Here is a 53176-nt window from a genome sequence, read left to right as displayed (position 1 = left end):
GCAGGCAGAACAACACCAGACCGCGCCGCGCAAAATCGCCCGAGCCGAAATCCGTCACATCCCAGCCCATCTGATGAAGCTGCAACCAGTCGCCCAAGTCGGGATTGGCTGCGAATTCTGCAACATCCCAATCGGCCCAGGCAGGCAGGGACCAGCGATATTCCTGCAAAAGCTCTTTGGCGGCGCGAATGGCCTGATTGATCTCGGAGCGTTTCACGACGCCCTCCCGTAGTCGACAGAGACGACCCTGTGTTCGGTGCCTGCCCTAAGGGCTGCGGTCAGCACGGCATGGTGGTCCGCCGCTTCTGCGGGTGTTGCGCAATGAAATCCACGCGCATCGCCTCCGGCCAGCTCATCCAGAAAGGCGGCCCACATCTGTTGCAGGGCGTCCGGGAAACCAAATTCGAAAATGGCCCCCGTTATGGCCGGGAACAGGGTCTGAAATCCGATGTCCTGCACCTGCCAGACCTGATCCCCGCCGCTATAGTTCATCCACTGCCACTGGCGCGGGTTCTTGGTGGTGAAATAGGCGCTTCGTTTAGTCCCAAGAACGCGCAGGCTCCAGCTGTTGGAATCTCCGGGCGATATACGCCAGGTTTTCAGCACGAGAGGAAAGCCGCCCCCGGCATCCTCGACATGGCCAGTAATGGTGGCGTTGTCCCACGTCTCGCAGGGTACGGTCCCCCCCTTGCCATCCGGACGGGTCCGAAACCGGTTGACCAAAGACGCCGATACATGGGTCGGGCGCCACCCCAGTCGCAAGGGCACATGCAGCACATGCATGCCAAGATCGCCCATGCAGCCGTAGGCGCCATTTACCTCAACCATGCGTTTCCAGTTGATCGGCTTGTCCGGGTCAAGGTCCGAGGAATGCAGGAACGCGGCCTCAACTTCGATGATTTCTCCCAGATCACCGGATCGCACAAGATTGATGACCTTTTGCGCACCGGGATAGTACGGCATCTCGGATGAACACCGCACCATCACATCAGGGTGCGCATCAATCGCCGCCTGAATACGGGCGTTTGCGGCCCCATCCATACCAAACGGTTTTTCGCCGAACAGGTGTTTCCCGGCAGCCATGATCTGCGGATAAACCTGATCATGCAGCACATGCGGCAGCGCGCAATAGATCGCCTCGACCTCTGGATTGTCGAGCATCTCTCGGTAGTCGGTTGTCTTTTGCGTCACGCTGGACAGATTGTGCGAAAACCAATCCATCAGGTCCGTGTTCGTGTCGCACACCGCGACAATCTCTGGCCGCGCTTTTGTTTCGGTCAGATGCAGCCAGCGGGCGGCAGTCGAGGCAAACTCGCGCCCCATAAGCCCGCAGCCAATGACGCCGAATTTGACGACGCGGCTCACGCGATCATCCCCAGGGCATCAGCCACGGAGGCGCCGTTATGCACCACCGCCATCAGCGCTTTGGTCATGCCTGCCGGGTCGTCGTGATGGATCACATTGCGGCCATAAACGATACCGCGGGCGCCCTGTTTCATCAAAGCTTCGGTCCGTGTCAGAATCTCCTTGTCAGAGACCTTGCCGCCACCGCGCACCAACACGGGTACGTCCTGGGCAATCTCAATCACACGGTGATACTGGGAAACATCGTCGCAAGGATCGGCCTTGATGATGTCCGCGCCCAGTTCCACGGCCTGACGCACCAAAGGCAGGATCTTTGCCAGATCGTCATCCACCATATACCCGCCACCGGCCTTGGCGTTGTCCTGCATCACCAGCGGCTCCACCATCAGCGGCATCCCTGCCAGATCGCAGGCGCGCTTCAACCGGTTGATGTTCTGAATGCAGGCCTGATGCACTTCGGGCTGACCGGGCAGCATGAGCAGATTCACCACCACACAGGCCGCATCGAGGGCCACAGCTTGCTCAACCGGGTCGGCTATCACTTCTGAAAACAGCGACCTTGGCAACGGATTGCCATAAACATTGGCAATGTCGGTCCGCAACACCAGCGCCGGACGGTCCTTGCCGGGGATTGCCTGCAGGATCGGCGCCGTCCCCGGTGGCAGCTGAATGGCATCCGGTGCCGCGCTCGCCACAATCGTGATCGCGGCCTGCATGTTCTCAATCCCGCCAAGGAAGGCGCTTTCATTAAACATGCCGTGGTCGATTGCCACGTCAAAGCAATTTCCCGAAACACCGAACAGCCTGTTCATACGTGCGGATTTCACCTGCGTCCCTCCTGTGGAATTTCCCTAAAAGATTATGGAAACGTTTCCAAATAAAAGGTTCGTTCTTCATCAACATCTTGTCAACAAATTTCTTCGAGAATTTTTTATGTTCTAAAACATATGGTTATATGCGCACGGAGTGGAGACCTCCGAGATCCTCGTACTAGATCTTCGGTTCATGACTGCGAAATGCAGGGCAGTTCGCCCAGCGCGTTAGCACGCTCGAAAGGGTGTCGGCCCGTGATCGGCCTGTCTTCATCGCTTTTCGAAAGTGCCGCCGCCGCAAGCAAAAAATCGTCAGCCAAATGCTGGCAGGCGATCGACAGATCGCCCCGCACATCTCGTGCTTCGACAAATCTGAGCGCAGTGACTGGACCCGGACCCGGACCCGAGCCGACTTCGAGTGCGACGCCGAGAACAATCAACACATCTGCCCTGAAGGGCACGAGGTGAAGCAATTCCCCCGGAACTGTTCCGATCCGAACCGCAGGCCGACCGGCAGGGGCATCGCCATATAGCAGTGTTTGAAGCACACGTGTCAGGCCGCCCATCACAGGCGCGCTGCCGCCAGAATATGGATTTCCAGTCGATCAACCGGCGAGGAACCTGAACCGGCTCCTATTACATGCGTCATGCGGCGCAAATGACGAATTCCTCCTCGCCGCAACCGCCCACAATCTCCAGAAACTGGCCACAAACTATCCTGCGCCGCAGCAACCGCAATAAGCCAGACAAGAAAGGCACTCTCGACCCTTATCAGGGGGCGATATTCTGCACCAGAGAACCGGTCTATTTTCAGAATCGGTCCAAAGCGGCCACGCCATCAATGACTAAAATCCTGTACCGCGCCGCACTCCGCATAGGGAAACTCTGACATTCTCGAGCTCCGCCAATAGCGCCCGTTTTCAAGGACCGCTTTGTCTGCACCTGGCCCGACGGCCGCTATTGTTTTGAGACTAGACCCTATTCTTACTCAACCATGCTGCCCAAATGGCAAATGCCAACGCCAGTCCCGTTGAAGCTAGCATAAGCATAAGCAGCGTTTGTGCCCCGTTCGTCTGTGATACGAGGTTGCCCGTCACTGTGGTAACAACCGCACCGCCTGCTACTATGAGAGCGCCGCTCAGCCCGGCAGCGCTTCCGGCGAGATCTGGTCGAACCGACATCGCACCGGCATTGCATCCCGGCATGGTCATGCCGTTCCCTAAACCAACGAAGATCGTGCTCGCAAAGAAAATCTCCGCTGACATGATCTCCGATGCGAGCAACAGCAAACCGCCCACAATACCACTACACGCCATGACCCGGCCCGCAATCATCATGGTTGTTGGTTCGAAGTGTTTTCCAACCCGACCGGCCAAGAACCCGCCGATCATGAAGCCAACTGTGATGGTCCCGATATAGAATCCAAGTCCAGCGGTTGTGACATTGAAAGCGGACTGCGCAACAAGAGGTGCGCCTGTCAGAAAGATGTAGAATGCGCCGACAGAAAGCGCACCACAGAGTGCATAAGCCCAGAACAGGGGCTCACGGATAAGCATCATCGTGCCAGGTGCCGGAGTGCTGGCATCTTTTGCCCTTTGAGGCCTCGTTTCTCCGAGGTCGAACCAGCAACGCAGCAGTAATTCGAAGCCCGCTACAGCATAGAAACCAAAGACGGACCTCCACCCAAATAAGGTGTCCAACACCCCTCCCAGCATGGGGCCGACCATTGGAGCAATCGCCATCGCCATTCCGATATAGCCGATCAGGCTTACAGCCTCCCGTGCCGTTCTCGTATCCCTAACGATCGCGAGAGAAAGCGCGTAACCGCCGACGATGCCGCCTTGGAGCATCCGGCAGAACAGAAAAGCCACGATGTTTGGAGCAAAAGCGCACCCCACAGAGGCGAAAGCGAAAACAAACAAAACCACCAGAAGGACCGGTCGTCTGCCGATCCGGTCTGACAAGGGCCCGACGATCAACTGAATAACTGCCGTTATTGCCAGATATCCGGACACCGCCCAGCTCACGGTACCGTAGTCGGTATTGAGATCGACAGCGATGTTAGCCAGAGCGGGTAGAAACATGTTGAGCGACATGGGCGAAAACCCAGTCAACAGGATCAATGTGATCAAATTCGGAGGTGTTCTTGCGCGGTTCATCTGATGCTCTGAGCAATAAAAACAAAAAAGCCCCCGAGAATGTCGGGGGCGCATGGAAACGGATATGGAGAACCCTATCGGACCATGCGCCTCTTGCTTGCTACATCGCTGACGAATTTGAAGGTCATGATCTCACTCCTTTGGGATCAAGCGTAGTAAGGATCGTTGACCCTGGCAACACGCAAAGCTGCCACCCATACACAGCGCAGCATCGGTCAATCCGGACTCACTGCCCGCTTTCGCTGCGTCGCCCATGGACGGCCGCCCTAGGTCTCTAAGCAAAGATCAGGGAAAAGCTGCTCTGGCGTGGTATTGCAAAGCAACGGCCCGAGCTTGCTCGGTCTTTCCAGATCGGCGCAACGCCATACCTGCCAAGGTGACAGCAGAGCCTGCAAGGCCGAATTCGCGGGCGTCTTGTCCCAGGAACCTCCCCGAACGCGCAGATCGGCCCAGAGGCGTTGATGCCGATTGAGCTGCTGTTTTGTGGCCTGCCGCATGTTGGCACAATGCTGCAGCGCATATTTTGCACCAGCATGGAACGCAGGCAGTTATCGCACGTCAGGTCAATGATGTGACGGAAAAGTCAAACACATCTGGCGCTCGAAATCTGACGTATCAAAGGAGGGAAGTGGCGGACCGAGGAGGATTCGAACCCCCGACCCCTTGATTCGTAGTCAAGTACTCTATCCAGCTGAGCTATCGGTCCACTGCGGCGGGGTTTAAGCGTAGCGGCGCGGGGGTGCAAGTCCAAAATGTCAGATTGCCGCAGGTTTTCTTCTTTTTGCGATTGGGGCGTTCCGACGCGCGGATTGCGGGCACGGCGGCGTCAAAGAGTGCCGTCGCCCTTGGGCAGACAGATATCGAATACCGTGCCCTCAGGACCGGTGTCGCGCAGGACCACCATGCCGCCATGGCCGCGGGCCAGTTCGTCCGCGATGGCAAGGCCAAGGCCGGTGCCGCCCTTGCGGATGCCGCCCTGAAACGGGGTAAAGAGATTCTCCCGCGCTTTCACCGGCAGGCCGGGGCCGGTATCGGTGACGGAGATCCACCAGGCCTCGTGATCTTCACGCGCCGACAGGGTGATCTGCCCCGGCTGATCGCTGGCCTCGATCGCCTGACGGGCATTGCGCACCAGGTTCATCACGATGCGGAACAGCTGCTCGGGATCCGCCCGCAGGCTCAGATCGACGGGCACCTCATTGCGGAAGGTGACACGCCCCTCCGCTCCGCCGGCCAGGCTTTCGCTTTCCAGGATGTCCTCCACCTGACCGTGTAGTGCAACCCGGCCAAAGGTCGGCGCCGGCTCCTCTGCCCGGCCAAAGGCCAATGTCCCCTCACAGAGCGAGACCGCGCGGGTGATCGAATTCACCAGCTTCGGCGCGAGGCGCCGCACCAGGGGGTCTTCGCTCATCTCGATACGGTCGGTGAACAGCTGCGCCGAGGTCAGGATATTGCGCAGATCATGGCTGACCTTGGCAACAGCGCCGCCCAGCTGGGCCAGCCGTTCGCGCTGTTTCAGCGCATGGGTGAGCTCGGTCTGCAACTGCATCAGCGCCTCTTCGGCCTCGCGCAGCTCACGCACACCGGCGCTGGGGTGGATGATCCCACGGGCATCCTCCGGCGCCGCCGCATAGCGCTGCATATAGCCGATGACCCCCTTGATCGGCTTCACCATGAACCGGCGCACCGCAGCAAACAGCAGAACGGCAGTAAAGATCGAGATCACCGCAGAGAGCAGCAGAATACGCAGCCCGTAATCAATCATCGCATCGCGCAGACCCTTGGTTTCAATCGTGATTTCAATCAGAAGACCAGCGTCGCGCACCGGCGCCCCAATCACCCGGATGATCTGGTTTTCCGGCGTGACCAGCCGCTGCATGGCATGGCCGATCAGTGCAAACGGGCTGCTCATCCGCAGATCATAAGTGCCCGAAATCGGCGCCGGGATCGGTGAGGACAGCACCAGCTGGCGCACTTCGTCCCGCCGCAGAACCACGTTGAAGACACCGGCATTCTCCAAAAGCTCCGCCTCCAGCTCGGTGTCCAGCATGTCATCCGCCAATAGCGCCAGCGACGCGATCTGCGCCCGCTCCAGACGGTCGGCCAGATAATCGAGACGGAACCGGGATACGGAGGGCACAAAGATCAGGATCTCGGCCAACATCACGAAGACCGTGGTCAGGATCAGGAATCTGCCTGAAAGCGTATTGAGCATTCAGCCCCTTCCGGCGTTACGGGAGCCAGCGCTGCACAAATTGCACCACTCGTTTCACCATTGGACTATCAAAAAGCCGTGGCGAGAAATAGGCCCCTGCGACGCGTTTATTCACTTCTGAAATGGTGGGATAGGGCGCCACCATGGCCGCGACCTCACTCATCTTCAGGTTATTGGCGATGGCCATCGACCACAGCGCCACCAGCTCCCCCGCCTGATGCCCCACGACAGAGGCGCCGACCGGGCGCCCCTTGACCACCATGACCTTGATCAGGCCGGTGCTGTGACGTTCGGCCAGCGCGCGGTCGTTGTGGTGATAGTCGAACCGCGCCACCTCCATCCGGTCGCCATGTTTCTCGCGCGCCTGCGCTTCTGTGAGCCCGACCTGCGCCAGCTCGGGCGCGGTATAGGTGGCCCAGGGAATATGGCTGGTCTTGGCCTTCGACGGCAGGCCGAACAGGATCGACCGGATGATCACACTGGCATGATAGCCCGCCACATGGGTGAACTGCATCCCGCCCGCGACATCGCCAATGGCATAGACCCGGCGGTTGCTGCTGCGCAGGCTGTCGTCCACCACCACGCCCGCGCGGTTGGTCTCGACACCGGCGGCCTCCAGATTCAGCCGGTCGATATTGGCCTTGCGCCCCACCGCCATCAGGAGGTGGCTGCCGTCGAACACCCGGCCATCCTTCGCGGTGACGCGAATGCCGCCCTCCTCGGTGGAGGCGACAGTTTCCGCCTGCGCGCCTTCGGCAATCTCGACGCCCTCCTCGCGCAGCTGCTCCAGCACGATGGCCGCCAGCTCCGGGTCGTCCTTGCCCAGCGCCTTGTCGCCCTCGATCACCGTGACCTGACTGCCCAGCCGGATGTGCGCCTGCGCCATCTCCATGCCAATCGGACCACCGCCGATGATCAGCAGGTGATCGGGCCGCTCGCGCAGGTCAAACAGCGTCTCATTGGTATAATAGGGCACATCGGCCAGCCCGTCGATTGGGGGCACCAGGGGCGAGGATCCGGTGGCAATCACGATGCGCCGGGCGGTGATGCGGTGCTCCCCGGCCTCGACCACACGATCATCGACAAACCGTCCATAGGCGCGGATCACCCGCACACCAAACCCTTCGAACCGCTCCTGGCTGTCGACCGGGGCGATGGTCGCGATCACGTCCTGCACGTGGTCCTTGGCGGCGGCGTAATCCACCACCGGCAGCTGATCGGCGACACCATAGGCGCTGGCATGGGCCTGCCCATAGGCCACCTTGGCGCTGGCCAGCAGCGATTTCGACGGCACGCAGCCATAGTTCAGACAGTCGCCGCCCATCTTGTGCCCTTCCAGCAGCACGACGTCGGCGCCCATCTGACTTGCCCCTGCCGCAACAGAGAGACCGCCCGACCCGGCGCCGATCACAAGAAGATCGCAGGTTAGCTCTTGCATGGTCACTGGTCCTTTCCGGAGGCCGCGGGACGGCGTTTCTTCAGCAGCATGGGCAGCGCCGCCAACACGCACAGACCAAGGATCGGCCCGATCACAAACGGCTCCCACAACAGCGACAGATCAGGTGTCCCGCCCCGGTCAAACACCGCACCAAGGCCCACACCAATCCAAGTAAAGACGATGGCGCCGGGGATGATCCCCACCGCCGTGGTCCACAGGAAATTCACCAGCTTCACCCCGACCAGCGCGGGCAGCAGATTGGCGACAAAAAACGGCACCGCAGGCACCAGCCGCAGCAGCAGCAGCACCTCGATCTCATTTTCCCGCAGGGCCTGTTTGAGGATGCGCACGCGGCCCTCCGCCGCTTCCAGCCGGTGGGTCAGCATCGCTCCAAGCCCCCAGCGCGCCGCCAGAAAGATGCCAACCGCACCAATGGTGGCTGCCAGCACGTTGAACAGCGTGCCCGCCACCAGACCAAACAGGAACCCGCCGGTGACAGAGGCCACAGCGGCGCCCGGCAGCGAGAATACAACAATTGTCACATAGGCCAGCACAAACAGGCCAACGAGGCCCAGATAATTCTCATCGCGAAACGCCATCAGCGCCACCCGATTGTCGCGCAGGGTCTCAAACGTCAGGTAATCGCCCAGCGTCATCGCCCCGATCACCGCAACAACCAGCACCACGGCCAGCGGCAGGAACCGGGTCAGCGTCGGTTTCTTCTCTGCCCTGTCACGCGATTCGGATGCGGTGGGCTGGGCCGGAGAATGCTCCGCGATATCGGGCTGCTCGGGATGATCTGGCATCGGTGGTCAAATCCTGCTGTCTTGGGCCAGTGGCTGGCCGGTCATGGTCGGCACCGCAGACGCGGCGGGTCTGTGTCTCTGGCTACCTGCTAAATGGCCCCGGTACGAGACCACGGGCGATATCTTCACGCCCGCTTGATCATTGCCTGCAAAAAAGTGAGCCAAACAGCGCGCGCCCCTCTGTCTGTTACAAATATCTTCTGCTAAAGGGGCTTCAGCGCCCGGTTTTCATGGAAATGTTGCATTTCGTGCAGAAAACAACCGCCTTGGGGTTTGACTCGCCGGTCATTCCCTTCTAGAGACCGGGCTTCGAGATAGACCCCCGGGTGGCCGATTCCGCGCCGTCCCGATGTAAACAGTTGGAGACCGGAGCGATGAAACGCACCTATCAGCCTTCGAACCTGGTTCGCAAACGCCGCCACGGCTTCCGTGCGCGCATGGCCACCAAGGCAGGCCGCAAGATCCTGAACGCACGCCGCGCACGCGGTCGCAAGTCGCTGAGCGCGTAATCGCGCCCAGCACTGTTCAGACGGACATGACACCGCCGGAGACCCCCAAGGACGGCTCAGCTGCCCAAGGGACCAGGTCTCCGGCGGTGTCCGTTTGCGTATCTGATACCTTGGACCGCCCACTGCCCCGCCCGGAGGTGATCGCCAAACGCCGCGACTTTCTCGCAGCGGCACGCGCCCGCCGTCAGGGCACCAAGGGAATGATGGTGCAGGGTCGCAAACGCCGCCAGGACGGCGAAGCCGGCGGCGATACCATCCGCATGGGCTTTACCTGCTCAAAGAAGGTCGGCAATGCCGTGGCCCGCAACCGCGCCAAACGCCGGCTGCGCGAAGTCGCCCGGCTGATTCTGCCCCTGCATGGCCGGTCCGGCTGGGACTATGTCCTGATCGGGCGCGCGACAGAGACCGCCGAGCGCCCCTTTGAAGATCTGCAAAACGATCTCATCTACGCGCTGAAGAAAATCCACGGCAAGTAATCGTTTCCGAAGGCGATTTGCCCGGCAGGCAGCTGGCGCAGCACACGGCTCCTCTCCCCACGGGAAGGCGGCTCCGCTCTCCCCCCGCACTCAGGCGCGGTCCTGATTGCCATACCGCTCAACTCTGCCTATCTAACTCCCATGACCCCGCTGGCCCATCTCCTTGCCCTGCCCGTGCGCGCCTATCGGCTGCTGTTCAGCCCCTGGGTCGGCTTCAACTGCCGCTATCAGCCCACCTGCTCGGCCTATGCGCTTGAGGCACTGGAGAAACACGGCGCCCTCCGTGGGGCCTGGCTGACGCTGCGCCGGATCGGCCGCTGCCACCCGTTTGGCGGCGATGGCTACGACCCGGTGCCGGGCTGTGACCACAGCCATGACAAGACCGCAGATCGACGATAACCAGTCCGGGCCGATGCCCGCCAAAGCTGCGCGCCATTTCTGCCACAGTATGGAATACCGGTATAACCGGGGCAGTCGGGCCGTGCTAAGGCTCTGAAACGATCAACCTATAGATGCAGGAGGGCTGTTTATGAATAAGTTTGTTCAATCGCGACGTGCTCCTGCGGGCTGCACAGGACAGGCGCGCGCCTGATCCAGTCTGCCTTGATCGCGGCTCAGCACTGATGTGCGCCCGATCTGATCGTACCATCCCAGACCACCCCTAGCGAAGCCATCGTCGACGCCTGTCTTTGATCCGGTCTTCGACCTCGTCTTTGCTGCATGGTCTGGGCACACCTGTCATCTTTCACAACAAAGGACCCGTCTGCATGCAGCCGGAAACACGCATGACATCTACACAATTTCCCACCCCGCTCCGCGACCCCCATGCCGCATTGGCGCAGATTCTGGCCGATCTTGGCCTGCGCCGGACCCTGACGGCGATCCTGCGCCAGATGATTGCCGCACAAAGCCCGCCGCGCAGACGCGCCAGCACGCTGCCGATCTGCAACCATCTGCGCCGGGATATTGGCCTGCCACCGCTCGCCGACAGGCTGCCATCGTCGCGCCCCTATTTCTGATCCCGGTTGACGATCCCGGCAGGCAGAAGCCTGCTACCCGCCGGGATCACCTTTTTTCCTTGGCAAAACGCCGATCCTCGGCTAGGGCGCGCCCATGCTTGATGATGATCTGGACGATATCCACCCGCTGTTTGCCGGCGCCCCCTCGACGACGGAGTTCAAGAAACTCCGCAAACGGATCGTGCGCTACGCCCGTGAGGCGATTGACCAATATGGCATGGTCGAGCGGCGCGAGGACGGCAGCACGCCGAAATGGCTGGTCTGCCTGTCGGGCGGCAAGGACAGCTATACCCTGCTGGCGGTGCTTTACGAGCTGAAGTGGCGCGGATTGCTGCCCGTGGATCTCCTGGCCTGCAACCTCGATCAGGGCCAGCCCGGTTTTCCGGCCACCGTGCTGCCGGAGTTTCTGGAAAAGATGGGCGTGCCGCACCGCATCGAATATCAGGACACCTATAGTATCGTGATGGATAAGGTTCCGCAGGGCCGTACGTTTTGCGCGCTCTGCTCGCGCCTGCGCCGGGGCAACCTCTACCGCATCGCGCGCGAGGAAGGCTGCTCTGCGGTGGTGCTCGGCCATCATCGCGACGACATTCTGGAAACCTTCTTCATGAACCTGTTCCACGGGGGTCGTCTGGCAACCATGCCGCCGAAACTGGTCAATGAAGAGGGCGATCTGTTCGTGTTTCGCCCCCTCGCCCATGTCGCCGAGGTGGACTGTGAAAAATTCGCCAAGGCTCTGAATTATCCGATCATTCCCTGCGATCTCTGCGGCAGCCAGGGCGGGTTGCAGCGCCAGCAGGTGAAACAGATCCTCGATCAGTGGGAATCAAACAGCCCCGGACGCCGTCAGGTGATGTTCCGGGCGTTGATGAATGCCCGTCCCTCGCATCTTCTGGACCCCAAGCTGTTCGATTTTTCCGCTCTTATGTTGAAAAAACCTGATTTGGGGACGGATTCGGACGAAATTCCCGATTTGCGTTAACTTGCCGGTCAGACCGCGACCTTAATCTGTAGCCAGCACCACATGCCGTAGGTGAAAGGTCTACAGATGACAAAAATGCTGTCGCAGACGCTGACACAGGTCAGGAAACGGATTGCCCCGGTGCTGCTGGGGCCGCCGCTGCTTGCGTTTTTGCCGGCCCTCACACTGGCAACTTTCTGGATGGGTGGCGAGGTGGCGCTGCTGGCCGTTGCTCTTGGCCTGCCGTTGGTTCTTGTCGCCTCCGGTGGCTTTTCCTATTTCCGCCGCCCCGCCATGCCACGCGACAGCCTGACCGGCATGATGATGCGCGACGGGTTCAGCGAAATCATCTCGGAAGTTTATGACAGCGCCGCGGATACCGGCCTGCGCTCGGCCGTGTTTGTGCTTGAGCTTGATGACTTCAAGGAGCTGGCGCAGCGCCACGGCCAGGAAACCGCCGATCAGCTGGTCAACCGCTGTGGCGACCGCATCATCTCCATCCTGCGCCCGCAGGACTATGTCGCCCGGATTGGCGATTCTCGGTTTGCCATCTGCCTCACACCGGTGTTGCAAATGGATCTGGAACTCTCGATCCAGATGGCCGGACGGCTTCAGGCCGCCATCGAAGAGCCGATTTCGGTTGATGGTGCCTCTCTCTATATTTCCTGTTCCATCGGATTCTGCCTCCATAGCCGCAGCCCGAAACCGGCAGGCAGCGACTGGATGGGCGCCGCCTGCACGGCCCTGCTGGACGCGCAGAACAATGGCCCGTCCGGCATTCGCGCCTTCTCCCCCGAAATGGATCAGCGCAGCAAGGCGCGCGGAGACATGATCGACGAGGTGACCGAGGCACTGGAAAACGGTCAGATCCAGGCCTGGTTCCAGCCGCAGATCTGCACCGACACCGGCCGTGTCTCCGGGTTTGAGGCGCTGGCCCGCTGGTCCCATCCGGTACGCGGGATGATCGCGCCCATGTCCTTCCTGCCCTATCTGGAGAGCGCCGGGCTGATGGAACGATTGAGCGAAATCATGCTCTACAACGCGCTCACCGCGCTCAAAGCCTGGGATGCCGCCGGCCTGCATGTCCCCTCGGTCGGTGTGAATTTCGCCACCGACGAGTTGCGCAACGCCAATCTGGTGGAGCGCATTCAATGGGAGCTTGAGCGTTTTGGCCTCACCCCGGACCGGCTCTGCGTCGAGATCCTCGAAACCGTGATGACCGACCGCCCGGATGACATGATCGTCCGCAATATCGCCGCCCTTGGCGAATTGGGCTGCGGCATTGATCTGGATGATTTCGGCACCGGCCATGCCTCCATCGCGGCGGTCCAGCGGTTCCGCGTATCCCGGATCAAGATCGACCGCTCCTTCGTCATGAAAGCCGACCGCGACCCCGAACAGCAAAAGCTGATTGCCGCCATCCTGACCATGGCCGAACGGCTGGAGCTGGAAACCCTCGCCGAAGGGGTGGAGACCGTTGGCGAACATGCCCTCCTGTCCCAGCTGGGCTGCGATCACGTGCAGGGCTTTGGCATTGGCCGTCCGATGCCCTTTGATCAGACTCTCGACTGGATCGCCGCCCATGAGGCAAAGCTGCAGGAGGCCCCGAGTATCGGGCGCCACAGCAGCTGATCCGCTGACATCCCAGTCCCCCGCCCTTCGGCGACCATCTACGCAATCGGCCCCGGTTGGTTCCGATTGGTTCCGGTTGCCCCCTGTCTGCGCGCGCCGCCCAGTCACGGGTTCTGCTTCGTCCTGGCGCAGCGACCCGGCGGTTCTGCGCAGGAACTCCCGGCGACCGGCTCGGCCCCGGCAGGTTCGGCACAGCAAAACGGGCGCCCTCGGCCGCTGAGGGTCTTGTGCCTTATGCGTGCGGGCATCATTGGCGCGCGGTCTCTTGCGGTCCAGTCACGCGCGCTGCCCACTCCCGCCCGTTCTCAATCCCGCCCGCTCCCAGCCCCGCCCGTTCCCCGTTCCCAGCTCCCCGTTCCCTGTCCCGCCCTCCCGCAGCCTTGCCGCGCCCTCGCTCCCACCCGGGGCGGCCTGCACCGCCGGTTGATCCACCGCGACATGGATCTGCTGTCGTAGGCCGCGTGCCGCGCCCGACGGGTCGCGACATGCCGTCCTGATCCGGCAATTGCGCCAGGGATCGGACGAAATCCCCCTTCAACCGCGTCGCAAGGACACGATGGGGGCGATTCCGCTTGACCTTTGGGGGGCATCTCTGTTGAACCACACCCTGTCATTCCATACACGAGGTGGCAGTCCCCAATGGACGATCAGAACAAGAACCTTCTTCTCGCAACCGCGCTTAGCTTCCTGGTGATTCTGGGGTGGTATATCTTTTTCCCCCCACCAGAGCCGCAGATCCAGCCGGACGCCGTGGTCGCGGAGACAACCGCCACAGGCGATGTCGTGACCGCGCCTGCTGCGGCCAATCCTGCGGCCGGAACCGATGGCGCTGATGTCAGCGCCGAAGCTGAGGCCGCTGCGGAGGCGCCGCGTCTCACCATCGACACGCCGCGCGTCTCCGGCAGCATTTCCCTGAAAGGCGGGCGTCTCGACGATCTGTCTCTCAAGGATTACCGCGTCTCGCTGGAAGAGGGTGCCGCCATCGTCAAGATGCTGTCCCCCGCCGGTGATCCCAATGCCTATTACGCCCTTTACGGCTGGGCGCCCGGTGCCGGGCTGGGTCCCGACGACGTGCCCGGGGCCAACACCCTGTGGCAGGCCGATACCGAGGCAACCCTGACCCCGGACACCCCGGTCACGCTCAGCTGGGATAATGGCAAGGGGCTCACCTTCACCCGCACCATCGCGGTGGATGAGGATTACCTTTTTACCATCACCCAGTCGGTCACCAACGCCTCCGGCGCGACCGTGGCGCTGGCGCCCTATGGCACCCTGGCGCGCCATGGTGAGCCGCAGGACCTGAAGAATTTCTTCATCCTGCATGAAGGCGTGATCGGCATGGCCGACGGCACCCTGGCCGAAATCGACTATGACGACATGACCGATTTCGAGATCGACCCCCGCACCGGCGCCCGCGCCGCCGTGACCGCGGTCGAGACCAACGGCTGGATCGGCTTCACCGATCATTACTGGATGTCGACCCTGGTGCCGGATCCCGGCCAGCCGTTCCGCTCCATCGCCAAATTCGATGAGCGCCGCGACATCTACCAGACCGATATCGTGCTGCCGACCGTCACCGTCGCCGATGGCGAAACCAGCGCAGCCACCACCATGCTGTTTGCCGGTGCCAAGGAATGGGCGACCATTCGCGGCTATCAGAAAGACGGCATCGAGGGCTTCCTCGACAGCATCGACTGGGGCTGGTTCTTCTTCCTGACCAAGCCGATCTTTGCGGTTCTGCACTGGCTGAATGCGTTGATTGGCAACATGGGCTGGGCGATCATCGGCCTGACCGTGCTGATCAAGCTCCTCGTTTTCCCGCTGGCTTATAAATCCTACGCCTCCATGGCGAAGATGAAAGAGCTGCAGCCGCGGATGGAGGAGATCAAGGAGAAGGCGGGCGACGACCGTCAGAAACTCCAGCAGGAGATGATGGCGCTCTACAAGAAGGAAAAGGTCAACCCGGCCGCCGGCTGTCTGCCGATCCTGATCCAGATCCCGATCTTCTTCTCGCTCTACAAGGTGATCTTTGTGACGCTGGAACTGCGTCACGCGCCCTTCTTTGGTCCGTTCCAGGATCTGAGCGCGCCGGATCCGACCTCGATCATGAACCTCTTTGGCCTGCTGCCGTTTGCCGCTCCGGTCGAGGGCACGCTGATGGCGACGATCTTCATCGGGATTCTGCCGATCCTTCTCGGTATCTCGATGTGGTTGCAGCAGAAACTGAACCCGGCACCCACCGATCCGACCCAGCAGATGATCTTTGCCTGGATGCCGTGGGTCTTCATGTTCATGCTGGGCGGCTTTGCCTCCGGTCTGGTGGTCTACTGGATCGCGAACAACACCATCACCTTCACGCAGCAGTATTTGATCATGCGCAGCCACGGCTACAAGCCGGATGTCTTCGGCAACATCAAATCCGGCTTCAAGAAGACGCCAAAGGCTGAAAAGAAATGAGCGAAGGCATAACTCATATCTGGCGGCATCCGATCAAATCACATGGTCGGGAGCCGCTGGAGAGCGCCTCTTTGGTCGCCGGGCAGTGTCTGCCCGGCGATCGCGTTTGGGCGGTTGCACATGAGGCCTCCAAGGCTGACGGCAGCGCCTGGGCGCCCTGCGCCAATTTCAGCCGTGTCGCCAAGGCACCGCAGCTGATGGCGCTTGAAGCCCGCTATGACGAGGCCACGGGCCAGGTCACCCTGAGCCACCCGCAGCTGGACAACCTCAGCTTCAGCCCCGATGACGCGGCGGATCTGCCGCGGTTTCTGGACTGGGTGCGCCCCCTGATGCCAGAGGACCGCGCCGCCTCGGCCCGCATTCTGCGGGTTCCGGGCCGTGGCATGACCGACAGCGATTTCCCGTCGATCAGCCTGTGCAACTGGGCGTCTCACCGCGCGGTGGAAACCGCCATTGGCCATGGGCTGTCGCCGCAGCGCTGGCGCGGCAACATCTGGTTTGACACCGGCACCGCCTGGGAAGAAAACACCTGGATCGGGCGCGACGTGCAGATCGGCGAGGCGGTGCTGACCGTCCGTGAACGCACCGTGCGCTGTCTGGCCACCACAACCAACCCCGAGACCGGCGAGCGTGACGCAGATACGCTCAAGACGCTGCGCGACACCTGGGGTCACCAGGACTTCGCTGTCTATGCAGAGGTCATCAAAGACGGCGCGATCCGCGTCGGCGATAGTATAAAGGTGCTCTGATGCAGATGCCGTTCCCCCTGGCCGAATCGCCAGATGAAATCATGACCGAAAAAGGCCGCAAGCTGTTTGCCGGCCAGTCGGAATTTGTCAAAGGCGTGGTCGCCATGTCCGGCCTGCCCCCCGCCGACCGGATCGAGGTCTGTTTCGCGGGCCGCTCCAACGTGGGCAAATCCAGCCTGATCAACGCGCTGACCGGGACCAAAGGTCTGGCGCGGGCCTCCAACACGCCGGGGCGCACGCAGGAAATCAACTATTTCACCCAAGGCCCCGATCTCTATCTGGTCGACCTTCCGGGCTATGGTTACGCCAATGCGCCGCTGCCGATTGTCGAGAAATGGCAGCGCCTGCTGAAACAATATCTCTCGGGTCGCCAGACCCTGCGCCGTGCCTTTGTGCTGATCGACAGCCGTCACGGCATCAAAGCCGTCGATGACGAGATCATGACCCGGCTCGACAGCTCTGCGGTCACCTTTCAATGCGTGATGACCAAAGCCGACAAGGTCAAGGACAAGGACCGCGCCGCAATCATGGAGCAGGTCCGCAAGGCGCTGTCCAAACACCCGGCAGCCTACCCGGAGATCGTGCTGACCTCCTCGGAGAAAGGCGACGGCATCGCCACGCTGCGCTCGATCATCGCGGGTCTGGAATAACGCAGCTGTTGCGCAGCCCGCCACATGGAACCGCCCCCGCGATCAGCCGATCCCGGGGGCGTTTTCGTCTCTGATAGCTGCATTAGAGCCGCTATCAGACGTGCTGCGCGCCATTCACTTCAATCTCCGCACCGGAGATATAGGAGCTTTCGCCCGAACACAGGAAATAGATCGCGGCCGCCACCTCCTCCGGCTGACCGAGCCGTTGCAGCGGCAGTTTCTCGACGATCTTGTCGGTGCCCGGCGACAGGATCGCGGTCTCCACCTCGCCCGGCGCAATCGCATTGACGCGCACGCCCAGAGGGCCGAAATCATGCGCCATCTCGCGGGTCAGCGCCGCCAGCGCCGCCTTCGAGGTGGCATAGGCCGCGCCCGCAAACGGATGCACCCGGCTGCCCGCGATCGAGGTCACATTGACAACCGAGCCCTTGGCCGCCGCCAATTCGTCCTTCAACCCCCGCGCCAGCACGACAGAGGAGAAGAAATTCACGTGGAACACCTTGCCCCAGGTCATCAGATCTGTGTCCAGCGTGTTCAACCGCGCGCCATTCGGACCCTTGGGGGACACGCCCGCATTGTTGACCAGCGCATCCAGCTGTCCACCCAAGAGGTCCTGAATTTCACCCACCTTGTTTATCGTGTCGGTCGGATCGGACAGGTCCACCTGTATGTGATTCTCCTCACCTCCGCCCCAGGGGCATTCCGCCGGAAACGGCTGGCGCGAACAGGTGATCACCCGCCAGCCTTCGGCATTGAACCGCTGCACCGTCGCATGGCCAATGCCGCGGCTTGCACCGGTCAGCAACAGGGTTTTCTTACGCATGGCTACCATTCCTTGGCCTCAGGCCCGTGTCGGAGGCCGCTCTGACCTCACAGCCCGCAGGCCCCGTTTCGGTATCTGTCGCGGCGACCCTAGCAGCCTTTGCGACAGCTGCAATGCCGCGAATGCAGGGCCGGCGCTTGGCACCGCGCCCAGAACCGCGTAACACAATCCCCATGGCACAGCCGCCTGCGCCGTCTGCGACGGACGGCCCGTCCCAGGGATTGCAACGATGAAGAAACAAGACATGAACCGCGATTGGATTGCCACAGCCGAGACCCTTTCAAGCGCCCTGCCCTATCTGCAGCGCTATGACGGCGCCATCGTCGTGATCAAGCTGGGCGGTCACGCCATGGGCAGCGACGAGGCCATGGATACCTTTGCCCGCGACATCGTGCTGATGCGTCAGGTCGGGGTGAACCCGGTGATCGTCCATGGCGGCGGCCCGATGATCAATGCCATGCTCGACAAGCTGCAGATCAAATCCGATTTCGTGAACGGCAAGCGGGTCACCGATGCCGCCACGATGGAAGTGGTGGAGATGGTGCTCTCCGGCGTGGTGAACAAACGTATCGTGCAGGCCATCAACCGCCAGGGCGGCGCTGCTGTCGGTCTGTCCGGCAAGGATGCCAATCTGATCACCTGCACCCAGACCGACCCGGATCTGGGCTATGTCGGCACCCCGTCTGAAATGGATCCAAGCGTGCTGAACCATCTCTTTGAACAGGATATGATCCCGGTGATCGCCCCCATCGGCGCAGGCCCCAACGGCGAGACGTTCAATATCAACGGCGACACCGCCGCCGGCGCCATCGCCGCATCGCTCAAGGCCGACCGGCTGCTGCTGCTCACGGATGTGTCTGGCGTAAAGAACAGCGACGGCGATGTCGTGACCGAGCTGAAGGCGGCCGATGTCGAAGCGATGACCCGCGACGGCGTGATCCTCGGCGGCATGATCCCGAAGACGGAAACCGCGCTCTCCGCCGTGCGCAGCGGTGTGCGGGCCTGTACCATCGTTGATGGCCGGGTACCCAATGCCGTGCTGCTGGAACTCTTCACCGATCACGGCGCCGGTTCGATGATCCGTCCCTGAGGCGGCAGACATCAGCCAACCGGCCGGATCTCACCCGTCGCGGGCCAGCTGTCTCGCTTTGCGACGGGTTTACGGCTGCGAAATCCCCATAGGGAAACGCGCCAACCTGCGCTAGACTGTCCCTATGATCCGCCCCCTAAACCCGGACAGGGACCTTGCAGACCGCTCTGCATCGGTGCCTGTCTCCCCCCCTGTCGAACCCCCACCGACCTATGACAGGCTGCAACGGTCTGTTGCGGCACTTGGGCTGGATATCTATGGCGGATTTCACCCAACAGCCGGACAGCTTCGGGGCTTTATCGCAGCGGCGGCACCGGACATCGCAACAGGCAGCGAAACCGACAGCGGCCCACAGGGAACGCTGATCCTGCTGGGCACCGCCCCCTCCTTCTGGCCGGGGTTTGTCACCAGCCCGGAATATCGCGATGGCAGGGCAGACCCAGTCGACCGCTGGTCCAGCCGGGTCCTCGGTGATCTGGCGCAGAGCTGGGGCGCAATCCCGGCCTACCCCTTTACCGGCCCCCCCTATGCGCCCTTCGTCGGCTGGGCGCTGGCCTCGGGCCGCAGTTTCACATCGCCGTCGCAAATGCTGGTGCATGATCGCTATGGCATGATGATTTCCTTTCGCGGCGCCCTCTATTTCGCGCACCACTTTGATCTTCCGCCCCCCCCGCTGGCCCTGGCCCCCTGCCTTGGCTGTGAGGATCGCCCCTGCCTGAGCCGCTGCCCCGTCACGGCGTTGAAAGAGGGCGGCCCCTATGATCTGGCAGCCTGCCACAGGCACTTGGAGAGCGCCGAGGGAACCCCCTGCCTCTCCACCGGCTGCCTTGCCCGCCGCGCCTGCCCGCTGAGCACAGGCGCTGACCGTATCCCGGCGCAATCCGCCCATCATATGAGGTATTTTCACATAAAATGACCTGCACGCTGATCCTGACCCGCCACGCCAAATCCGCCTGGGACACCTCCTCCCCCAGTGACCACGCCCGCCCGCTGAACACCCGCGGCCGCCATTCCGCCGCGGCGGTTGGCACCTGGCTGCGCGAGCTCGGAATGATCCCGGATCAGGTGATCTCCTCCTCCGCCCAGCGGACCCGTGAAACCTGCAAGCTGATGGAACTGGGTGCCCCTGCGGTGTTCATCGAACGGCTCTATCACGCCAGCGCCGACATCCTGTTTCAGGTGCTGCGCGAGGCCGAACACAAGCGGGTGCTGATCCTGGGCCATAATCCCGGCCTTGCCGCCTTTGCCCATTCCATCGTCCGCCACCCACCGGATCATTCACGGTTTGATGATTTCCCAACAGGCGCGACGCTGATCGCAAGCTTTGATATCGACAGCTGGGCCGATCTCACGTGGAGCAGCGGCAAGGTGGCGGAATTCACCGTCCCCCGCGAATTGCTTGGTGCGTGACAGGGGAGAGCCTGCGCGCCTTGCTGCGGCCCGTCAACCAGCGGAGACCATAAGCGCTCCCGCCCGTCCCGGTCGCATGAATATGCAACCGCTCCCGTTGGGCATGGCGCCGCTGGCGCGGCGCGGTCGCTCCGCAGGTGACAGGACAACAAAAGCGGCCGCGATATGATCCTGTGACATGCTGTCGCTCCCACGCGGGAAGCCATGCCGCCGAACATCCGCAGATCCGCTATGATCCCAAGATCCGCATTCTCAGCAATGGAGCCTTTGAGATGAACCGCCGCGCCTTCCTCCTCGCCGCTGCAACCCTGCCGCTGGCCACCACACCGCTGGTGGCTGCAACGGCCACCAACGACCCGGTGATTAAGGTGATGAAATCCCCCAGCTGCGGCTGCTGCACCGGATGGGTGGAGCATCTCACCGCCGCCGGCCTGAAAACCGAGGTCCGCAATATCCCTGACGATCAGCTCTGGGAGATGAAATCCCGGCTTGGCATCTCAGATGATCTTGCCTCCTGCCACACCGCCACCCTCGGCCCCTATGTGATCGAAGGCCATGTCCCCGCCAGCGATATCAAACGCCTGCTGACAGAGCGGCCTGATGCCCTGGGCCTCACGGTTCCGGGCATGCCTGTTGGCTCACCGGGGATGGAAATGGACGACAGCAAAGAGCCTTTCTCCACGCTCCTGATCCGGGCAGACGGCAGCACCGAGGCCTTTGCCCAGCACGGCTGAGGCGCGGCACAGCGCCCTGGCATCTCTGCCCCTGTCATCTTTCCGATAAATACTCCGGGGGTCAGGGGGCAGCGCCCCCCTGCATCGACCCAGAATGACCAAGGCCGGGCAGATCTGCCCGGCCTTGGCCGTCTTACACTAGTGCGGCGCTCAGTGGCCGAGAATCTGGCTCAGGAACAGCTTTGTCCGCTCACTCTGCGGGTTGTTGAAGAACTCTTCCGGCTCGTTCTGCTCCACGATCTGACCCGCATCCATGAAGATCACACGGTTCGCCACCTGACGGGCAAAGCCCATCTCGTGGGTGACGCAGAGCATGGTCATACCTTCCTCGGCCAGTTCGATCATGGTGTCGAGCACCTCCTTGATCATCTCCGGATCGAGCGCCGATGTCGGTTCATCGAACAGCATGATGCGCGGCATCATGCAGAGGCTGCGCGCAATCGCCACACGCTGCTGCTGACCACCGGAGAGCATGCCTGGATATTTATTGGCCTGCTCGGGGATCTTCACCTTCTCAAGGAAGTGCATCGCCCGTTCTTCGGCTTCCTTCTTGGGGGTCTTGCGGACCCAGATCGGCGCCAGGGTGCAGTTTTCCAGAATGGTCAGATGCGGGAACAGGTTGAAGTGCTGGAACACCATGCCAACCTCGGACCGGATCTTGTCGATGTTCTTGAGATCATTCGACAGTTCGGTGCCATCCACCACGATCTTGCCCTGCTGGTGCTCTTCCAGCGCATTGAGGCAGCGGATCAGGGTGGATTTGCCGGACCCCGAGGGGCCTGCGATAACAATCCGCTCGCCCTGATTGACGGTCAGATTGATGTCGCGCAGCACGTGGAACGAGCCGTACCACTTGTTCATATTGTTGATTTCAATGGCAACCTCGTCGCTCACTTGCATTTTCGAGCGGTCGATTGCGCGGTCAGACATAAGTTCAGACATATGTTGAACTCCTTAACGGTGATCGGTGGCGAGACGGCGCTCGAGCCACTGTGAGTACTGAGAGATGCCGTAGCAGACGATGAAGAACAGGAAGGCGGCAAAGCCGAGGAGTTCCCAATAGACGCCGTTCCACTCGGTGGAGGCGAGGATTGGGCCCCGGATCATGCCCACCAGGTCGAACATCGAGATGACCGACACCAGTGTGGTATCCTTGAACAGGCCAACGGCCACGTTCACGATACCGGGGATCGAGATCTTCAGTGCCTGCGGCAGGATGATCAGACGCATGGCCTGCGGGTAGTCCAGACCCAGACTGTCTGCTGCTTCATACTGCCCCTTGGGCAGCGCGGCCAGACCGCCCCGGATCACTTCGGCGATATAGGCCGCGGAGAACAGGGTGATCATGATAACCACGCGCAGGAACAGGTCCACGGTGGCATCTGGCGGGAAGAAGTAGGACAGCATCACCGATGCCACGAACAGCAGGGTGATCAGCGGCACGCCACGCACGAATTCGATGAAGACGACGCAGATCCACTTGATCAGCGGCATGTTGGACTGACGGCCCAGTGCCAGCGCGATACCCAGCGGCACCGACAGCGACACGCAGGTCACACCCAGCATCATGTTCAGCATGAAGCCACCCAGATCGCGCGAGGGCACAGCTGACAGCATCGCGGTGTCAGACGCCCCTTCCGGGATCAGATAGCCACCGACATTCCAGACCACGACCGCTGCAACAATCGCGCCGAAGAACCCCAGAGCAAAGCTGCCCTTGCCGTATTTCTGGAACACGAACCCGGCGGCAACAAAGCCAAGCAAGGCAACGATCGGCACCAGGATCGAGCCGCCCCAGATCAGCCAGAAGGCCAGGAACGGGTAGATCGCGGTGAAGGCCAAGAGCTTGCGCGGCAGGTCAAAGAACAGAACCGGTGCCAGCGCAATCAACAGCAGCACAAGGGCCAGATTCGGGCGCCAGTATTCACTGGCCGGATATTTGAACCCATAGAGCAGCTGGTTCCAGCGCTCGGTCAGGACCGAGAAACAGGCACCAACCTTGCCATCCAGAACCTCGCGACATTCGGCAAGCGAGTTGGTGGTCCATACACCGTTCAGCAGCCACGGAACCGTGGTGCTCAGCAGCAGATAGATCAGCACCAGCGCTGCCAGCGTCAGGATCGAATTGGGAATGCTGGAGAACAGGTTCTCTCGCATCCATTTATAGGCACCGGTTTCACGCGCCGGCGGCGGGGCCGGCGGGATTTCCGTATCGCGGACAAAGGCGATAGTTTGAGAGTGTGTATCGCTCATGTCTCAGCGCTCCTTCAGTTTCACAGATGCGTTGTAGACGTTCATCACCATCGAAATCAGCAGCGATGCGGTGAGATAGAACAGCATCAGCAGCAGAACACATTCGATTGCACGGCCGGTCTGGTTCAGCGTGATGCCGCCCAGGGTCGCGGTGATATCGGCGTAACCAACGGCAATCGCCAGCGAGGAGTTTTTGGTGATGTTGAGGAAGTTGGAGATCAGCGGTGGAATGATGACGCGCAGCGCCTGCGGCAGCACCACCAGATTCATGATCCGGCCGGGACGCAGACCCAGTGCCGCTGCGGCTTCGGTCTGACCCTTGTTGATCGCCTGAATACCCGCACGCACGTTTTCCGCGATGAAAGCACCGGTGTAGATCGACAGAGCGAACCACAGCGCGATCAGCGGACCACCGATTTTGATACCGCCGGTGAAGTTGAAGCCTTTCAGCTCCGGCACTTCCCAGGACAGACCCATCAGGAACAGCACCAGGAGCACCGGCACCAGCCAGACGCCCAGGCCAATCCATGTGGTATTGGGGCGCACGCCTGTTTCTTCCTGCGTCTTGGTCGCGTTGGTTTCGACCTTGCGCATCACGAAGAAGGACAGTGCCAGTACCGCCAGAACCACCAGCCAGTTCATCGTGGTGGAGGCAAACAGACCGCTCTCGAACCAGGGCATCGGGATGTAGACACCGCGGTTGGTGAAGGCAAAGAGGTCAAACACCATGCTCGACGTGGCATCGTCACCGCGGAATTCCCGCGGGCCGGGCATCACGGCTGTCATGATCGTGAAAATGATGATGATCCAGATCAGCACCGGAATATTGCGGAAGATTTCCACATAGACGGCCATCAATTTGGAGACGAGCCAGTTGTTCGACAGGCGCAGAACACCCGCGATCACACCAAAGACGGTGGCCGTGATACAGGAGAGAAAGGCCACCAGCAGCGTGTTCAGAATGCCGACCACAGCAGCACGCGCATGGCTGGACTGGCTGTCGTATTCGATCAGACGCTGGTTGATGTCGTAACCGGATGGATCCCCAAGGAACCCGTATGAAATATTCAGACCCGCGGCGCGCAGGTTCTGAATAAGGTTGTTCCCCAGATACCAGATGGCCAAGGCCAGAACCAGCGCAGCAATCGCCTGGAAGGTCAACGAACGATAGCGGGTATCGTTGACCAACATGGACAGCTGAAACTGTGCCTTTGGAGGGTCAGTGAGAGTTGACATGAATGTGTGATCCCCGTGGCTTATAGGTCGACTGTTCGGCGGGGTTGGGTCCCTGCTCGCGTCCAGACCTTAAGCGTTTTTGTTAGGATAGGTCGGGAGGTAAAAGGGCGCAGGTTGGTCCTGCGCCCTTTCCTCAGTAGATCTTAGCGGAAAGGCGGTGCGTAGAGCAGGCCACCTTCGGTCCACTGTGCGTTCAGACCACGTGCCAGACCAATCGGAGTGTCTTCGCCGATGTTCTTTGCAAAGACTTCGCCGTAGTTGCCACCAGCGGCAATTGCGTTCTTCGCCCAGTCAGCAGACAGGCCCAGCATCTCGCCCAGGGTGCCTTCGGCGCCCAGCAGACGGTTGATTTCCGGGTTCTCGGTGCCAGCGGCCATTTCACCGATGTTGGCGGAGGTCACGCCCAGCTCTTCAGCTGCGATCAGCGCCATCAGGCTCCAGCGAACAACATCGCCCCACTCGTGGTCGCCGTGGCGAACCAGCGGGCCGAGCGGCTCTTTGGAGATGATTTCGGGCAGCAGAACATGTGCCGAAGGATCATCGAAGGTCGCGCGGGTTGCCGCCAGACCGGAGGCGTCGGTGGTGTAAACGTCACAGGCACCAGCCAGATACTGCTGCTGCGCTTCGGCGTTGGTTTCGATCGGAACCGGCTCGTAGCTGATGTTGTTGGAACGGAAGAAATCCGCCAGGTTCAGCTCGGTGGTGGTACCGGTCTGGATGCAGACGGTCGCGCCGTCCAGTTCCTTCGCGGAGGACACGCCCAGTTCCTTGGGAACCATGAAGCCCTGACCGTCGTAGTAGTTCACACCAACGAATTCGAACTTCAGGTCGACGTCGCGGCTGAAGGTCCAGGTGGTGTTACGGGCCAGCATGTCGATCTCGCCGGAGGCCAGAGCGGTGAAGCGGGTTTTGCCGGTGGTCGGCACGAATTCAACAGCGGTCGAGTCGCCCAGAACAGCCGCAGCAACCGCGCGGCAGACAGCAACGTCAAAACCTTCCCATTCGCCATTGGCATTGGGCGCCGCAAAACCGACCAGACCGGTGGTCACACCGCAGTTCAGCTTGCCGCGGGCCTTGACGTCGTCCAGCGTGCCCGCCGCAGCGGCACCGGCGGCCAGACCAGCAACAGTCAGCGCACCCAAAATTACCTTATTCTTCATGTTTACCTCTTCCTGATTGTCCGCCTATTTGGCGGCTCTTTTTGCCCGGCACCAGCCATGCCGGAGATAGGTGGTGAAACAAGGGTGACCCCATTTCGCGACCGAGTGTGGGCGCATTCATCAACAAACGTCAAGGGTGGGATCAGGAAATTCGATGGGCGCATAGCGAACATTTTTGCGGTCGCGAACGATTTTTGCGGCAGCGCCCCGATCTGGGTAATATATTGCGCTAACAGGAAAAATCGTAGAACCGCTTAGCGTGCAAAAACGCCGTGCGTTTCAGGTCTGCGGTGGCCTGCGCCTCGTCGTCCCGGCCCCATTGCTGCTCCTGCCACAGCTCGTCCAACCGCGACATTTCCCAGATTTCATCGGTCGGCCGCCAGCCCCGTGCGGCCGCAAACCCCAGCACCAGAGAGCCCGACATCGCCACCAGATCATGGAAGGCCGCCAGCTGAAAGGGTGTCATTTCATGGACTAAGCCGCGCAGACGGTGCAGCACCTCAGGGTCCTGGGGCACATGCAGGATGCCGGTGCGCGGCTGCAGCCGGGCCGCCAGCGCTTCCGCAGCCCAGTCCAGCGCCGGGTCCCAGATCTCGGCCTGACGCTGCACCAATTCGACCGGCATTTCGGCGCGATAGCACAAAAGATCGGAATCTGCGTAATCCGCCAGCATATCCGACACTTCGCCATGTTGATGCGACACCTTGTCGATTGCAGCATTCGCAGAACGCGTCATAGGCATCGACAAAGGGTCAACTGATTCGGTCTGCGCGTCCCATTCCGCGGCAATTGCATCGCCCATCTCACGGGTCGGAACGATAAGCGGCGCCTTGGCCGGCGTCTTCACGCGGCGGCTGTCCAGCTCGATGGCAAAGCCGCTCTCGACCTCGGCCACGGCGACCTCTTTCCAAAACCGTTTCTGTTTCCACTCGCTCATGTCGTCAGTCTTTCCAGATGTCCTGCAACAGCGGCGCCAGCGCGGCGAAACTGTCGATAATATGATCCGCCCCAAGGCGCTCGGCCGGGTGAAAGCCCCAGTTGACCGCAATCGTATGCACCCCGGCTGCGCGTCCCATGTCGATGTCAAAACTGGTATCGCCAATCATCACCGTATGCGCAGGTGCCACCCCGGTGTCGGCCATCGCCCGCAGCACCATCGACGGATGCGGTTTCGACGGGTGGTGATCGGCACATTGCCGGGTTACGAAACACCGCAGCTCATGGGACGCGATCAGCGCATCCAGCCCGCGCTGTGATTTTCCGGTGGCCACCCCCAGCAGGTAGTGCGGCACGGCATTCAGCTCCGCCAGCACCTCCGCCGCCCCGGGATAGAGCGGTGAATGCCCCGCGCCCGCCGCCAGACGGGCCGATTTATAAGCGGATTTATAGCCGTCGACCAAGCCGGCCTGGACGGCAGCGCTCTGCCCCGGCGCCAGCTCGGCCATCGCCTGCGGCAGGGACAATCCAACAATCGACAGGATGTCCTGCCGACTGGGCAGGGCCAGCCCGACCCCGGCAAATGCCGCCGCCATCGCCGAGGTGATGGCACCCTGGCTGTCGGCCAGCGTACCATCCACATCAAAGAGGATCAGGCGCAGGTCACGGCTCATCCACGCGCGCCCTTATTGCAGGCTCTCAAACGGATCTTCTGCCGCCAGATCTTCGGACCAGCCAAAGGTGTCCCAGCTGTCCTTCATATGATCGGGCAAGGGCGCGGTGATCGACAGCGTCTTGCGCGTCACCGGATGTTCAAACGCCATACGGCGGCAGTGCAGATGCAGCTTCTTGGAGATGATGCCGCCCAGCTGCGCGCCCCAACCATCGCCAAGGTTCTCCTGCCCCGAGCCGCCGTATTTGCCGTCGCCCGCAATCGGATGACCGATCTCGGCCATATGCGCGCGCAGCTGATGGGTGCGACCGGTGATCGGCTCCATCGCCACCCAGGCCGCCCGGCTGGCAACCCGGTAGAGCGTGGCATATTGGGTATGCGAGCGTTTGGCGCCGGGTGTGCTGTCCACCTCGTTGGAATGGATGGCGATCATCTTCTCGCCTTCGCCGCTTTTGCCATGGCCCGGCGCCTTGACCAGCCCGCATTTGATCTCGCCCAGATAGGGAGTCGGCACGCCCGCCACCAGCGCCCAGTAGATCTTGCGCGTGGCACGATGCCGGAACGCCGCCGTCAGCGACTGCGCCGCCAGACGGGTGCGCGCCAGCACCAGAACACCGGAGGTATCCTTGTCCAGCCGGTGCACCAGACGCGGCTTCTCCTCGGCGTCGAACTGCAAGGCGGCACTCAGCCCGTCGACATGTTTGGTGGTGCCGCTGCCGCCCTGCACCGCCAGACCCGCGGGTTTGTTCAGCACGATGACGGCATCATCCTTGAAGATCACGCAGCCCCGGATCATCTTGGCGTCGGCCTCGGAAATCCGGTAGCTCGGCGCCTCTGCCGGTTTCAGATCGCTGGCGCCAAGCGGCGGCACCCGCACCACCTGACCGGCCTCGACGCGGGAACTGGCCTTGACCCGGCCCCCATCCAGACGCAGCTCGCCCTTGCGGCACATCTTCTCGATGCGGCCCTGGCTCACATGGGGAAACAGGCGGCGCAACCAGCGGTCGATGCGCTGGCCTGCGTCGTCTTCAGTGACGGTAATCATCTGTACGCCGCTCATGCGAACACTCCTCTGGCGGCCATCAGGCCCAAAAACAGCCCGCCGACCGACAGGCCAACGGACAACAGCACATATAGCGCAGCCTGCCCCAGGGCGCCGCGCTCGATCAGGGTGGCCGTCTCAAGCGAGAAGGCCGAAAACGTCGTGAAGCCGCCCAGCAGGCCGGTCATCACAAACGGGCTGAGATGGGTCAGCCCCTTATGGGCGGCAGCAACTACAAACAGCCCCATAACAAAGGAACCGGTCACATTCACCGCAAGGATCGCCACCGGAAAATCCCCCACCCCGAACAGGCGGTGGATCCCCAAACCGGCCAGATAGCGGCAGGCCGCGCCGATCGCGCCGCCCAGAGCCACATATAGAACCGAAAAAACCATCTGCGGTCTGTCGCCGGCTGGCGCGGTGATGTCAAGTTTTGCGCGCTGCATGGCAGCATTGCAGCCACGGCGCAGGCCCGTCATCTTTCCAGAAATACTCGCGCCGCAGGCCCGGCTTTGCCCGGCAAAGCCGGATCAGCTGTTCCGCTTGGCGCGCAGATTGGCAAAATACTCGGTCCGGCGCTTCAGCTCGCGCTCAAAGCCTCGCTCGACCGGCTGATAAAGCACCGGGCGCGGCACGTCGTCGGGAAAATAGTTCTGCCCTGAAAACCCGTCGGCGGCGTTGTGATCGTAATCATAGCCCTCACCGTAGCCTTGCGACTTCATCAGCTTGGTCGGCGCGTTCAGGATATGTTTGGGCGGCGGCGCGCTGCCGGTCTGTTTCGCGAGCCGTCGCGCCGCCTTATAGGCCATGTAGCCCGCGTTGGTCTTGGGGGCGAGGGCCAGGTAGATCACCGCCTGGGCCAGCGCCAGCTCGCCCTCGGGGCTGCCAAGGCGCTCATAGGTCTCCCAGGCCTCGATGCAGATGCCCTGCGCCTGCGGATCGGCCAGCGCGATATCCTCCACCGCCATGCGGGTGAGCCGGCGCGCCAGATAGCGCGGATCCTCGCCACCCTCCAGCATCCGGGCAAACCAGTAGAGGGCTGCATCCGGGTCGGAGCCACGCACGGATTTATGCAGGGCAGAAATCAGGTTGTAATGCTCATCGCCGGATTTGTCGTATTTCGCCGCCCGCCGCATCAGCCGGGTGGCCAGCGCCTCGCGGCCCAGCGGGCTGTCCACGGTCCACGCGGCGATCTGTTCGATGAGGTTCAGCAGCGCCCGCCCGTCGCCATCGGCCATCCCCTGAAGCGCGTCGCGGGCATCGGGCGTCAGCGGCAGGGCGCGGCCCAGCTCCTGCTCGGCGCGTTGGGTCAGCCGCTCCAGATCGACCAGAGACAGGCGTTCCAGCACCAGCACCTGCGCCCGGCTCAGCACAGCGGCGTTCAGTTCAAACGACGGGTTTTCAGTGGTCGCCCCCACCAGCAGGATGGTGCCATCCTCCATATGCGGCAGGAAGCCGTCCTGCTGCGCCTTGTTGAACCGGTGGATCTCATCCACGAACAGCAATGTCCCCTGCCCGTTCTGACGGCGGATCCTTGCGGCTTCGAACACCTTCTTCAGATCCGGCACGCCGGTGAATATGGCCGAGATCTGCACGAAATGGAGATCGGTTTCACGGGCCAGAAGCCGGGCGATGGTGGTCTTGCCCACGCCCGGTGGCCCCCAGAAGATCAGCGATGACAGCGAGCCCGATGCCAGCATCACCCCCAGCGGGGCGTCCTCGCCCAGAACCTGCGTCTGGCCGATCACTTCTGCCAGCGTCTTCGGCCGCAGCCGATCCGCCAGCGGGCGGTTCAGCTCGGCGGTCGGATCTGGCCGGGGCGCGGCATCACCGCTGTCAAAGAGATCAGCCATGATCAGAGCCGGTAACGCAGCGACACGCGCTGGCCCTGACGGTTCAGATCAATCTTCATCCAGCGGCCAATCGCCGCCAGCACGGCAGAGACATCGGAGGGGGTCTCGATGGCCTCATTGTTGATGCCAAGGATAATGTCACCGGCGCGCAGACCGACACGGCCGCCATAGGCGCCGGGATCGGTGATCACCACACCTGTGGCGGTCATCGGCAGCTGCAAACGAACAATCGACTGCGGGTTGATCCGCGCAAGGGTCAGCCCCGGCAGCGGCGTTCCTTCGGGCAGGGTAAGCGGATCGGCGGGCGGATCATCGGGGGCCAGCATCATCTCGACCATCACCGTGCTGCGCTCGGTGCCGCGCAGCCGGGTCACCTCGGCGCTGTCGCCCAGACCGGCCACCGACATGCGGAAGACCATTTCGGAGGGCGAATTCACCGCCTCCCCCGCCACGTCGAGCACGACATCCCCCACCTCGAACCCGGCCTTGGCAAAGGGGCTGGCGGGATGCAGTTCCGAGATCACCATGCCTTCTGGCAGCTCCATCCCAAGCGACGCCGCCAGATCGGCATCGACCGGCTGACCCATCATGCCTGCCCAAGGGCGCTGGAATTCCTCGGCACCATCATGGGCCTGCCGCATGAAGGCCCGCACCAGGTTGGCCGGGATCGCAAAACCGATCCCGTTGGAGCCGCCGGAGCGGGTGACGATGCGGGTGTTGATGCCAATCAGATTGCCATTCACATCAATCAGCGCCCCACCAGAGTTACCGGGGTTAATCGGCGCGTCGGTCTGAATGAAATAGCCGATCCCCTCGCCCGTCGCCGCGCCGGAGCGCGCCAGCCCGGAGACGATGCCGCTGCTGACGGTCTGGCCCACCCCAAAGGGGTTGCCGATCGCCAGTGCCAGTTCGCCCACCTCTACCCGGTCACTGTCACGCAGCTCCAGAAAGGGGAGGTCCTTGGCGTCCTGTAGCTGGAGAATGGCCAGATCGCTGGCCTCATCCGCAAGCACCACCTGAGCGGCATATTCGCGCCGGTCGATGGTCACCACCCGGATATCCGTCGCCATGCCAACCACATGGTAGTTCGACACCACGATGCCATCAGCCGACAGGATCACCCCGGAGCCAAGCGAGTTCTGCACCCGTGGCTGCGGCTTTGACAGGCCGCGAAAGAAATCGTCGAAGAAGGGATCGTTCATAAAAGGCGTGCGGCGCTGTTCCTGCACGATCTTGGCATAGATGTTCACCACCGCAGGCGCCGCCTGTTTCACCAGAGGCGCAAAACCAAGCGAGATTTCTGCCTGCGACTGGGGCACGCGGGTTTCGGCAAAGGCCTGTGTGGAGGGGATCTGAGTGGCCAGAAACAGGCCCGCTGCGGTCAGGATGGCACGAAACATGACGACTCCGATTGTTCTTGTGAACAGGATATGCGGACCGCTGCCGTCTTTTACAAGGTAGGATTCACCGGGGAAAATCCGCGACTTTGGCCCCTATCCCCAACCGGGGGCCTCCCGCGAAACGGGGACGCAGAACGAAAAACCCCCGCCCTGTTGCCAGAGCGGGGGTCAGGTCCGGTCGAAACCGGGAGTTCTTATTCGTCAGCAGCAGCTTCTGCTTCGGCCAGGCGTGCCTTGTCGGCGGCGCCTTTGGCATCGCGATCACGATCAACGAATTCGATGATCGCCATCGGTGCCATGTCGCCATAGCGGAAACCGGCTTTCAGGATACGGACATAGCCGCCCTGACGGTCTTTGTAGCGCGGGCCCAGAACGTCGAACAGTTTTGCAACGTCCTTGTCTTCCTTCAGCTTGGACGCGGCCTGACGGCGGGCGTGCAGGTCGCCACGCTTTGCCAGGGTGATCATCTTTTCGATGATCGGGCGCAGTTCTTTTGCTTTGGGAAGGGTTGTCTTGATCTGCTCGTGCTCGATCAGCGAGCCGGCCATGTTGGAGAACAGGGCCTTACGGTGCTCATGAGTACGGTTCAGGCGGCGGTAACCACGTGCGTGACGCATTTTTTCAATCCTTTACTTCGCGTTTTGCTTTGTCAGGCGGCTGATGCGTGTCAGCCGCTCACCTTGGGGCAGATGCCCGGGTCTTCCCCCGCAACCGGGGCATTTCGGGCGGCCCTAGAGGCCGCCCAATCTCTTAGAAGCTGTCTTCGAACTTCTTGGCCAGATCTTCGATGTTGTCCGGCGGCCAGTCCTCGACATCCATGCCAAGGTGCAGACCCATGCCCGACAGCACTTCTTTGATCTCGTTCAGCGACTTGCGGCCGAAGTTCGGCGTGCGCAGCATTTCTGCTTCGGTCTTCTGGATGAGATCGCCGATGTAGACGATGTTGTCGTTCTTCAGGCAGTTTGCAGACCGGACAGACAGTTCCAGTTCGTCCACTTTCTTCAGCAGAAGCGGGTTGAACTCGAGACCGTCGTCGTCGTCCTGACGGTTTGCCGATTCCGGCTCGTCGAAGTTGACGAAGATCGACAGCTGATCCTGCACGATACGGGCCGCATAGGCGACCGCGTCGTCGGGCGTGATGGAGCCATCGGTTTCGATCTTCATGGTCAGCTTGTCATAGTCCAGAACCTGACCTTCACGGGTCGGCTGAACGTCATAGGAGACCTTCTTGACCGGCGAGTAGATGGCGTCGATCGGGATCAGACCGATGGGCGCATCTTCAGGCTTGTTCTTGTCAGCAGAGACATAGCCCTTGCCGGTGTTGACGGTCAGTTCCATGAACAGATCGGCACCATCATCGAGGTGGCAGATCACGTGCTCACGGTTCAGCACTTCGATGCCAGCGGATTCGGAGATGTCACCGGCGGTGACAACTGCGGGGCCTTTGGCATTGATCGACAGGCGCTTGGGGCCTTCGACTTCCATGCGCAGCGACACGCCTTTGAGGTTCAGGATGATGTCGGTGACATCTTCGCGAACACCGGCGACGCTGGAGAATTCATGCAGAACATTGTCGATCTGCACGGAGGTGATGGCGGCGCCTTGCAGCGAGCTCATCAGAACGCGGCGCAGCGCGTTGCCCAGTGTCAGGCCAAAGCCGCGTTCCAGCGGTTCAGCCACAACGGTGGCCTGGCGTGCGGGATCATTGCCCGGCTTCACGTCAAGCTGAGTCGGCTTGATCAGTTCAGCCCAATTCTTGTGGATCATGCGGTCCCTCCATTCCTGTCCGTACCTCATGTCCGAAAGGTACAGACGCCCGAGGTTTCAAATGGCGTACTGGGGCCTTGCAGAAATCGCAAAGCCCCAGCAAAAAATCAGTGTCGCTTAGACGCGGCGGCGCTTCGGCGGGCGGCAGCCGTTGTGCGCGATCGGGGTCACATCACGGATCGAGGTGATGTTGAAGCCCACTGCGGCCAGGGCGCGCAGTGCGGATTCACGGCCCGAACCGGGGCCCTGAACTTCGACTTCCAGAGTTTTAACGCCGTGTTCCTGCGCTTTTTTGCCTGCATCTTCAGCAGCCATCTGAGCGGCATAAGGAGTCGATTTACGCGACCCTTTGAAGCCCATGGTGCCTGCGGAGGACCAGGAAATCGCATTGCCTTGCACGTCCGAGATCAGGATCTTGGTGTTGTTGAACGAGGAGTTCACATGTGCAACGCCGGAGGCGATGTTCTTGCGCTCTTTGCGCTTGGTACGAGTCTTATCGCGTGCCATTGATCAAACCCTCCCTTATTTCTTCTTACCAGCAATGGCCTTTGCGGGGCCTTTGCGAGTACGAGCGTTGGTGTGGGTACGCTGACCGCGAACGGGCAGGTTACGACGATGGCGCAGACCGCGGTAGCAGCCCAAGTCCATCAGACGCTTGATGTTCATCTGAACTTCACGGCGCAGGTCGCCTTCGACGGTGTAGTTGGCGTCGATGTGCTCACGCACGGCCAGAACTTCAGCGTCGGACAGCTCGTTCACACGACGGGTTGCGTCGATGCCTACGGCTTCGCAGATGGCTTGAGCAGAGGTCGTGCCAATGCCGGTGATATAGGTAAGGGCGATAGGTACCCGCTTTGCAGTCGGGATGTTTACGCCGGCAATACGTGCCACGTGTCACTTTCCTTTTCGTTGCGGTTCCGTAGCGCCGGAACCTTTTTTCACAACGCTTGACCTTGGCAGTGTCGCCCGTGGGTCCAGCATTTCGAGGTGGTCAGGGCAGGCAAAAATTGCGCGCACCTGTGATGATTCCCAGAAGGGATGGGCTTCCGTATGTGGAAATCGTGCTATGGTCAACCCATCGGCAAGACTGGGACCGAAGTTTCCCGCAAGGTCAACCGTCAACGGCAGCATTTGTGACGTTTTATCTGCATATTGCCCTCCCCCGCAACAAAAACGCCCCGGCCAGAAAGGCGCGGGGCGATGATCTATCAGTGCTGGAGAGGCTGCGGCTCAGTCGCCCATGATCCAGCCGAGATTCTTGCGAACCTCTTCGATGGAGGCCAGACCGTCGAGACGCTGAAGGTTGCCCTTGGCGTAGTAGTAGCCGATCAGCGGCGAGGTCTTCTTGTAGTATTCCATCAGCCGGGTGCGCAGGCTTTCCTCGTTGTCGTCGGGGCGACGTTTCTGCGAGGTACCGCCGCAGTTGGCGCATTTACCATCGGCAGGCCAGGGCTTGGTCTCGTCGTGATAGACTTCACCGCAATCGCCACAGGTCGAACGACCGGTGATGCGGGCAACCAGCGCGGCGTCATCCACCTGCATCTCGATCACCGCGTCCAGCTTCTGGCCGGTTTCGCTCAGCAGTTCGGCCAGTGCATCCGCCTGCGCCAGCGTCCGCGGGAAACCGTCGAAGATAAAGCCGCCCTCGGCTCCTTCTTCGATCTTTTCGCGAATGAGCCCAATCACGATACGGTCAGTCACCAGCTCGCCGCGGGCAATCACAGCGGCAACCCGCTTGCCCATTTCGCTGCCCGACGCTTGCGCATCGCGCAGCATGTCGCCGGTGCTGAGCTGAACCATATTGCGCGATTCAACCAGGTAGCGTGCTTGTGTTCCCTTGCCCGCGCCGGGCGGGCCCAGAAGGATAATATTGCTCATCGGCGTGCAGGTCCCCGTCGTGTCCGTTTCTTATTGCGGCCGCGCAGCTGGCTCTTTTCAATGAGACCTTCGTATTGGTGCGCAAGCAGGTGGCTTTGTGCCTGTTGAATGGTGTCCATCACAACAGAAACCACAATCAACACGGAGGTGCCGCCAAAGTAAACCGGGATTGCAAGCTGACCACGCAGGATTTCCGGCAGCAGACAGACAGCCGCGAGATAGGCCGAACCCAGAACCAGCACGCGATTGACCACATATTCGAGGTATTCGGCGGTTTTCTTGCCGGGACGGATACCGGGAACAAAGCCGTTCTGATTCTTCAGGTTGGTCGCGACCTCATCGGGTTTGAAGGACACGTTGAAGGTGTAGAAATAGGCGAAGAACACGATCATACCGACAAAGAACAGCAGGTAGAGCGGCTGACCGGGGCCGAAGTTGGCCAGCAGCCAGGACATGATCGGGCCGGAGGTGCTGCCTGCGGAGAAGGTCGAGATGGTCACCGGCAGCAGCAGCAGCGAGGACGCAAAGATCGCCGGGATCACGCCTGCGGGGTTCACCTTGACCGGCAGGTGGCTGGAGCCACCGTCATAGACCTTCATGCCGACCTGACGGCGCGGGTACTGGATATGGATCTTGCGCAGGGCGCGCTCCATGAACACCACGAACATGATGATGGCGATCATCATCACGATCACCGCGATGATCACCGCCGGGCTGATCGCACCGGAGCGGCCGGAGGCCAGGAACTGGGCAATCGCGGCGGGCACTTCGGCGATGATGCCAACGAAGATGATCAGGGAGATACCATTGCCGATGCCGCGCTGGGTGATCTGCTCGCCCAGCCACATCAGGAACATGGTGCCACCCACCAGGGTGATCATGCAGGCGAGGCGGAAATAGAGCCCCGGATCGGTCGCCAGATCCCCCGATTCGAGCGATACCGCCAGACCATAGGCCTGCGCTGTCGCCAGAAGCACGGTGCCGTAGCGAGTGTATTGGTTGATTTTCTTGCGGCCCTGCTCGCCCTCTTTCTTGAGCTGTTCAAGCGCCGGGACCATCGAGGTCAGCAGCTGCACAATGATCGACGCCGAAATATAGGGCATGATGCCAAGTGCAAAGATGCCCATACGGCCAAGCGCGCCGCCGGTGAACATGGACACCATGCCCCCGATGCCCTGCCCTGCCGAGGTCATGAACTGGCGCAGTGCATCCGCATCAATCCCCGGAACGGGAATATAGGTGCCCAGGCGATAGACAATCAAAAGCCCGAGCGTAAACAGGATACGGTTGCGCAGATCCGTGGCTTTGCCAAGAGCGGCCCAGCTGGTGTTCGCCGCCATTTGTTCTGCTGCTGATACCATAAAAAAGGTCTCTTCTTGCGAAAACGCCGCCCAGGGCCGTTTTCCGGCTCGGGCGGCGTTAATGGAAAACTGAAGTCTATGTAAGCGGCATCGGCGCCGCTCACAAGCTGTTACTCAGCTGCGGCAGTGTTTGCCACGGTCAGGGCGCCACCGGCCTTTGCGACTGCGTCTACGGCGGCCTTGGAGGCGCCGGTCACAGCGATGGTTGCCTTGGCGGTGAAGTCACCCTTTGCCAGAACGCGGATACCGTCCAGCTTACGACGTACCAGACCCGACGAGATCAGGGTGTCTTCGGTGATGGAACCGGCTTCCAGCTTGCCTTCGTCGATGAATTTCTGGATCAGGCCCAGGTTCACAACAGCGTAGGACTTGCGGTTCGGCTTGTTGAAGCCGCGCTTGGGCAGACGCTGGTAGAGGGGCATCTGGCCGCCTTCGTAGCCATTGATCGAAACACCCGAACGGGATTTCTGACCTTTGATACCACGGCCACCCATTTTACCTTTGCCGGAACCCGGACCACGTGCAACGCGGGTGCGTTTCTTGGCGGCGCCTGGATTGTCGCGCAGTTCATTGAGTTTCATATCGCTTCTCCTTTGCCGGAACTGCCCCCGAAGCGGATTAGGGCAAACACGGCGTTTCTTGGTTTTCTGATTCTGTCGTCCAGAGGACCACCGGGGGCGTATAGACCCGATACCGCGCCGGATCAAGGGTTCAGTCCATATGCGGCAGACACCGGGTTCCAAAGCGGATCAGGGCAGCTGCCAAGCACCAAGGACCGCCAAGGCCTCTGCCCTGTCGGTGGCTGCTATTGCAGGTCTGTTGCGGTGTCCGTTGCGTCTGTGGCCGACCGATAAAGGGTGGCGGCGCCGCCGGGGGATTTGGGACGGGATCTCTCCCGTGCGAAATAATATTATCAAGCTCCCCGGTTGCCACACCGGGGCCCTGGTCATGGGTGCCGGGGGTGTCAGGCCCGGCGGGGATCGCGATCCTGTGCAGAATGCCACGGGCGCGTAAACGGATGATGGAGCGGGCGCGCGCCGGGGTGGCAACGGCCAGCGACTGGCTGGCAACGGGCCGGCCATCGGCATCGTCGCGCCAGAAACCAAAAACGCCCCCGCAGCGCGGAGGCGTGTCCAGTCCGACCCCTGAGGGAGGAGAAAGAGACGGTCTGGAGCTTGGGTCGATCCGAGGGGGGGGCGTCGTTGCGGTCCCCGCCGGATGACAATCTGTTGCGGCTCTCGCCTTACTGGCCGTAGGCCTGCGCGTGGGCGATTTGCGGAATGTCGCAGCGGCGCACGCCGATGTCCGCCAGGTCGCGGTTGGACAGGCCGTCCAGCTCGGCGAAGGTGCGTTTGTACTCGGCGCGACGGGCCCAGCTGTCCTTGACCTCTTCTGCGAAGCCACGCAGGCGCGCTGCGAGGTTAAAGCCGGTGTCGGTGGTGTTGATGACATGTGCCATAGTGTTGGTCCTTTATCTGACCGGACGAATTTCCGGGTGGTCTCAGTTATGTCTGTTTCAGTGACACCCGAGAGATAGGTGGAAATGTTTGCGCAAACAACTGACAGGTCGGACTGCCCGCTATGCACGCCAAGCATAGGAGATGACTGAGATATTAATCTCCGGCGTGCGGTCTGGGCCGGATGGCGCGCAGCCTTTGCGGCCGTGGGAATCGTGGAGGTTCGGCGCAAGGCCGATCTGGAGGGGGCGCGGCAGGCCGGATGCTGGCGCGATTGCGCCCCACCACCGCAGATACCGGTATTTCCGCGCTCCAACGGCGTTTTCCGTCACCCTAGGGATGCCCCGGCTAGCCTCCGGAGCCGCGAACTATCCTTTCGTGTGATTGATGCAATTTGAGGCAAATGGCACATTGAGGACAAGGAAATCATCAGCATCAAGGAACACGATCATGGCACTCTTCAGCACTCTCATCGGCGCAAGCGCAACCGTCACCGCAATCGCAACCGGCTTTATCGGCCTCTCCACCACCGTGGTGGCGCTGCTGGTTCTCTATCCTCTGACTGCCGAGCTGGCGACCCGCCTGCTGCAGGCCATCATCGACCGCCGGGACGCGGCTGAAACCGCCCCTGATCTGCCCTACTACGACGCCCGCACCTACTTCGGCTGATCAACCGACCACCGCTGGCCGCCCCTAGTCTGTGCCATCGCGGATCCGGTGATCATCGCTGATGTTGAAAACCGACAATCCAGATGGCCGGGGGCCTCTCTCCCGGCGGATCAGATAGATACCCCCTCCTCCCAAATTGATCTCTGCAACAAAAAAGCGCCCCGAAATCGGGGCGCTTTCTTTTGTTTGGCTCATACGAGAGAGCGCTTAGTCGCGCTCTTCGATGATCTCAACCAGATGCGGGATCTTGTTGACCATACCACGTACGGAAGGGGTATCTTCCAGTTCGCGGGTCTTGTGCATCTTGTTCAGGCCCAGGCCAACGAGGGTTGCGCGCTGGTCTGCGGGGCGGCGGATCGGGGAACCGATCTGCTTAACGACGATGGTTTTTGCCATGTGTCCGTCTCCTTACGCTTCTGCTTCAGCAGCAGGGGCTTCATCCCGCTTGGGCAGGATGTCGGCGACTTTTTTGCCACGACGCTGAGCAACCGAACGGGGCGACTGCTCTTTTTTCAGACCGTCGATGGTGGCGCGGATCATGTTGTAGGGGTTCTGCGAACCGATCGACTTCGAAACAACGTCTTTGACGCCGAGCATTTCGAAGACGGCACGCATCGGACCACCTGCGATGATACCGGTACCTTCCGGTGCGGTGCGCATAACAACTTTGCCTGCGCCGTGACGGCCGTGCATGTCGTGATGCAGGGTGCGGCCTTCTTTCAGCTGCACGCGGATCATCTGACGCTTGGCCTGCTCGGTGGCTTTACGAATGGCCTCGGGGACCTCTTTCGCTTTACCTTTACCAAAGCCGACGCGGCCTTTCTGATCGCCAACAACCACCAGAGCGGCGAAGCCGAAGCGCTTACCACCTTTTACGGTTTTCGACACCCGGTTGATCGCGACCAGACGGTCGGCGAATTCCGGGGTTTCTTCTTCGCGGCGGCCACGGCCACGGCGATTTTCACGTTCTGCCATGAGGCAATCCTTTTCATTCTGACGACAAGCGCCTGACTTGAACTCAATCCAGGTGGGTTAGGACCGGATCGGCCCGCCCCCGGATCATCGGGATGGCGCGAACGCCACCCACTTTGACTTCGGGTGTGTGCCCCGGACCCGACGACTGCCGGAACCGAGGCGCACAGATCCTTAGATCTTCAGGCCGCCTTCACGCGCAGCGTCGGCCAGAGCCTTCACCTTGCCGTGAAACAGGAAGCCGCCACGATCGAAATAGGCCTCGGTGACGCCAGCCGCCTTGGCGCGCTCGGCGATAACCGAACCCACTTTGGTAGCTGCTTCGACGTTGTTCTTGCCAACGTGACCCAGGTCTTTTTCCAGGGTCGATGCCGAAGCGAGGGTCACACCGCGTACGTCGTCGATCAGCTGAACAGAGATGTTCTTGTTCGAACGGTGTACGGACAGGCGCGGACGGCCTGCGTTGACCTTGCGAAGCTTGTTCCGGACGCGCAGCCGGCGCTTCAGAAACAGGGTACGTTTGCTGTTTGCCATTTTGCTGGTCCTTACTTCTTCTTGCCTTCCTTGCGGAAGATAAACTCGCCTTTGTAGCGAATGCCTTTGCCCTTGTAGGGCTCGGGACGACGCCAGTCGCGGATTTTGGCCGCAACTTCGCCAACGAGTTGTTGATCATTACCTTCGACAACGATTTCGGTCTGCTTCGGTGCGGTGATGGTGACACCTTCCGGGGCAGTGAAATCAACGTCGTGGCTGTAGCCCAGGTTCAGCTTCAGGGTGTTGCCCTGCATCTGAGCCCGGTAACCCACACCCTGGATCTCCAGCTCTTTTTTGAAGCCGGTGGTCACGCCTGCAACCAAGTTCGCGACCATGGTGCGGGACATGCCCCACTGCTGGCGCGCGCGCTTGGATTTGCCGCGGGGATCCACTTTGATGACATTGTCATCAACAGTCAGGGTGACGTCGTCGGTCGCGGTGAAGCTGCGGGCGCCTTTCGGGCCTTTGACTTCGATGGTCTGGCCGGACACAGAAGCAGTTACGCCGCTGGGAAGTTCGACCGGTTTTTTACCAATACGGGACATCGTGGGGCCTCCTTAGAAGACGGTGCAGAGCACTTCGCCGCCAACGTTGGCTGCGCGTGCGCTTGCGTCCGACATCACACCCTTGGGGGTGGAGACAATCGACACACCCAGGCCCTGACGGACCGACGGGATGTCATTGACGCCCATGTAAACGCGACGACCGGGTTTGGAGACCCGCTTCAGTTCACGAATGACAGGTTCGCCATCGAAGTATTTCAGGCTGATTTCCAGAGCCGGGTGGCCCTTTGCATCAGTCGCAGACTCATAACCGCGGATGTAACCCTCTTGCTTCAGCACATCCAGAACCCATGCACGCAGCTTGGAAGCCGGTGTCATGACAGTGGATTTGCCGCGCATTTGCGAGTTACGGATACGGGTGAGCATATCGCCGATAGGATCGTTCATATCAGTCTCTCCCTTACCAGCTCGATTTCACCATGCCGGGGATCTGGCCATTCGAGCCCAGTTCCCGCAGTGCGATCCGGCTGATCTTCAGCTTACGGTAGTAAGCGTGAGGACGGCCGGTCAGCTGGCAGCGGTTGTGCAGACGGGTTGCCGACGAGTTACGCGGCAGTTTCGCCAGGTCGAGGCGCGCCTTGAAGCGCTCTTCCATCGGGCGAGATTCGTCGTTTGCGATTTCTTTCAGCTCGGCACGCTTTGCGGCGTATTTTGCCACCAGGCGTTCGCGCTTCTTCTCGCGTTCGATCATGCTTTTCTTAGCCATGTCTCTTCCTTCCCGCGCTTAGCTATTGAAGGGCATGTTGAAAGCTTTCAACAGCGCCTTTGCTTCCGCGTCGGTATTCGCGGTGGTGGCAATCACGATGTCCATACCCCAAGCTTCGTCGATCTTGTCGAAGTCGATCTCAGGGAAGACCATGTGCTCTTTCAGACCCATGGCATAGTTGCCACGGCCGTCAAAAGACGTGCCCGACACGCCGCGGAAGTCGCGGATACGGGGCATCGCGATGGTGGTCAGACGGTCGAGGAATTCGTACATCCGGTCGCCGCGCAGAGTCACCTTTGCGCCCATCGGCATGCCTTCGCGAACGCGGAAGCCGGCGATGGAGTTCTTTGCCACTGTGGTCAGTGCCTTCTGGCCCGCGATTGCGGTCAGATCAGCCTGAGCAGACTTGGCTTTCTTGCTGTCTTTAACGGCAGCACGGCCGCAGCCGATGTTCAGAACGATTTTGTCCAGCTTGGGGATCATCATGTCGTTCTTGTAGCCGAACTCTTCTTTCAGGGCGCCACGGATGGTTTCCTTGTAGAGAGCCTTCAGACGCGGGGTATAGGTTGCGTTATCAAGCATCAATCACGTCCCCCGTGGTTTTGGCGAAGCGCACTTTCTTGTCACCTTCCATACGGAAGCCAACGCGGGTTGCTTTGCCGTTTGCGTCCAGCAGGGCCAGGTTCGACAGCTGGATGGGCAGTGCCTTGGGCAGACGGCCACCCTGGTCAGACTGGGTCTGACGTGTGTGGCGGATTGCCATGTTCACACCGTCAACGATGGCTTTGCCGGCTTTCGGGTCAACGGAGGCGATGGTGCCTTCTTTGCCCTTGTCCTTGCCGGCCAGCACGACGACCTTGTCGCCTTTGCGGAGTTTAGCAGCCATGATTACAGCACCTCCGGAGCGAGCGAGATGATCTTCATGAAGTTTTTCGCGCGCAGCTCACGAACAACCGGGCCAAAGATACGGGTACCTACGGGCTCGTTGTTGTTGTTCAGGATGACAGCTGCATTGCGGTCAAAACGGATTGCGGTACCGTCTTCACGACGGACCTCTTTGGCGGTGCGTACGACGACGGCCTTGCGGACGTCCCCTTTTTTCACGCGGCCGCGCGGGATGGCTTCCTTGACCGAGACGACAATGATGTCGCCAACGGATGCGTACTTACGCTTGGAACCACCCAGAACCTTGATGCACTGAACTCGGCGAGCGCCGGAGTTGTCAGCAACATCCAGGTTTGTTTGCATCTGGATCATGTGGTTTCTCCCGACCTTTGGGGCGCCGATGCGTGGCGTAATCCCCCAGGGTTTCGACTAACTGTTAAGTCTAGTCGCCAGGAGTCTCGAGATGAGACTCTTAGGCTTCCAGAACTTCCCAGCGTTTCGTTTTCGATTTCGGCGCGCACTCGATGATGCGTACGGAATCGCCGACCTTGAAAGCGTTCTTTTCATCGTGAGCCCGGTACTTCTTGGACTTACGGATGGTTTTCTTCAGAACCGGATGCGTAAAGCGGCGCTCAACGGAAACGGTGACGGTCTGTGCGTTAGCGTCGGAGGTCACAACGCCTTGCAGGATACGTTTGGGCATTCGAGAAGCTCCTTATTCAGCTGCAGCAGCAGCTTTTTCGTTCAGGATGGTTTTGACGCGTGCAGCATTGCGGCGGGCCGCCTTGATGCCTGCGGTCGATTCCAGCTGACCGGTTGCCTGCTGAAAACGCAGGTTGAAGCTCTCTTTTTTCAGGGATGCGAGGGTATCGCGGAGTTCATCCACGGTTTTCTCGCGCAGATCATTGGCGTTCATCGCCTTTGTTCCTTGTCCTAAGCACCAGAAGGCCCCGAGATGGGTCACCTTTGAACCTGGTGGGTTATGTCACACCGCGCCGAAAGACGCGGCAAAAAGAATCACCAGCCCCAGATCCACGCGGGACAGGGGTCAGGCGATGGGTCCACTTACAGGAGGTAGACGGTCGGGGCAAGGGTGAAGTTTGCGACACCCTTTGGCACCCGGTCGCGCCCCTTAGCGCAGCTCGCGAACCCGCGTTAAGATCGTGTCAAATTGCCACCCGCTTTGGAGCCGCGCAAGCCACAGGCGTTTCCCCATTCCAGAAATCACCATCGCGTGCCGCCTCGCCCGAACTCGCTGGATATCCTGAATGCGGATCTGATCGGCAATGCCTTGCTTTTCGACAATCAGCACGCGCTGTGTGGTGATGATGTAGGTGACCGAGCGAAAGGCACGATGGATGAACTGCCAGATCACTAGAGCCAGTGGCGCGCAGAGCACAATGACGATCACCTCAGTCAGCGTTAGCGCAATGCGGGCGTGAGTGGCGTGAACGACTTGCTCGCCGGCAAGAAGCTCGATTGCCGCGTGATCGTACATGCTGCGTACCTAGTGTCGACACATCTTGGGATGCATCCGCTGGAAGCCGCCCCTTAAACTGGAGGCGCGTTAAGATGCCCAATCATCAGCGAGATAAACGCCCCCACATGTACCACCATAATCGCCTTATCTTTCCACATCGCGCCAACGGCAAACCACAGGAAGATACCGGCGAAGAAAAAGTAAACGTTCCACGGCGTCATATTGAGACCGGTCATTCCATAGCCAACCAGCTGAATAGCGGTCGCAACCCATTTAACGATATCAACGGTCTTCACGTCTGATCACTCCCAGCGGTAGTTAAAGCTCACCGAGACACGCTCGTCTTCGGCCATGTTCATCGGCACCTCGTGGCGGATGAAACTTTCCCACAGCAGCACATCGCCCACTGCGGGCGACTGATAGACAAATGTCTTCAGCTCCTGACGGCAGTCCTTCATGCGCGGGGGATGCGCCATCATCATGGCGTGGCGCGGGTCCTCCAGCTTCAGCGCGCTCGCGCCTTCGGGCATCGACACATAGGTCGTGCCGGAGATCACCGAATGAGGGTGGATGTGGCTGGCGTGGGTGCCGCCCTCGGGCAGGATGTTGATCCAGAGATCCTCCAGAACCAACGCACGTCCGTCCAGATCCAGCTCCAGATCCTTGGCAAAGGCCGCGACATGAAGATCAAGCGACTTCACCAGATCGGCAAAAATCGGAAAGCGCCACGGCAGATCGGTCAGCGAGGCATAGGAGGTATAGCCGGGATAGCCGTTCTCCTCGCACCAATCCTGACCGGCTTCATCATCCTGAGCGATCACGAAGCAGGAGTTTTCAAGTTCACCGGCATCAACCTTTGGTCCGTGTTCGGACAGGGCTGCGCGGTAGAGACGGGTTACAAAGAGGGAATCTATCTGTGCCATATCTGTCCTTTAGCGCAACATCAGGGTGAGTACGAGATGCTTTGCCGGACAAGATAGGTCTGCCCCCTTCCCTTTTCACCGCGCCCGCCCATAAGCTGGCCTCACCCAGGATGAGGAGCAGAACATGCGCTGGATATTGAGACTGCTGAGCCATGGGGTCGCGCTGGCGTTCGGATTTGCTTTGGGAATCTATATGTTGCCGATCCTGACTGCTCCGCAAAGCCCGGATGCCGCAACCCTGAGCGAAAGCGCCAAGGGAGCACGCTTTACCGGCAGTTTCAGCCGCGATCTGGCCGGCAGCGATTTCCTGCATTGGGGCACCGGCAGCATCAGCCTGTCGCCGCAGCAGATCACCCATATGGGCGAGCTGTCACCGGGACCGGACTACAAACTCTACCTGACGCCAGAGTTTGTTGACGATGAGGCCGGGTTCGAGGCGATCAAGGCCGCGTCGGCGCGGATTGGCGATGTGAAGATGTTCGACGGGCTGATCCTGCCCATCCCCGAAGGGATCAACATCGAGGATTACACCACCGTGGTGATCTGGTGTGAGGCCTTCGGTGAGTTCATCACCGCCGCAAAATATCGCTAGCCTGACCGCCTCCGCCGGGGCGGACAAATCATTCTACGCCGAAGGCACATAAGAAAACCCCCACCGATTGCTCGGCGGGGGCTTTTTGTTTTCTCATCGGATGCGCAAGAGCGCCGCCGCTTACCAGTCTTCGCGAACTACGACGCGGGTCTTGACCGGCAGCTTCATCGCGGCCAGGCGCAGGGCCTCACGTGCGATGTCGTCATTGACGCCGTCGATCTCGAACATCACGCGACCGGGCTTCACTTTGCATGCCCAGTAATCCACGGAACCTTTACCCTTACCCATACGAACTTCGACGGGCTTGGAGGTTACCGGGGTATCCGGGAAGATGCGGATCCAGACACGACCCTGACGCTTCATGTGGCGGGTCATGGCACGACGAGCAGCCTCAATCTGACGCGCGGTAACACGCTCAGGAGTGGTTGCCTTCAGGCCATAGGTGCCGAAGTTCAGGTCCGAACCGCCTTTTGCTTCGCCGGAAATCCGGCCTTTGTGCATTTTGCGGAATTTAGTACGCTTTGGTTGAAGCATGTCATCTCCTCCTTAGCGACGACCGCCTGCACCGCGAGGTGCCGGACCGTCCTGGAGTTCCTGTGCTTTACGGTCACGCGCCTGAGGATCGTGTTCCATGATCTCGCCTTTGAAGATCCAGACTTTGATCCCGATGATCCCGTAAGGGGTCATGGCTTCGGAGTGAGCGTAATCGATGTCGGCGCGCAGCGTGTGCAGCGGCACACGACCTTCACGGTACCATTCGGTCCGTGCGATTTCAGCACCACCCAGACGACCTGCGACGTTCACCCGGATACCCAGGGCGCCCATACGCATGGCGTTCTGCACGGCACGCTTCATCGCGCGACGGAAGGACACACGACGTTCCAGCTGCTGAGCGATGGACTCGCCAACCAGCTGTGCGTCGAGCTCGGGTTTGCGGACTTCAACGATGTTGAGGTGCAGTTCCGAGTCTGTCATCGAGGCGAGCTTCTTGCGCAGCACTTCGATGTCAGCACCTTTTTTACCGATGATCACGCCCGGACGTGCGGTGTGAATGGTCACACGGCACTTCTTGTGGGGGCGTTCGATGATCACGCGGGCGATGCCTGCCTGCTTGCACTCTTCCTTGATGAAATCACGGATGCGCAGGTCTTCCAGCAGCAGATCACCATAGTCTTTGGTGTCGGCGTACCAACGGCTGTCCCAGGTGCGGTTGACCTGAAGGCGCATGCCGACCGGATTGACTTTATGTCCCATTAGGCTTGCTCCTCAACTTGACGCACCTTGATGGTGATCTCCGAAAACGGCTTGAGGATTTTGCCAAACCGGCCACGGGCACGAGGACGGCCGCGTTTCATGGTCAGGTTCTTACCCACATAAGCCTCGGCAACGATCAGTTCATCGACGTCCAGGTTATGGTTGTTCTCGGCGTTCGCGATGGCGGACTGAAGGCATTTCTTCACGTCCTGTGCGACCCGCTTGTTGGAGAAAGTCAGGTCGGTCAGAGCCTTCTCAACTTTCTTGCCACGGATCATAGCGGCGACGAGGTTCAGTTTCTGCGGGGAGGTACGGAGCATGCGCAGTTTTGCCATTGCTTCGTTGTCTGCCACGCGGCGGGGATTTTTTGCCTTGCCCATGACTTACTTCCGCTTCGCTTTTTTGTCCGCAGCATGACCGTAGTAGGTCCGTGTCGGCGAATATTCACCGAACTTCTGACCGATCATGTCTTCCGAGACGTTGACGGGGATGTGCTTCTGACCGTTGTAAACGCCAAACGTCAGGCCCACGAACTGGGGCAGGATCGTCGAGCGGCGCGACCAGATCTTGATGACTTCATTGCGGCCCGACTCGCGCGCTGCTTCGGCTTTTTTCAGCACGTAAGCATCGACAAAGGGGCCTTTCCATACAGAGCGAGACATATGTTAACGTCCCTTCTTCTTGGCGTGGCGCGAGCGGATGATAAGCTTTTGCGACGCTTTGTTTTTGTTGCGGGTACGCTTGCCTTTGGTCGGCTTACCCCAGGGTGTCACCGGGTGACGACCACCGGAGGTACGGCCTTCACCACCACCGTGCGGGTGGTCGATCGGGTTCATAACCACACCACGCACAGAAGGACGCTTGCCCTTGTGGCGCATACGGCCGGCTTTACCAAAGTTCTGGTTCGAGTTGTCGGGGTTGCTGACGGCACCAACGGTGGCCATGCATTCCTGACGAACCAGGCGCAGTTCGCCCGAGGACAGGCGGATCTGAGCGTAGCCACCATCACGACCAACGAACTGAGCGTAAGTACCGGCTGCACGGGCGATCTGGCCGCCTTTGCCGGGCTTCATTTCGATGTTGTGAACGATGGTACCGATCGGCATGCCCGAGAACGGCATTGCGTTGCCCGGCTTGATGTCGGCCTTCGCGGATGCGATCACCTTGTCACCAACTGCCAGACGCTGCGGAGCGAGGATATAGGCCTGCTCGCCGTCTTCGTATTTGATCAGCGCGATGAATGCGGTCCGGTTCGGGTCATATTCGATCCGTTCAACGGTTGCCGCGACATCAAATTTGTTCCGTTTGAAGTCAACGATCCGGTAGAGACGCTTTGCGCCGCCGCCACGACGACGTGAAGTGATCCGTCCGGTGTTGTTCCGGCCGCCCGATTTGGTCAGACCCTCAGTGAGAGATTTGACCGGACGCCCTTTCCAAAGCTCCGAACGGTCGATCAGAACCAGCCCACGCTGGCCCGGCGTCGTCGGCTTATACGACTTGAGTGCCATGCTTTCTGTCTTCCGTTTAGCGTGCAGACCCTTAGGTTTTTGTCTTTGGGCCCGCTATGTGTAAGCCCCCCGCCCGGTTGTCCCACAATGAGACGCCCTACTAGGGTGGCCAGATTATAGGGCCCCGAAGGTCCCCAGGTTCGAACATCCTGACAAACGTAATAACCCCGGAGCGAATCCGGGGTCGTCAGGATTGGTGCGGCTTAGCAGAGGATGGGAGGGGTGGCAATGGGGAAGGTTGCCAATAACATTCCTGCTCCCATTCCGACCAGCCCGCATCACTCGGATGTCGACTCTTGATCGCCAGTCGGTCCGGCTGAGTTGTCTTGAACGAGAAGCTGAACATGCTTCTTCAGTTGAGCAATTGCCTTTTCCATGAAGAAGTGAAAACGGAGCTCACGCTTCTCATCTTTGGTGAGAGACTCGAACTCCCAGAGCATTGCGCTTATCTTAAGATACTTTTCGTCGCCCTTGGCTGATCTCTGGGTAAAGGAATACGGTACCGCACCAAGGACAGCTAGTGCGACGCCTCCTGCGGTCACACTGAATGGATCAACTATTAGCCCGTTCTTTTCCAATTCCCGCAGCTCCGCAGTTAACATCTGTTCAGCCTCAGGGATTTTGAGTTTCTTGACCGCAGTCCCAAAACCGGCGCGCAATGCCTGAAATGACCCGGGCTTTGATTTCATGTATTGGGCACCTGCGTTTGAAAAATCGACCGGGTTTTCAGCCAAGAAGGTAGCAAAGTGCCTTTCTATATATGTGTCGATGCGCTGTAGATCGGCCTCAAAAGTAAGTGCATTTCGATTCTCAAGATGCTGAACATATGCTGCAAAAACCAGAGGCCATACGTAAACAGATTTTCCAGTAATCAGAAATTTGTACTCGTCGCATTGCTCTTCGTTGGTCCAACTTTCAGGATTAGACAGTGCCAAAAGGCCATACGCGAAAGGGCTAATATCAATTTCTTGCATGAATTCCTCGCTCAATAGAAAATCATTTCAATGGGTACCTGCGCCGCACCCTCAAAACAAGAGAGCGCAAAACTCAACCAACCGCAGGCCGGGCTGCGCCCGACAAACAAAAAAGGCCCCCGCTTTCGCAGGGGCCTTCTTAAGTCTCAGACAAACAGATCTCAGAGTCCGGTGGACACGTCGATGGTGTTGCCTTCTTCCAGGGTCACATAGGCTTTTTTCACGTCTTTACGCTTGCCCAGCTGGCCGCGGAAACGCTTGACCTTACCCTTGGTGATGGTGGTGTTGACCGCTTTGACCTTCACACCAAAGAGCGCCTCAACGGCTTCTTTGATCTGGGGTTTGTTGGAGTCGATCGCCACTTCAAAGACTACCGCACCGGTTTCGGATGCCATGGTTGCTTTTTCGGTGATGATCGGCTTGCGGATCACGTCGTAGTGTTCTGCCTTCGCGCTCATTTCAGGCGAGCCTCCAGTGCTTCGACACCTGCTTTGGTGAGCACCAGGGTGTCACGCTTCAGGATGTCATAGACGTTTGCGCCCATTGTCGGCAGGATATCCAGACCTTCGATGTTGCGCGCGGCGCGGGCGAAGCCCTCGTTCACGGATGCACCATCGATGACCAGCGCGCGCTTCCAGCCCAGGTCCTTGACCTGTTTGGCCAGAGCGGCGGTCTTGCCTTCGGAATCGGCGTTTTCGATAACGACCAGTTCACCCGCTTTTGCTTTGGCGGACAGCGCGTGGCGCAGACCCAGCTTGCGGAATTTCTTGGTCAGCTCGTGGCCGTGCGAACGCGGGGTCGGACCCTTGTAGACACCACCCTTGCGGAAGATCGGCGCGTTACGGTCACCGTGGCGTGCGCCGCCGGTGCCCTTCTGGCGATAGATCTTCTTGGTCGAGTAGGAGGTCTCGGACCGCGTCTTGACCTTGTGGGTACCGGCCTGCGCGTTGTTACGCTGCCAGCGCACCACACGGTGCAGGATGTCGGTGCGCGGCTCCAGGCCGAACAGCTCTGCATCCAGCTCGATGTCGCCGGCTTTGCCGCCGTCCAGTTTGATCACATCAAGTTTCATGCTTCACCACCTTCCGCGGAGACTTCTTCCGCTGCAGCCGACTTCAGAGCTGCCGGGAAAGGCAGACCTTCGGGGGCTTTCTTTTTCACGGCGTCTTTGACGGTGACCCAGCCACCTTTGGAGCCGGGAACGGCGCCTTTGATCATGATCAGGCCACGATCGGCGTCGGTCTTGACGACTTCAAGGTTCTGAGTGGTCACGCGGGCAGCACCCATGTGGCCGGCCATTTTCTTGCCTTTGAAAACCTTGCCGGGATCCTGACACTGACCGGTCGAACCGTGGGAACGGTGGGAGATCGACACACCGTGCGAGGCGCGCAGACCACCGAAGTTCCAGCGCTTCATCGCACCGGCAAAACCTTTACCGATGGAGGTGCCGGTCACGTCTACCTTCTGACCTTCGAGGAAGTGCTCGGCGGAGATTTCCGCGCCCACTTCGATCAGGGCGTCCGCAGGCACGCGGAACTCAACCAGCTTGCGCTTGGGCTCAACCTTCGCTGCTGCGAAGTGGCCGCGCATGGCTTTGGAGACGCGCTTGACCTTGGCCGAACCTGCGCCGAGCTGAACGGCGGTGTAGCCGTCTTTTTCCTCGGTGCGCTGTGCGGTCACTTGCAGGCCGTCCAGCTGAAGAACGGTCACAGGAACCTGCTTGCCGTCTTCGAGGAACAGCCGGGTCATGCCGACTTTCTTTGCGATAATACCAGAGCGCATATGTTTACCCTCCGATCTTAGGATTGCAGCTTGATTTCGACGTCCACACCAGCGGCGAGGTCGAGCTTCATCAGCGCGTCCACGGTCTGGGGGGTCGGATCAACGATGTCCAGGAGCCGCTTGTGGGTGCGGATCTCGAACTGGTCACGAGATTTCTTGTCAACGTGCGGGCCACGCAGAACGGTGAATTTCTCAATCTTGTTCGGCAGGGGGATCGGGCCGCGCACCTGCGCGCCGGTCCGCTTGGCAGTGTTCACGATTTCCTGCGTGCTGGCGTCCAGTACGCGGAAGTCGAATGCCTTCAGCCGGATACGGATATTTTGGCTTTGCATAGTCATGCCTTTTTTTCAGGCGTTGGGGTTGAGAGGAGGGCAAGCGACCACCGCGCACCCTCATCGAACCCAAAAGGCGGGAATCACCCCGCCTTTGCCCCGCAGTGCGGGATGGCGCCGTATACGCCTGATAGCCGTGTGTGGCAAGAGGTTCCGCACCGATACGTTTGCGTTTGGGGCGGGCGACGGGTTTGGGGTTTGATTATCATCTTGTCCAGATAGTTAGGGCAGTCAGGCCAACCGCCCTGACTTGCGCTATCGGAAATTCCTTGCTTGGGCTTCCAGTCGGCTGAAAGGGTCCTGCTTTGCTAAGCGGGAGATTCTGGGTTTGAGAAGGCCAACCTCCTCCAACGCCTCCCGTACAGATGACGCAGCCTTCGCGCCAATTGACCAGTAGATGTAGACCATAAACGCGACAGGCAGAACCATCCCTCCAAAGGCGGGTTTCATTACGCAAAACGGAAGAATAAAAACCATCCCCAAGAGGATCATCTGGGATTTTCTGGACGCCTGGGTAAATCGCTGCATAAACCCTGCTTTTGCCAATCCATGGGCCTCCCCTTCTTCCTCGGACTGCAGTTCAGGACTGGACCGCTCAGGTAACGTTTTCTGCACTCTTGCTGCAGTCTGGCGCAGCGTTTTCGGCTGAGACACTCCAGGGTCCGGCCTGCCAAACCGGGCACCTTTCTCGCCAGCACTGGCGATGGGAGAACTGGCGAAGATTGCCCGTTCGACACTGGCAGCGTCCCGTTCGCTCTGCCGCTGCTTGCTACGGCGAGCCAATCCGAATTTGATCGCTGCCAGTACAAGCAGAACGCCGGAAAGCTTCCACAACTTCCCGCGCAACCTTTGAGGATCGCCCGCATAGGTCAATCCCTTTTCCCGGCCTTCCCAAAAAGGCTCGACGACTATGAAGTCCGGGCCCTTCGTCAGCCCCTGTTCTTTGAAGGCATCGTTAACCAGGTCTGAAAAAGATCCTGCATTGGTGCTCACACCATTGAACGCAAAGTACGAATGCCCAGTCTCGTCCAGCTTACCAGGGACCTGAAACTCGGAGATTCGGCTGATGAAATCAGCTTTCTCACGCTCCGACATCAAAATAATGGCACGGACCTGTTTAGTGCTCGAAGTGTCAGCGGCGCCTTGCAGCACATACATATACCCTTCTGTGCGGACGCTGCCTTTCTTGGTCTTGCGAAGATGATAATTGAAATTCGTATTGATCCACCCACCAATGTGAACCTCGTCCGCCAGACCGACATCGCTCTGCCTGTCAAAAGCAGACAAATCCACCCGGCCCGGAATCGGCTGGGCCAACGCAGCTGTGGCATCGGCCTGTTCTTTCAACTCGTTCTGATAAACTTGCTCACTCAAATACAAGAAACCTGCGGCAGCAGCTGCGTATACCCACCAAGGGGCGATCAGAAACAAATAAATTAAACGTCCCATTCAAAGAACTCCCTAAAAGCTTTCCCCTTTCTTGGCGGAGGAAAACGCTTGGAATGTGAAACTATTATGGCGTGATTTTGACACCCTCTTAGCCACCTATGCGGGCGCAATTCAACGCGCAGCATCAGGGCTACCGACTCCCGAAGAGCCTCGCGCCACATAGAAAAAGGCCGCCCCGGTTGGAGCGGCCTTTCTATTTTCTCACCTGAGTGGCTCTCGGTGATTTCCCTGC

66 protein-coding genes, 1 tRNA gene and 1 pseudogene (1 of these 68 cut by a window edge) are annotated in these 53176 nt (G+C 60.3%); 16 read left to right on the top strand and 52 right to left on the bottom strand.

Annotated elements, in window-relative coordinates:
- The 3 genes in view from VWY75_RS15365 to VWY75_RS15355 are tightly spaced (each overlapping or abutting the next) and all read right to left on the bottom strand, a layout consistent with a single transcriptional unit that may run on beyond the window.
- Nucleotides 1-217: the start of a D-lyxose/D-mannose family sugar isomerase gene (locus VWY75_RS15365; protein WP_416538177.1), read on the bottom strand. Its footprint begins 449 nt before the window's first position; only the first 217 of its 666 coding nucleotides appear in the window; the start codon lies at nt 215-217; the stop codon falls past the left edge of the window.
- Nucleotides 214-1365 (bottom strand): Gfo/Idh/MocA family protein, encoded by a 1152-nt coding sequence (locus VWY75_RS15360; RefSeq protein ID WP_416538176.1) that lies wholly within the window; start codon nt 1363-1365, stop codon nt 214-216. Before VWY75_RS15360 ends, VWY75_RS15365 begins: the two co-directional genes overlap by 4 nt.
- On the bottom strand, nt 1362-2192 hold the full coding sequence (locus tag VWY75_RS15355) for a class I fructose-bisphosphate aldolase (RefSeq protein ID WP_416538175.1): 831 nt from the start codon (nt 2190-2192) through the stop codon (nt 1362-1364). Before VWY75_RS15355 ends, VWY75_RS15360 begins: the two co-directional genes overlap by 4 nt.
- A 317-nt stretch (nt 2193-2509) precedes the next feature.
- Here VWY75_RS15355 and VWY75_RS15350 point away from each other — a divergent pair.
- Nucleotides 2510-2918 (top strand): annotated as a pseudogene (locus VWY75_RS15350) (IS5/IS1182 family transposase); the annotation flags it as partial.
- Between the two features lie 230 nt (nt 2919-3148).
- Here the strand turns inward: VWY75_RS15350 and VWY75_RS15345 are convergent.
- The 5 genes from VWY75_RS15345 to VWY75_RS15325 all read right to left on the bottom strand — a co-directional run bounded on the left by VWY75_RS15345 (nt 3149) and on the right by VWY75_RS15325 (nt 8795).
- Entirely contained in the window at nt 3149-4336 is a 1188-nt protein-coding gene (locus VWY75_RS15345; protein WP_416538174.1) for a multidrug effflux MFS transporter, read from the bottom strand.
- 629 nt (nt 4337-4965) lie between these two features.
- Nucleotides 4966-5042 (bottom strand) — tRNA-Arg (locus VWY75_RS15340).
- 120 nt (nt 5043-5162) lie between these two features.
- Nucleotides 5163-6551, bottom strand: a complete 1389-nt coding sequence (locus VWY75_RS15335) for a sensor histidine kinase (RefSeq protein ID WP_416538173.1) — start codon at nt 6549-6551, stop codon at nt 5163-5165.
- Between the two features lie 16 nt (nt 6552-6567).
- Nucleotides 6568-7989 carry a dihydrolipoyl dehydrogenase family protein gene (locus tag VWY75_RS15330; RefSeq protein ID WP_416535589.1) on the bottom strand — a complete coding sequence of 474 codons (1422 nt, stop codon included), beginning with the start codon at nt 7987-7989 and terminating at the stop codon, nt 6568-6570.
- Between the two features lie 2 nt (nt 7990-7991).
- The gene (locus VWY75_RS15325; RefSeq protein WP_416538172.1) at nt 7992-8795 is read right to left on the bottom strand and encodes a TVP38/TMEM64 family protein; all 804 of its coding nucleotides are present in this window, start codon (nt 8793-8795) and stop codon (nt 7992-7994) included.
- 374 nt (nt 8796-9169) lie between these two features.
- Here VWY75_RS15325 and rpmH point away from each other — a divergent pair, with 374 nt between their 5' ends.
- The 9 genes from rpmH to yihA all read left to right on the top strand — a co-directional run bounded on the left by rpmH (nt 9170) and on the right by yihA (nt 17248).
- A complete protein-coding gene (rpmH, locus tag VWY75_RS15320) occupies nt 9170-9304 on the top strand; it encodes a 50S ribosomal protein L34 (RefSeq protein ID WP_005980833.1) in 135 nt (44 codons plus the stop codon).
- 26 nt (nt 9305-9330) lie between these two features.
- Complete coding sequence (gene rnpA / locus VWY75_RS15315; protein ID WP_416538171.1) at nt 9331-9780, top strand: ribonuclease P protein component; 450 nt, start codon at nt 9331-9333, stop codon at nt 9778-9780.
- A 141-nt stretch (nt 9781-9921) separates the two neighbouring features.
- On the top strand, nt 9922-10179 hold the full coding sequence (gene yidD, locus VWY75_RS15310; RefSeq protein WP_340546624.1) for a membrane protein insertion efficiency factor YidD: 258 nt from the start codon (nt 9922-9924) through the stop codon (nt 10177-10179).
- Nucleotides 10180-10565: 386 nt separating this feature from the next.
- A complete protein-coding gene (locus tag VWY75_RS15305; RefSeq protein ID WP_340546623.1) occupies nt 10566-10799 on the top strand; it encodes a hypothetical protein in 234 nt (77 codons plus the stop codon).
- A 94-nt stretch (nt 10800-10893) separates the two neighbouring features.
- A complete protein-coding gene (gene ttcA, locus VWY75_RS15300; protein ID WP_416538170.1) occupies nt 10894-11781 on the top strand; it encodes a tRNA 2-thiocytidine(32) synthetase TtcA in 888 nt (295 codons plus the stop codon).
- Between the two features lie 66 nt (nt 11782-11847).
- On the top strand, nt 11848-13392 hold the full coding sequence (locus VWY75_RS15295; RefSeq protein WP_340546621.1) for a bifunctional diguanylate cyclase/phosphodiesterase: 1545 nt from the start codon (nt 11848-11850) through the stop codon (nt 13390-13392).
- Nucleotides 13393-14031: 639 nt separating this feature from the next.
- Nucleotides 14032-15849: a membrane protein insertase YidC gene (gene yidC / locus VWY75_RS15290; protein ID WP_416538169.1), complete on the top strand. Its 1818-nt coding sequence runs from the start codon at nt 14032-14034 to the stop codon at nt 15847-15849.
- Nucleotides 15846-16598: an MOSC domain-containing protein gene (locus tag VWY75_RS15285; protein WP_416538168.1), complete on the top strand. Its 753-nt coding sequence runs from the start codon at nt 15846-15848 to the stop codon at nt 16596-16598. The genes yidC and VWY75_RS15285 overlap by 4 nt, the downstream gene beginning before the upstream one ends.
- Entirely contained in the window at nt 16598-17248 is a 651-nt protein-coding gene (gene yihA, locus VWY75_RS15280) for a ribosome biogenesis GTP-binding protein YihA/YsxC (protein WP_340546618.1), read from the top strand. Before VWY75_RS15285 ends, yihA begins: the two co-directional genes overlap by 1 nt.
- Before the next feature lie 94 nt (nt 17249-17342).
- Here the strand turns inward: yihA and VWY75_RS15275 are convergent, their stop codons facing one another.
- On the bottom strand, nt 17343-18071 hold the full coding sequence (locus VWY75_RS15275) for an SDR family NAD(P)-dependent oxidoreductase (RefSeq protein ID WP_416538167.1): 729 nt from the start codon (nt 18069-18071) through the stop codon (nt 17343-17345).
- A gap of 229 nt (nt 18072-18300) precedes the next feature.
- On the opposite strand from VWY75_RS15275, the gene argB reads away from it, so the two are divergent.
- From argB to VWY75_RS15255, 4 genes are all read left to right on the top strand, one after another.
- Complete coding sequence (argB, locus tag VWY75_RS15270; RefSeq protein WP_416535594.1) at nt 18301-19161, top strand: acetylglutamate kinase; 861 nt, start codon at nt 18301-18303, stop codon at nt 19159-19161.
- 124 nt (nt 19162-19285) lie between these two features.
- Complete coding sequence (locus VWY75_RS15265; RefSeq protein ID WP_416538166.1) at nt 19286-20077, top strand: ferredoxin; 792 nt, start codon at nt 19286-19288, stop codon at nt 20075-20077.
- Nucleotides 20074-20571 carry a SixA phosphatase family protein gene (locus VWY75_RS15260; RefSeq protein WP_416538165.1) on the top strand — a complete coding sequence of 166 codons (498 nt, stop codon included), beginning with the start codon at nt 20074-20076 and terminating at the stop codon, nt 20569-20571. The genes VWY75_RS15265 and VWY75_RS15260 overlap by 4 nt, the downstream gene beginning before the upstream one ends.
- Before the next feature lie 272 nt (nt 20572-20843).
- On the top strand, nt 20844-21305 hold the full coding sequence (locus VWY75_RS15255; protein WP_416538244.1) for a DUF411 domain-containing protein: 462 nt from the start codon (nt 20844-20846) through the stop codon (nt 21303-21305).
- A 150-nt stretch (nt 21306-21455) separates the two neighbouring features.
- On the opposite strand, the gene VWY75_RS15250 is transcribed toward VWY75_RS15255, so the two are convergent.
- The 18 genes from VWY75_RS15250 to VWY75_RS15165 form a co-directional block, all read right to left on the bottom strand.
- Nucleotides 21456-22247, bottom strand: a complete 792-nt coding sequence (locus VWY75_RS15250; protein WP_340546612.1) for an amino acid ABC transporter ATP-binding protein — start codon at nt 22245-22247, stop codon at nt 21456-21458.
- A gap of 12 nt (nt 22248-22259) precedes the next feature.
- Entirely contained in the window at nt 22260-23558 is a 1299-nt protein-coding gene (locus tag VWY75_RS15245) for an amino acid ABC transporter permease (protein ID WP_416535598.1), read from the bottom strand.
- Nucleotides 23559-23561: 3 nt separating this feature from the next.
- Nucleotides 23562-24794 (bottom strand): amino acid ABC transporter permease, encoded by a 1233-nt coding sequence (locus tag VWY75_RS15240; RefSeq protein WP_416538164.1) that lies wholly within the window; start codon nt 24792-24794, stop codon nt 23562-23564.
- A 143-nt stretch (nt 24795-24937) separates the two neighbouring features.
- Entirely contained in the window at nt 24938-25954 is a 1017-nt protein-coding gene (locus tag VWY75_RS15235; RefSeq protein ID WP_340546609.1) for an amino acid ABC transporter substrate-binding protein, read from the bottom strand.
- Nucleotides 25955-26183: 229 nt separating this feature from the next.
- The gene (locus tag VWY75_RS15230) at nt 26184-26891 is read right to left on the bottom strand and encodes an ATP12 family chaperone protein (protein WP_416538163.1); all 708 of its coding nucleotides are present in this window, start codon (nt 26889-26891) and stop codon (nt 26184-26186) included.
- A gap of 4 nt (nt 26892-26895) precedes the next feature.
- Entirely contained in the window at nt 26896-27564 is a 669-nt protein-coding gene (locus VWY75_RS15225) for an HAD-IA family hydrolase (protein WP_416538162.1), read from the bottom strand.
- Between the two features lie 12 nt (nt 27565-27576).
- Nucleotides 27577-28623: an RluA family pseudouridine synthase gene (locus VWY75_RS15220; protein WP_416538161.1), complete on the bottom strand. Its 1047-nt coding sequence runs from the start codon at nt 28621-28623 to the stop codon at nt 27577-27579.
- A complete protein-coding gene (crcB, locus tag VWY75_RS15215) occupies nt 28620-29000 on the bottom strand; it encodes a fluoride efflux transporter CrcB (RefSeq protein ID WP_416538160.1) in 381 nt (126 codons plus the stop codon). The genes VWY75_RS15220 and crcB overlap by 4 nt, the downstream gene beginning before the upstream one ends.
- 135 nt (nt 29001-29135) lie before the next feature.
- The gene (locus VWY75_RS15210; RefSeq protein WP_416538159.1) at nt 29136-30458 is read right to left on the bottom strand and encodes a replication-associated recombination protein A; all 1323 of its coding nucleotides are present in this window, start codon (nt 30456-30458) and stop codon (nt 29136-29138) included.
- 2 nt (nt 30459-30460) lie between these two features.
- Entirely contained in the window at nt 30461-31858 is a 1398-nt protein-coding gene (locus tag VWY75_RS15205; protein WP_416538158.1) for a trypsin-like peptidase domain-containing protein, read from the bottom strand.
- A gap of 194 nt (nt 31859-32052) precedes the next feature.
- Complete coding sequence (rplQ, locus tag VWY75_RS15200; RefSeq protein WP_340546604.1) at nt 32053-32475, bottom strand: 50S ribosomal protein L17; 423 nt, start codon at nt 32473-32475, stop codon at nt 32053-32055.
- 133 nt (nt 32476-32608) lie between these two features.
- Nucleotides 32609-33625, bottom strand: coding sequence for a DNA-directed RNA polymerase subunit alpha (locus VWY75_RS15195; RefSeq protein ID WP_014875981.1), 1017 nt, complete (start codon nt 33623-33625; stop codon nt 32609-32611).
- Between the two features lie 117 nt (nt 33626-33742).
- Complete coding sequence (gene rpsK / locus VWY75_RS15190) at nt 33743-34132, bottom strand: 30S ribosomal protein S11 (RefSeq protein ID WP_014875982.1); 390 nt, start codon at nt 34130-34132, stop codon at nt 33743-33745.
- A 15-nt stretch (nt 34133-34147) separates the two neighbouring features.
- Nucleotides 34148-34516 (bottom strand): 30S ribosomal protein S13, encoded by a 369-nt coding sequence (gene rpsM / locus VWY75_RS15185; RefSeq protein WP_340546603.1) that lies wholly within the window; start codon nt 34514-34516, stop codon nt 34148-34150.
- Between the two features lie 339 nt (nt 34517-34855).
- Nucleotides 34856-35503 (bottom strand): adenylate kinase, encoded by a 648-nt coding sequence (locus tag VWY75_RS15180; protein WP_340546602.1) that lies wholly within the window; start codon nt 35501-35503, stop codon nt 34856-34858.
- On the bottom strand, nt 35500-36864 hold the full coding sequence (secY, locus tag VWY75_RS15175; protein ID WP_340546601.1) for a preprotein translocase subunit SecY: 1365 nt from the start codon (nt 36862-36864) through the stop codon (nt 35500-35502). Before secY ends, VWY75_RS15180 begins: the two co-directional genes overlap by 4 nt.
- A gap of 110 nt (nt 36865-36974) precedes the next feature.
- Complete coding sequence (gene rplO / locus VWY75_RS15170; RefSeq protein ID WP_260089702.1) at nt 36975-37445, bottom strand: 50S ribosomal protein L15; 471 nt, start codon at nt 37443-37445, stop codon at nt 36975-36977.
- 662 nt (nt 37446-38107) lie between these two features.
- The gene (locus VWY75_RS15165) at nt 38108-38323 is read right to left on the bottom strand and encodes a DUF1127 domain-containing protein (protein ID WP_340546600.1); all 216 of its coding nucleotides are present in this window, start codon (nt 38321-38323) and stop codon (nt 38108-38110) included.
- 448 nt (nt 38324-38771) lie between these two features.
- Between VWY75_RS15165 and VWY75_RS15160 the strand changes: the two genes are divergently transcribed.
- The gene (locus tag VWY75_RS15160; protein WP_061049066.1) at nt 38772-38990 is read left to right on the top strand and encodes a hypothetical protein; all 219 of its coding nucleotides are present in this window, start codon (nt 38772-38774) and stop codon (nt 38988-38990) included.
- 207 nt (nt 38991-39197) lie between these two features.
- On the opposite strand, the gene rpmD is transcribed toward VWY75_RS15160, so the two are convergent.
- The 14 genes from rpmD to VWY75_RS15090 form a co-directional block, all read right to left on the bottom strand.
- Nucleotides 39198-39386: a 50S ribosomal protein L30 gene (gene rpmD, locus VWY75_RS15155; protein ID WP_008559881.1), complete on the bottom strand. Its 189-nt coding sequence runs from the start codon at nt 39384-39386 to the stop codon at nt 39198-39200.
- Nucleotides 39387-39398: 12 nt separating this feature from the next.
- Entirely contained in the window at nt 39399-39965 is a 567-nt protein-coding gene (rpsE, locus tag VWY75_RS15150) for a 30S ribosomal protein S5 (protein WP_340546599.1), read from the bottom strand.
- 171 nt (nt 39966-40136) lie between these two features.
- Complete coding sequence (gene rplR / locus VWY75_RS15145) at nt 40137-40496, bottom strand: 50S ribosomal protein L18 (protein WP_340546598.1); 360 nt, start codon at nt 40494-40496, stop codon at nt 40137-40139.
- A gap of 11 nt (nt 40497-40507) precedes the next feature.
- The gene (rplF, locus tag VWY75_RS15140) at nt 40508-41041 is read right to left on the bottom strand and encodes a 50S ribosomal protein L6 (RefSeq protein WP_340546597.1); all 534 of its coding nucleotides are present in this window, start codon (nt 41039-41041) and stop codon (nt 40508-40510) included.
- Between the two features lie 12 nt (nt 41042-41053).
- Nucleotides 41054-41446 (bottom strand): 30S ribosomal protein S8, encoded by a 393-nt coding sequence (gene rpsH / locus VWY75_RS15135; protein WP_014875996.1) that lies wholly within the window; start codon nt 41444-41446, stop codon nt 41054-41056.
- A gap of 13 nt (nt 41447-41459) precedes the next feature.
- Nucleotides 41460-41765 carry a 30S ribosomal protein S14 gene (rpsN, locus tag VWY75_RS15130; RefSeq protein WP_008561382.1) on the bottom strand — a complete coding sequence of 102 codons (306 nt, stop codon included), beginning with the start codon at nt 41763-41765 and terminating at the stop codon, nt 41460-41462.
- 18 nt (nt 41766-41783) lie between these two features.
- Nucleotides 41784-42347, bottom strand: coding sequence for a 50S ribosomal protein L5 (gene rplE, locus VWY75_RS15125; protein WP_340546596.1), 564 nt, complete (start codon nt 42345-42347; stop codon nt 41784-41786).
- Nucleotides 42340-42651 (bottom strand): 50S ribosomal protein L24, encoded by a 312-nt coding sequence (rplX, locus tag VWY75_RS15120; protein WP_014875998.1) that lies wholly within the window; start codon nt 42649-42651, stop codon nt 42340-42342. The genes rplE and rplX overlap by 8 nt, the downstream gene beginning before the upstream one ends.
- Nucleotides 42652-42653: 2 nt before the next feature.
- Nucleotides 42654-43022 carry a 50S ribosomal protein L14 gene (gene rplN / locus VWY75_RS15115; RefSeq protein ID WP_005621870.1) on the bottom strand — a complete coding sequence of 123 codons (369 nt, stop codon included), beginning with the start codon at nt 43020-43022 and terminating at the stop codon, nt 42654-42656.
- A 100-nt stretch (nt 43023-43122) separates the two neighbouring features.
- Nucleotides 43123-43353 (bottom strand): 30S ribosomal protein S17, encoded by a 231-nt coding sequence (gene rpsQ / locus VWY75_RS15110; protein ID WP_005621877.1) that lies wholly within the window; start codon nt 43351-43353, stop codon nt 43123-43125.
- A 12-nt stretch (nt 43354-43365) separates the two neighbouring features.
- Nucleotides 43366-43566, bottom strand: a complete 201-nt coding sequence (gene rpmC / locus VWY75_RS15105; RefSeq protein ID WP_014876000.1) for a 50S ribosomal protein L29 — start codon at nt 43564-43566, stop codon at nt 43366-43368.
- A 216-nt stretch (nt 43567-43782) separates the two neighbouring features.
- Entirely contained in the window at nt 43783-44148 is a 366-nt protein-coding gene (locus VWY75_RS15100) for a hypothetical protein (RefSeq protein ID WP_416538157.1), read from the bottom strand.
- Nucleotides 44149-44201: 53 nt separating this feature from the next.
- Nucleotides 44202-44426 (bottom strand): DUF6552 family protein, encoded by a 225-nt coding sequence (locus tag VWY75_RS15095; RefSeq protein ID WP_102849740.1) that lies wholly within the window; start codon nt 44424-44426, stop codon nt 44202-44204.
- 6 nt (nt 44427-44432) lie between these two features.
- Entirely contained in the window at nt 44433-45053 is a 621-nt protein-coding gene (locus tag VWY75_RS15090) for a TIGR02466 family protein (protein WP_416535606.1), read from the bottom strand.
- Nucleotides 45054-45177: 124 nt separating this feature from the next.
- Between VWY75_RS15090 and VWY75_RS15085 the strand changes: the two genes are divergently transcribed.
- Entirely contained in the window at nt 45178-45645 is a 468-nt protein-coding gene (locus VWY75_RS15085; protein WP_416538156.1) for a DM13 domain-containing protein, read from the top strand.
- Between the two features lie 120 nt (nt 45646-45765).
- On the opposite strand, the gene rplP is transcribed toward VWY75_RS15085, so the two are convergent.
- From rplP to VWY75_RS15030, 11 genes are all read right to left on the bottom strand, one after another.
- On the bottom strand, nt 45766-46179 hold the full coding sequence (gene rplP, locus VWY75_RS15080) for a 50S ribosomal protein L16 (protein ID WP_008559969.1): 414 nt from the start codon (nt 46177-46179) through the stop codon (nt 45766-45768).
- A gap of 12 nt (nt 46180-46191) precedes the next feature.
- A complete protein-coding gene (gene rpsC, locus VWY75_RS15075) occupies nt 46192-46899 on the bottom strand; it encodes a 30S ribosomal protein S3 (protein WP_024095828.1) in 708 nt (235 codons plus the stop codon).
- Nucleotides 46899-47279: a 50S ribosomal protein L22 gene (rplV, locus tag VWY75_RS15070; protein WP_340546592.1), complete on the bottom strand. Its 381-nt coding sequence runs from the start codon at nt 47277-47279 to the stop codon at nt 46899-46901. The genes rpsC and rplV overlap by 1 nt, the downstream gene beginning before the upstream one ends.
- Before the next feature lie 3 nt (nt 47280-47282).
- Nucleotides 47283-47561: a 30S ribosomal protein S19 gene (rpsS, locus tag VWY75_RS15065; protein ID WP_005980699.1), complete on the bottom strand. Its 279-nt coding sequence runs from the start codon at nt 47559-47561 to the stop codon at nt 47283-47285.
- Nucleotides 47562-47564: 3 nt separating this feature from the next.
- Complete coding sequence (gene rplB, locus VWY75_RS15060) at nt 47565-48407, bottom strand: 50S ribosomal protein L2 (RefSeq protein WP_008561157.1); 843 nt, start codon at nt 48405-48407, stop codon at nt 47565-47567.
- A gap of 278 nt (nt 48408-48685) precedes the next feature.
- Nucleotides 48686-49381, bottom strand: coding sequence for a hypothetical protein (locus VWY75_RS15055; protein ID WP_416538155.1), 696 nt, complete (start codon nt 49379-49381; stop codon nt 48686-48688).
- Nucleotides 49382-49542: 161 nt separating this feature from the next.
- Complete coding sequence (locus VWY75_RS15050) at nt 49543-49839, bottom strand: 50S ribosomal protein L23 (RefSeq protein ID WP_102849743.1); 297 nt, start codon at nt 49837-49839, stop codon at nt 49543-49545.
- On the bottom strand, nt 49836-50453 hold the full coding sequence (rplD, locus tag VWY75_RS15045; RefSeq protein WP_340546591.1) for a 50S ribosomal protein L4: 618 nt from the start codon (nt 50451-50453) through the stop codon (nt 49836-49838). The genes VWY75_RS15050 and rplD overlap by 4 nt, the downstream gene beginning before the upstream one ends.
- The gene (rplC, locus tag VWY75_RS15040; protein WP_102870588.1) at nt 50450-51163 is read right to left on the bottom strand and encodes a 50S ribosomal protein L3; all 714 of its coding nucleotides are present in this window, start codon (nt 51161-51163) and stop codon (nt 50450-50452) included. Before rplC ends, rplD begins: the two co-directional genes overlap by 4 nt.
- A 17-nt stretch (nt 51164-51180) precedes the next feature.
- A complete protein-coding gene (rpsJ, locus tag VWY75_RS15035; protein ID WP_008563081.1) occupies nt 51181-51495 on the bottom strand; it encodes a 30S ribosomal protein S10 in 315 nt (104 codons plus the stop codon).
- Between the two features lie 255 nt (nt 51496-51750).
- Nucleotides 51751-52944 carry a hypothetical protein gene (locus VWY75_RS15030; protein ID WP_416538154.1) on the bottom strand — a complete coding sequence of 398 codons (1194 nt, stop codon included), beginning with the start codon at nt 52942-52944 and terminating at the stop codon, nt 51751-51753.
- Nucleotides 52945-53176: the final 232 nt, after the last annotated feature.

Origin of the sequence: Phaeobacter sp. JH20_08 (genome assembly GCF_048056635.1) — a bacterium.
Classification (GTDB): domain Bacteria; phylum Pseudomonadota; class Alphaproteobacteria; order Rhodobacterales; family Rhodobacteraceae; genus Phaeobacter; species Phaeobacter bryozoorum.
This window is presented reverse-complemented; position numbering and strand designations above follow the sequence as displayed.

Excerpts from the sequence above, each read along its gene's own strand:
- VWY75_RS15345 (WP_416538174.1), bottom strand. The coding sequence starts at position 4,336 with ATGAACCGCGCAAGAACACCTCCGAATTTGATCACATTGATCCTGTTG.
- VWY75_RS15335 (WP_416538173.1), bottom strand. The coding sequence starts at position 6,551 with ATGCTCAATACGCTTTCAGGCAGATTCCTGATCCTGACCACGGTCTTC.
- VWY75_RS15330 (WP_416535589.1), bottom strand. The coding sequence starts at position 7,989 with ATGCAAGAGCTAACCTGCGATCTTCTTGTGATCGGCGCCGGGTCGGGC.
- VWY75_RS15325 (WP_416538172.1), bottom strand. The coding sequence starts at position 8,795 with ATGCCAGATCATCCCGAGCAGCCCGATATCGCGGAGCATTCTCCGGCC.
- rpmH (WP_005980833.1), top strand. The coding sequence starts at position 9,170 with ATGAAACGCACCTATCAGCCTTCGAACCTGGTTCGCAAACGCCGCCAC.
- rnpA (WP_416538171.1), top strand. The coding sequence starts at position 9,331 with ATGACACCGCCGGAGACCCCCAAGGACGGCTCAGCTGCCCAAGGGACC.
- yidD (WP_340546624.1), top strand. The coding sequence starts at position 9,922 with ATGACCCCGCTGGCCCATCTCCTTGCCCTGCCCGTGCGCGCCTATCGG.
- VWY75_RS15305 (WP_340546623.1), top strand. The coding sequence starts at position 10,566 with ATGACATCTACACAATTTCCCACCCCGCTCCGCGACCCCCATGCCGCA.
- ttcA (WP_416538170.1), top strand. The coding sequence starts at position 10,894 with ATGCTTGATGATGATCTGGACGATATCCACCCGCTGTTTGCCGGCGCC.
- VWY75_RS15295 (WP_340546621.1), top strand. The coding sequence starts at position 11,848 with ATGACAAAAATGCTGTCGCAGACGCTGACACAGGTCAGGAAACGGATT.
- yidC (WP_416538169.1), top strand. The coding sequence starts at position 14,032 with ATGGACGATCAGAACAAGAACCTTCTTCTCGCAACCGCGCTTAGCTTC.
- VWY75_RS15285 (WP_416538168.1), top strand. The coding sequence starts at position 15,846 with ATGAGCGAAGGCATAACTCATATCTGGCGGCATCCGATCAAATCACAT.
- yihA (WP_340546618.1), top strand. The coding sequence starts at position 16,598 with ATGCAGATGCCGTTCCCCCTGGCCGAATCGCCAGATGAAATCATGACC.
- VWY75_RS15275 (WP_416538167.1), bottom strand. The coding sequence starts at position 18,071 with ATGCGTAAGAAAACCCTGTTGCTGACCGGTGCAAGCCGCGGCATTGGC.
- argB (WP_416535594.1), top strand. The coding sequence starts at position 18,301 with ATGAAGAAACAAGACATGAACCGCGATTGGATTGCCACAGCCGAGACC.
- VWY75_RS15265 (WP_416538166.1), top strand. The coding sequence starts at position 19,286 with ATGATCCGCCCCCTAAACCCGGACAGGGACCTTGCAGACCGCTCTGCA.
- VWY75_RS15260 (WP_416538165.1), top strand. The coding sequence starts at position 20,074 with ATGACCTGCACGCTGATCCTGACCCGCCACGCCAAATCCGCCTGGGAC.
- VWY75_RS15255 (WP_416538244.1), top strand. The coding sequence starts at position 20,844 with ATGAACCGCCGCGCCTTCCTCCTCGCCGCTGCAACCCTGCCGCTGGCC.
- VWY75_RS15250 (WP_340546612.1), bottom strand. The coding sequence starts at position 22,247 with ATGTCTGAACTTATGTCTGACCGCGCAATCGACCGCTCGAAAATGCAA.
- VWY75_RS15245 (WP_416535598.1), bottom strand. The coding sequence starts at position 23,558 with ATGAGCGATACACACTCTCAAACTATCGCCTTTGTCCGCGATACGGAA.
- VWY75_RS15240 (WP_416538164.1), bottom strand. The coding sequence starts at position 24,794 with ATGTCAACTCTCACTGACCCTCCAAAGGCACAGTTTCAGCTGTCCATG.
- VWY75_RS15235 (WP_340546609.1), bottom strand. The coding sequence starts at position 25,954 with ATGAAGAATAAGGTAATTTTGGGTGCGCTGACTGTTGCTGGTCTGGCC.
- VWY75_RS15230 (WP_416538163.1), bottom strand. The coding sequence starts at position 26,891 with ATGAGCGAGTGGAAACAGAAACGGTTTTGGAAAGAGGTCGCCGTGGCC.
- VWY75_RS15225 (WP_416538162.1), bottom strand. The coding sequence starts at position 27,564 with ATGAGCCGTGACCTGCGCCTGATCCTCTTTGATGTGGATGGTACGCTG.
- VWY75_RS15220 (WP_416538161.1), bottom strand. The coding sequence starts at position 28,623 with ATGAGCGGCGTACAGATGATTACCGTCACTGAAGACGACGCAGGCCAG.
- crcB (WP_416538160.1), bottom strand. The coding sequence starts at position 29,000 with ATGGTTTTTTCGGTTCTATATGTGGCTCTGGGCGGCGCGATCGGCGCG.
- VWY75_RS15210 (WP_416538159.1), bottom strand. The coding sequence starts at position 30,458 with ATGGCTGATCTCTTTGACAGCGGTGATGCCGCGCCCCGGCCAGATCCG.
- VWY75_RS15205 (WP_416538158.1), bottom strand. The coding sequence starts at position 31,858 with ATGTTTCGTGCCATCCTGACCGCAGCGGGCCTGTTTCTGGCCACTCAG.
- rplQ (WP_340546604.1), bottom strand. The coding sequence starts at position 32,475 with ATGCGTCACGCACGTGGTTACCGCCGCCTGAACCGTACTCATGAGCAC.
- VWY75_RS15195 (WP_014875981.1), bottom strand. The coding sequence starts at position 33,625 with ATGATCCACAAGAATTGGGCTGAACTGATCAAGCCGACTCAGCTTGAC.
- rpsK (WP_014875982.1), bottom strand. The coding sequence starts at position 34,132 with ATGGCACGCGATAAGACTCGTACCAAGCGCAAAGAGCGCAAGAACATC.
- VWY75_RS15180 (WP_340546602.1), bottom strand. The coding sequence starts at position 35,503 with ATGAGCAATATTATCCTTCTGGGCCCGCCCGGCGCGGGCAAGGGAACA.
- secY (WP_340546601.1), bottom strand. The coding sequence starts at position 36,864 with ATGGTATCAGCAGCAGAACAAATGGCGGCGAACACCAGCTGGGCCGCT.
- rplO (WP_260089702.1), bottom strand. The coding sequence starts at position 37,445 with ATGAAACTCAATGAACTGCGCGACAATCCAGGCGCCGCCAAGAAACGC.
- VWY75_RS15165 (WP_340546600.1), bottom strand. The coding sequence starts at position 38,323 with ATGGCACATGTCATCAACACCACCGACACCGGCTTTAACCTCGCAGCG.
- VWY75_RS15160 (WP_061049066.1), top strand. The coding sequence starts at position 38,772 with ATGGCACTCTTCAGCACTCTCATCGGCGCAAGCGCAACCGTCACCGCA.
- rpmD (WP_008559881.1), bottom strand. The coding sequence starts at position 39,386 with ATGGCAAAAACCATCGTCGTTAAGCAGATCGGTTCCCCGATCCGCCGC.
- rpsE (WP_340546599.1), bottom strand. The coding sequence starts at position 39,965 with ATGGCAGAACGTGAAAATCGCCGTGGCCGTGGCCGCCGCGAAGAAGAA.
- rplR (WP_340546598.1), bottom strand. The coding sequence starts at position 40,496 with ATGGCAAACAGCAAACGTACCCTGTTTCTGAAGCGCCGGCTGCGCGTC.
- rplF (WP_340546597.1), bottom strand. The coding sequence starts at position 41,041 with ATGTCCCGTATTGGTAAAAAACCGGTCGAACTTCCCAGCGGCGTAACT.
- rpsH (WP_014875996.1), bottom strand. The coding sequence starts at position 41,446 with ATGAACGATCCTATCGGCGATATGCTCACCCGTATCCGTAACTCGCAA.
- rpsN (WP_008561382.1), bottom strand. The coding sequence starts at position 41,765 with ATGGCTAAGAAAAGCATGATCGAACGCGAGAAGAAGCGCGAACGCCTG.
- rplE (WP_340546596.1), bottom strand. The coding sequence starts at position 42,347 with ATGCTTGATAACGCAACCTATACCCCGCGTCTGAAGGCTCTCTACAAG.
- rplX (WP_014875998.1), bottom strand. The coding sequence starts at position 42,651 with ATGGCTGCTAAACTCCGCAAAGGCGACAAGGTCGTCGTGCTGGCCGGC.
- rplN (WP_005621870.1), bottom strand. The coding sequence starts at position 43,022 with ATGATCCAGATGCAAACAAACCTGGATGTTGCTGACAACTCCGGCGCT.
- rpsQ (WP_005621877.1), bottom strand. The coding sequence starts at position 43,353 with ATGCCCAAACGTATCCTGCAAGGCGTTGTGACCTCCGACGCTAACGCA.
- rpmC (WP_014876000.1), bottom strand. The coding sequence starts at position 43,566 with ATGAACGCCAATGATCTGCGCGAGAAAACCGTGGATGAACTCCGCGAT.
- VWY75_RS15100 (WP_416538157.1), bottom strand. The coding sequence starts at position 44,148 with ATGTACGATCACGCGGCAATCGAGCTTCTTGCCGGCGAGCAAGTCGTT.
- VWY75_RS15090 (WP_416535606.1), bottom strand. The coding sequence starts at position 45,053 with ATGGCACAGATAGATTCCCTCTTTGTAACCCGTCTCTACCGCGCAGCC.
- VWY75_RS15085 (WP_416538156.1), top strand. The coding sequence starts at position 45,178 with ATGCGCTGGATATTGAGACTGCTGAGCCATGGGGTCGCGCTGGCGTTC.
- rplP (WP_008559969.1), bottom strand. The coding sequence starts at position 46,179 with ATGCTTCAACCAAAGCGTACTAAATTCCGCAAAATGCACAAAGGCCGG.
- rpsC (WP_024095828.1), bottom strand. The coding sequence starts at position 46,899 with ATGGGACATAAAGTCAATCCGGTCGGCATGCGCCTTCAGGTCAACCGC.
- rplV (WP_340546592.1), bottom strand. The coding sequence starts at position 47,279 with ATGGGCAAGGCAAAAAATCCCCGCCGCGTGGCAGACAACGAAGCAATG.
- rpsS (WP_005980699.1), bottom strand. The coding sequence starts at position 47,561 with ATGTCTCGCTCTGTATGGAAAGGCCCCTTTGTCGATGCTTACGTGCTG.
- rplB (WP_008561157.1), bottom strand. The coding sequence starts at position 48,407 with ATGGCACTCAAGTCGTATAAGCCGACGACGCCGGGCCAGCGTGGGCTG.
- VWY75_RS15055 (WP_416538155.1), bottom strand. The coding sequence starts at position 49,381 with ATGCAAGAAATTGATATTAGCCCTTTCGCGTATGGCCTTTTGGCACTG.
- VWY75_RS15050 (WP_102849743.1), bottom strand. The coding sequence starts at position 49,839 with ATGAGCGCGAAGGCAGAACACTACGACGTGATCCGCAAGCCGATCATC.
- rplD (WP_340546591.1), bottom strand. The coding sequence starts at position 50,453 with ATGAAACTTGATGTGATCAAACTGGACGGCGGCAAAGCCGGCGACATC.
- rplC (WP_102870588.1), bottom strand. The coding sequence starts at position 51,163 with ATGCGCTCTGGTATTATCGCAAAGAAAGTCGGCATGACCCGGCTGTTC.
- rpsJ (WP_008563081.1), bottom strand. The coding sequence starts at position 51,495 with ATGCAAAGCCAAAATATCCGTATCCGGCTGAAGGCATTCGACTTCCGC.
- VWY75_RS15030 (WP_416538154.1), bottom strand. The coding sequence starts at position 52,944 with ATGGGACGTTTAATTTATTTGTTTCTGATCGCCCCTTGGTGGGTATAC.